Raw genomic sequence first — 56,856 nt, forward strand, 5'->3', positions numbered from 1 at the left:
GTGACCGCCGGCGTCGCCGTCTACAAGGCCCTCACCGGGCACGCCGACACCCTCCGCGCCGCCGGGGACCCGAGGGGCCGCGGGCAGCTCATGGCCGATGCCCTGGTCGAACGCACCACCGGCACCCCCGGCGGGATCACCGGCGTCGAAATCCAGCTCGTCATCACCGACCGCACCCTGTTCCAGGGCAACGCCGAACCCGCCGTCCTGCCCGGCTACGGCACCGTCCCCGCCGGCTGGGCCCGGGAACGCATCGGCGCCGGGACGAACGCCGAGGACCGGACCTTCAACACCTGGCTCCGCCGGCTCTACACCCACCCCGGCACCGGCGAGCTCGTGGGGATGGACTCCCGCGCCCGGCTCTTCCCACCCGGCCTGCGCCGCTTCATCCAAACCAGAGACGATACCTGCCGCACCCCGTACTGCGACGCGCCCATCCGCCACCTGGACCACATCGTGCCCTGGCACACCGGCGGCCCGACCGCCACGGACAACGCCGCCGGACTTTGCGAAGCCTGCAACCACACCAAAGAAACCCCCGGCTGGAAAGCACGCCCCAGCCCTGAAGCCGCACCCGGATCCGCCTCGAGCATCGGCGCGAGGCACACCCTCGAACTCACCACCCCCACCGGCCACACGTACCGTTCCACAGCGCCGCCCCTGCCCGGAACGCCTGCCGGCGAAGCGAGTGCGGATTCCCGCCGCCAGCGCCGCGACGAGCGGCATCGCGCGAAGACGCTCAAGCGTATGCGGCACTCAGGCTCACTGGCGGCCTGAGCGGCCCGGCTTCACGTGGTTTGAGATGCACTTTCTCCCGATGAAGGAAGTGGGACGGTCAGAGGAGTCGGCTGGTTAGGAATCGCTCAATGGCCGTGAACACCTGAACGTGCGCGGCCAAGGAGGCACGCCAGTCCTTCGGGACTTCCAACGAGTGATTGGCGTCCAGAATGTCAACGAACGTCGGTGCGGTTTCTGACAACGCAGCGGTTGCCCAAAACTTGTCTTTGGATCCACCGATGAGCAAATCCGGCTTACTTGTTTCAGCAAGTGTCCGCCGAATGACGTCATCCGTGAGGATCGGTGTGAGCCAAATAGCTGGCACTTGAGCCTCTTCCGCCCAAGGAATAGAGAACGAGCCAAACGACTTGGCCACGATGAGTCGATGGTCGGCGTGCGGAAACTCGGCGAACGCCTGCTGAACTGCACGAGCCGCGAACCCGTGGGGGTCATCCCCAGGTTCATCATCGTCGGTCCAGCGAATTGCCTGCACTTGCCAGCCGCGGTCTCGCAACTGTTCTGCAGACCAGTAAAGAAGAGGCGATTCGACCTTGTACCCCGCACCCGGCACGAGAACGGCGACGTTGGTCTCGCCGTGAGTGGACTCACAGCCCGGCCAGAGGAAAGTTTCCATGCCGGAGATACTACCGACAGGGCTTGCTCTCCGGCCGGATGGCAGAAGTTAGTGAGCAAAGTTCGAATGTGACCCGTTGCGGCGTTGGTGGGGAACCGGCGTCGAACGGATCTCAAGCTGTCCAGGCTTGCACGCACAAAAAAGCCGCCCGCCGATCAGAATGATCAGCGGGCGGCTTTAGGGCAACTCGTCGGCGGGCTTTAGCGCGCGCCGATCTCCTCCGGCTCGGGCTCGCTGTCGGCCGAAGCTGAGGCTGAAGCCGCGGGCCGGAGCTTGGCGCCCTCGACATCGACGTCCGGCAGGATCCGGTCCAGCCAGCGGGGCAGCCACCACGCCTTCTCGCCGAGCAGGTACATCACGGCAGGAACAATCGTCATGCGGACCACAAACGCGTCCACCAGGACACCGAAGGCCATCGCGAAGCCAAGCGGCCGGACCATGTTCAGGTGCGAGAAGATGAAGCCGGCGAACACGCTGACCATGATGATGGCGGCGGCGGTGACTACGGACGCGGCATGGCTGAAGCCGGTGCGGACCGCATGCCGGGCCGATTCCCCGTGCATGAAGGACTCACGCATGCCCGAGGTGATGAACACCTGGTAGTCCATGGCCAGCCCGAACAGCACGCCGATCAGGATGATTGGCAGGAAGCTCAGCACGGCGCCCGGGTTTTCGACGCCGAACACCGTTCCCAGCCAGCCCCACTGGTAGACCGCGACGACGGCTCCGAAGGCGGCCGCGAGCGAGAGCAGGAAACCGCCCGTGGCCAGCAGCGGCACCACGATGGAGCGGAACACGAGCAACAGCAGGATCAGGGACAGCCCGACGACGATGGCCAGGTACGGGGGCAGGGCATCGCCGAGTTTGGCGGAGACGTCGACGTTGCCGGCAGTCTGCCCCGTGAGGCCGATGCTGACCCCGGTGGAATCCTTGATGCGGTCCTTTTCGGCGCGCAGCTCGGAGACCACCTGGACAGTGCTCGCGCTGGCCGGGCCCTCCCGCGGGATGACCTGGAACACCGCGGTGCGGCGGTCCTCGCTCAGCGCCACCGGAATGGCGGCGGTGACGTTGCCAGTGCCGCGGAGGATGTCGGCGACGTCGAGCTGCTTGGCTGTGGCTTCCTCCGCGCTCAGGCCGGCCGGGAAGTCGCCCACCACCACGATCGGGCCCGTCATGCCTTCGCCGAAGCTGCGGCCGGTGACGTCATAGGCCTTGAACGCCTGCGACTCCACAGGCTCGGACCCGCCGTCGGGCAGGGCCAGCCGCAACTGGCTGGCCGGCAGCGCCACGATGCCCAGCAGCAGGACGCCGGCCAGCAGTGCCAGGACCGGGTGCCGGGTGACGAGTCCGCCCCAGCCCTGTTTGCTGCGGCGTTCGTCGCGGGCACGGTCCGCGCTCTCGTGGCCGGGGGCGGCGTTGTGCTTCTCCGCCTTGGCCCAGACGCGGCGGGAGATGAGTCTGGGCCCGATCAGGGACAGCATGGCAGGGGTGAGGGTCAGGGCGACGACGACGGCGACTGCCACCGTTGCGGCGGCGGACAGGCCCATCACGGCCAGGAAGGGAAGGCCCGGGATCACGAGGGCCGCGAGGGCGATGATGACGGTCAGGCCCGCGAACAGCACCGCGTTGCCGGAGGTGCCGGTGGCGAGGGCGACGGATTCCTCGCCGTCCATGCCGGCCAGGAGCTGGCCGCGGTGCCGGTTGACGATGAACAGGGAGTAGTCGATGCCGACGGCGAGGCCCAGCATAAGCGCCAACATCGGGGAGATGGAACTCATGTCGACGGCGCCGCTGAGGGCAAAGGTGCCGCCGACGCCCACCGCCACACCGACCAGGGCCATCAGCAGGGGGAGCCCGGCGGCGATCAGGGTTCCCAGCATGACGATGAGCACCAGCGCCGCGATGGCGATGCCGAGGATCTCCGAGATGCCGAACAGTTCGGAGACGTCCTCTGTGATTTCCTTGCTGGCCAGGGCGGTCACGCCGGCAGAGGAGACTTCGTGGGCGATGTCCTGGACCTGCTGGCGCACGGCGGGGGCCAGCCCGTTGATCGAGGTCTTGAACTGGACCTGGGCGATTGCCGCAGTGCCGTCCTCGGATACGAACCGCATGCCCTGCGAGGCCTCCAACTGGCGTTTGGCCAGGGCGAGCTTGGCCGCGCCGGCCTCGAGTTCCTTGGTCCCGGCGTCGAGCTTCTCCTGGCCCGCGGCGAGGGCAGCCTTCTGCTGGCCAAGCTGGGCGTCGATGGCCTCGGCGGACATGCCGGCCGCGGTCATCTGCTGCTCGGCGGCGGCCAGCTGGGCCTTGCCGGCGGCCAGTCGGGCGGCCGACGCGTCCAGCTGCGCCTGTCCTGCGGATGCCTGCTGCTCGCCGGCGGCAAGGTCCGTGACGGCCTTGTCCAGCTGGGCCTGGGTGGCGAACGGGTCCACGGTGCCCTGAACATCGGGGAGGGCTTTCAGCTTGGTCAGCGCAGCCGAGACCGCGTCCTTGCCGGCCTGCGTGAACTGGCCGTTCTGCGACTCGAAGACGATGCCGGCCGAGCCGCCGGAGGACTTGGGCAGCTCCTGCTTCAGCTTGTCCGCCATCTGCTGGGTTTCAGTGCCGGGGATCTGGAAGTTGTTGGACATGGTGCCGTGGAAGGCCGCAGCCGCGCCGCCGACGGCCACCAGGACGGCGAGCCAGAGGGAGATGACGAGCCAGCGGTGGCGGTAGGAGAACTTGCCGAGACGGTAGAGCAACAGGGCCATGTCAGTGCCGATCTGGGGAAGGGGTGGCGGGGGAGTGGGACGCGAATCCGGAGCCGAGGAGGCCCATGGAATCGATCAGGAGCTGGCGCAGGACGGACAGGGACTCGGGGGTCAGGTCGCCGCCGCAGCGGGCAAACCAGACATCCATGGCGGCTTTTCCGCACGAGATGACGGAGCCGGCGAGGGCGCGGAGGTAGAGCTCGTCGACGTCGCCGGCCGCCGTCAGCGCAAAGCGTTCGCGGGCGGCTTCGATGATCTGTTCGGTGCAGTGGTCCCATGCTTCCAGCTCGGAGCGGCTGAGCTGGGGGTTGGTCTGGCCCAGGCTGTAGAGCTCGGCCACCGGTGCGACGGTCATGGGATCGGCCAGTTCAACGAGGGCTGCGCGGGCCGATTCCAGGATGGGCTCGCCTGCCGGGCGGAGCCGGAACTGCTGAAGTGCCGTGTCCAGGAAGCCGAACGTCACCGAGGCGAGCGCCGCCTCGGTGCTGCCGAAGTAGTTGAAGAACGTGCGCCGGGAGATCCCGGCGGCGTCGGCGATGTCCTCCACCGTGAAGTTTCCGGGTCCCCGCGTGCGGAGCAGGTCCATGGCGGCGTCCGTGATGGCCTGCCGGGTAGCGGCCTTGTTTAGTTCGCGGCGCGAGGGGACACCGGGGTCGCCGGATGCGGCGGCGTGGGCGGCGGAGGGGGAGGGCGATGGGGACACGCGCTTACACTACGTGCATGTTTGCACTCTGGGCAAGTATTTTCCAGGGGTGGGGGCTGGCAGGATTGGCGCTCAAGGCTTGAGCTGGGCTGCCGCGTCGCCGGAATTGGTCAGGTAGATCGACTGGCCCGTTGCCCCGGGCTCATTCTGCGAGAGCGGAATGGCAAAAACGGCTGTGCCGTAGGCGCAGATCTCCGTCCAGTTCTGCCCGATCGCCGATGTATCGAAGCGCATGGTAACGATGGCGTTGGCGCCGCGCTGCTCGGCCTCGGCCACCATCCGGGCCATGACATCCTGCCGGCTGTCGTAGAGGGCCCGCGTCATTTCCAGCACCTCGCCGCCGCCCAGGGAACGGAAGCCCGCCATGAGCTGGGCCGTGATGTCCCGGGAGCGGACGGTCAGGCCCATGACTTCGCCGAAGACGGCGTCGATCCGGTGGCCCGGGATGTCATTCGAAGTGACGATCAGCATGCCCAGAGCCTATCCACCTTTGCCGCCATTGTGCCCTCTTTTTGCCCTCTGGGCGTCCCTGCCGGATTCACAGGAAAGTGAAAGCTGGGAAACAGCTATCTCTGCTGGGGCAGGTGCAGACTGGAGATGCTCGTGGAGCAGCCTTCCCCGGACGAACCATCAGCTTCAAGCGCCGTCACCGCGCGGCAGATCCAGGAGACAGCAGATGTCACGCACAACGAAAATCGCACTCGGCCTCGGGGCGGCGACCGTTGCACTGGGCGCAGGGCTCGGGGTCGCCGGGATGGCCTCCGCCACCACGACGCCGACGCCCGCCCCGACACCCAGCTCGAGTGCTCCCGGGAACAACTTCGCCGACGGCTACGGCATGCGCGGTGGACACCGGGGCCACGGCGGTGCGGAGTTCGGCTCCCGCGCCAAAGAACTCGCCGCCAAGCTCGGCGTCGACGAGGCGAAGGTCACCGACGCCCTGAAGACTTTCCGCGAAGCCAACAGGCCGGCCACCCCGCCGGCCCCAGGGCAGAAGCCGGACCGCGCCGCAATGGAGAAGGCCCTGGCCGCGTCCCTGGCGAAGTCGCTCGGCATCGATGAAGCCAAGGTCACCGCTGCCCTGGAGGAATTGCGTACCGCGGAACAGGCCAATCACGCCGCGGCACTGAAGCCCCGGCTGGACCAGGCCGTCAAGGACGGCACCCTGACCCAGGCAGAAGCGGACGCAGTCACCAAGGCCGCCGAAAAGGGTGTGATCGGCGGACACTAGGCCCGTGAGGGCTGGGGCCGAGGCCGGCTAAAGCCGAAGCCGGTAAACCAGAGAAGTCCCCGGGGATTCCCTGGGGACTTCTCTGGTGAACACTCGTTCTGTTGTTACGCCCTGGCGCCAGCCAGTTCCCGCTCGTCCCGTCCTGCCGCGGGAGTGGCGGCGGCGGAGGGGTCGACGGCGGCGGTGCCATCGACGTCGTCGCTAAACGGATCGCCGTTCCGCGGCGCGTTGTACAGCGTTTCGTCCAGGATGCCCTGGCGCTTGGCCACGATCGCCGGGATCAATGCCTGCCCGGCCACGTTGACGGCGGTGCGTCCCATGTCCAGGATCGGGTCGATGGCCAGCAGCAGGCCGACGCCGGCCAGCGGCAGTCCCAGCGTGGAGAGCGTCAGCGTCAGCATCACGACGGCGCCCGTAGTGCCGGCGGTCGCGGCAGAGCCGAGCACGGACACCAGTGCGATCAGCAGGTACTGGGTGAAGTCGAGCTGGATGCCGAAGAACTGGGCCACGAAAATCGCCGCCACGGCCGGGTAGATCGCCGCGCAGCCGTCCATCTTGGTGGTCGCGCCTAGCGGCACGGCGAAGGAGGCGTAGGCGCGGGGGACACCCAGGCTTCGTTCGGTCACGCGCTGGGTCAGCGGCAGGGTGCCGATCGAGGAGCGGGAGACGAAGGCCAGCTGCACGGCCGGCCACACGCCGGAGTAGTACTGCTTGATGGACAGTCCGTGGCTGCGGATCAGCACGGGGTAGACCACGAACAGCACGAGCGCCAGGCCGATGTAGATCGCCACGGTGAACTTGCCGAGCGAGCCGATGGTGTCCCAGCCGTAGACGGCCACGGCGTTGCCGATCAGGCCGATCGTGCCCAGCGGCGCGATCCGGATGATCCACCAGAGGACCTTCTGGATGACGGCGAGGGCGGAGGCGTTCAGGGCCAGGAACGGCTCGGCCGCCTTGCCCACTTTCAGCGCGGCGATGCCGACGGCGATCGCGATTACCAGGATCTGGAGGACGTTGAAGCTCACGGCGGTGGTGGCGACGCCGTCAGTGACGGTGGTGGTCGCGCCGAGGCCCAGGAAGTTCTTCGGGAACAGCCCGGTCAGGAAGGCCCACCAGTCACCGGACTTGCCGGCGTACTTCGCTTCCTGGCTGATGCCGGTTCCGGCGCCGGGCTGCAGCAGCACGCCCAGGCCGATGCCGATCAGCACGGCGATTAGCGAGGTGATCGCGAACCAGAGCAGCGTGTTCCAAGCCAGCCGGGCCGCGTTGGAAACGGCGCGCAGGTTGGAAATTGAGCTGACGACGGCGGTGAAGATCAGGGGGACCACGGCGGTCTGCAGCAGCGAGACGTAGCTCGAGCCGATGGTCTGCAGCGTGGTGCCGAGGGCGTTGGGGTTGGCCTTGGTGCTGCCGGTGTACTTGGCCAGCAGGCCAAGGCCCAGGCCGACGATCAGGGCGGCAATGATCTGGAAGCCGAACGAGCCGGCCCATTTGGGCAGCTGGAACCCGGTCTTTCCAGCGGGTGCGGGGGTGCTTGTCTGAGTGGTCACCGGAACACGCTAGGACCGTTGCCAATAGCATGACGAACGGATGTTGAGAAATGTTACGGCGCCACGGGTGGCCCCGCGCCGCGGAATGCCCGGGCTTGCCGCGCCGGCAGGGGCTTTTGTGAAGTTATTCCGGCAAGCGGTGTGGTGATTGTCTCGTCGCCGGGCCGCCCGGGCCGCCCGGTGAGGCGCGAGATGACGGTTCGCGGCAGTGCTCTGGAGACACACTGCCGCGAACTGCCATCCCGGGCAGCCCACGGAACCCGGCTTACCCCAGGAGCGCGCGCTTGAGGGTGTCCAGGCCCACCGAGCCGATGTTCAGGGCCTTCGTGTGGAAGGCCTTGAGGTCGAAGCCGGGGCGGGATTCCAGCTCTTCCCGGATCTGCTCCCAGAGCCGCTGGCCCACCTTGTAGGACGGGGCCTGTCCCGGCCAGCCCAGGTAGCGGGTGAACTCGAACTTCAGCTGCCCCTCGCTGATCGGCAGGTTGGCGCGGAGGAAGTCAAAGCCCTTCTCCGAGGTCCAGATGCCGCTGCCCCAGCGCTCGGGGACTTCGAGTTCCAGGTGCACGCCGATGTCGAACACCACGCGGGCCGCACGCATGCGCTGCATGTCCAGCATGCCCATGTGGTCGCCGGGATCATTGAGGTAGCCGAGCTCCTGCATGAGCTTCTCCGCGTAGAGTGCCCAGCCTTCGCCATGGCCCGAGGTCCAGCACACGCTGCGGCGCCACTTGTTCAGCAGCTCCCGGCGGTAGGTGGCGGTGGCGACCTGGAGGTGGTGGCCGGGCACGCCCTCGTGGTACACGGTGGTGGTTTCGGCCCACGTGGTGAAGGTGTCTTCACCGGCCGGCACGGACCACCACATGCGGCCCGGGCGGCTGAAGTCCTCCGAGGGTCCCGTGTAGTAGATGCCGCCTTCATCGGTGGGCGCGATCCGGCACTCCAGCGTTTTCATGACGTCCGGGATCTCGAAGTGGACGCCGGCGAGCTCCGCGACGGCTTTGTCGGACAGTTCCTGCATCCAGGCCTGGAGGGCGTCGGTGCCCTTGAGCTGGCGGGCGGGATCGTTGTTGAGGATCTCTTTGGCTTCCTCCACCGTGGCGCCGGGCCGGATTTCGCCAGCCACCCGTTCCTGTTCGGCGATGAGGCGGTCGAGTTCCTGGACACCCCAAGCGTAGGTCTCCTCCAGGTCCACGGTGGCGCCGAGGAAGTCCCGGGAGGCCAGGGCGTAGCGGGCGCGGCCCACAGCGTCCTTGGCCGGGGCGACGGGCAGGAGCTCGGACTCGAGGAAACCTGCGAGCCGGGAGTACGCCACCCGGGCAGCTGCCGCGCCGGCGTCGAGCCGGGACTGCAGTTCCGCCGGGAGCGGGCCGTCCGCGGTCTTGGCGCCGGCGGCGAGCTTGGCGAAGAAGCCGTCGTCCGCGGCGTGCTTGGTGGCCTGCTCGATCACGATCGAAACCTGGCGGGCCGCGGCCACTTTGCCGTCCTGCATCGCCGAACGCAGCGACTCGATGTAGCCGTCGATGGCGGCGGTGACATTGTGGGCCCGGCCCGCGATGTGCTCCCACTGCCCGGCGGTATCCGTCGGCATGAGGTCAAAGATCGCGCGGATGTCCTGGGACGGGGAGGCGATGTTGTTCAGATCGGCCGTGGCCCAGCCCGATTCGTGGATTTCCAGCTGCAGGCCCAGCCGCTCGCGCATGGCGTCGAGGGTGACGGCGTCGACGTCGTCAGCCGGCTCCAGCCCGTCCAGCGCCACAAGTGCCTCGCGGGCGGCGGCCGCGAATTCCTCGTGGCCGGCGGGGGAGAAATCCTGGTACTCCGTCTCGTGCCCGGGCAGGCCGAGTTCGGTGGCGAAGCTCGGGTTAAGCCGGATCAGGGTGTCCGTGTAGGCGTCGGCGACGGCGTCGATGGCCGTCTGCTGGCGCGCGGGGGCAGTGTTGTCTGAGGCGATGATTTCGGTAGTCACCCGACGAGACTAGCCCGGCCGCCGCGGTTATGAAAGAGTCACTGAACTTTTTCGCGAGCAACTCTCCCGTGCAGATTTCGGCTGCGGGCAGGCCCTGCCAGGACGCTGAACCGCGTCGGCTCAGCCCAGGCTGCGGCGCCAGGCCTGCGGACCGGGCCTCGGCGCCAGCCGAAGCTGCTGCCGGCGGACCCAGTGCCGGACGCCGGGGCTTTCCGGTGCCGCCTGCTGGGTCTGCCCCAGGGACAGCACGACGGCGGTCAACGCCGCCAGCTCTTCCGGCGTCGGTTCGCCCTTCACGACTGAGAGAAGCGGCGAGTCGAGGCTGTCGGCGGGTCCTTCTGGCCGTGGGCCCACGCCGGCGAGGGACCCGGCCTGAGCTTGCGAAGGCTGGGAGCCGGTGGGGACTTGCGAGGTTAGGGGGCGGGTGGGGCTCACAGCGGGATGTTCCCGTGCTTCTTGGCGGGCAGGGCGGCCCGCTTGTCCCGGAGGGCGCGCAGGCCCTTGATGATCTGCATCCGGGTCTCGGACGGTGCGATGACGGCGTCCACGTAGCCGAGCTGGGCGGCCTGGTAGGGGTTGAGCAGCTCTTCCTCGTACTGGCGGATCACCTCGGCGCGCTTGGCCTCGACGTCGCCGCCGTCCTCGGCCACCGCGGCGAGTTCGCGGCGGTACAGGATGTTCACGGCACCCTGGGCGCCCATGACGCCGATCTGGGCGGTGGGCCAGGCCAGGTTGAGGTCCGCGCCGAGCTTCTTGGAGCCCATCACGATGTAGGCCCCGCCGTAGGCCTTGCGGGTGATCACGGTCAGCTTGGGCACGGTGGCCTCGGCATACGCGTAGAGCAGCTTGGCGCCGCGGCGGATGATGCCCTGGAACTCCTGGTCCTTGCCCGGCAGGAAGCCCGGCACGTCCACGAGCGTGATGATGGGGATGTTGAAGGCATCGCAGTGCCGGACGAAGCGGGCGGCCTTTTCCGAGGCCGCAATGTCCAGGGTGCCGGCGAACTGCATGGGCTGGTTGGCCACGATGCCAACCGTGTGGCCCTCGACCCGGCCGTAGCCGATGATCACGTTCGGGGCATAGAGGGACTGCATCTCGAGGAAGTGGGCGTCGTCGACAATTTGCTCGATGACCTTGCGCATGTCGTACGGCTGGTTGGCCGAGTCCGGGATCAGCGCGTCCAGGGCGAGGTCGTCGTCGTCGACCTCCAGTTCCTGCTGGTGCTCCAGCACCGGGGCCTCGGCGAGGTTGTTGGAGGGCAGGAAGTCGAGCAGTTCGCGGACGAACTCGACGGCGTCGGCCTCGTCGGAGGCCAGGTAAGTCGAGGTGCCGGTGTTGGCGTTGTGCTGCCGGGCGCCGCCGAGGGTTTCCATGTCCACGTCTTCGCCGGTGACGGTCTTGATGACGTCCGGGCCGGTGATGAACATGTGCGAGGTCTTGTCCACCATGACCACATAGTCGGTCAGGGCGGGGGAGTAGGCCGCGCCGCCGGCGGAGGGGCCCATGATCAGCGAGATCTGCGGGACGACGCCGGAGGCGTGGACGTTGTTGCGGAAGATGTCCGCGAACATCGCCAGGGAGGCGACGCCCTCCTGGATGCGGGCACCGCCGCCGTCGAGGATGCCGACCACGGGGCAGCCGTTGCGCAGCGCGAACTCCTGGACCTTGACGATCTTTTCGCCGTTGACCTGGCTCAGCGAGCCGCCGTAGACGGAGAAATCCTGGCTGTAGACCGCGACCGGGCGGCCGTCCACCGTGCCGTAGCCGGAGACGAGGCCGTCGCCGAGGGGCTTCTTCTTCTCCATGCCGAACGCGGTGGAGCGGTGCACGGCCAGCGCATCGAATTCGACGAAGGAGCCGGCGTCCAGCAATAGGTCGATGCGCTCGCGGGCGGTGTTCTTGCCGCGCGCGTGCTGCTTGGCGATCGCTTCCGGGCCGGAGGGCTGTTCGGCACGGGCCTGGCGGTCGCGGAAATCTGCAATCTTTCCCGCAGTCGTGGTCAGATCGTGGCTCATCAAGTTTCTCCGGCTCTGTCGCAAGGTTGTACGGCGCCCGTCGCGTGGGGTCCTTTGGCTGGAATCCACAAAAGCAGGGCTCTGCTGGCAAGTCTAGTGACGGTATTGGCCGGTGCCGCTGTAGGGAACCTACAATTTTCCCGCCGCGAAGCTCCCTCACCACTTTGTTACCCGCCAGTAACATTGGTCGGCTAGAGTGTGGGCATGACTTCAAGCAACGATGCTTCGGGCACCGCCGCAGGGCCGTACCAGGCCGCCGGTTCCCTCCAGGGCCGCACTGTCCTCATCTCCGGGGGCAGCCGTGGCATCGGCCTGGCCATCGCGCTCCGCGCGGCCCGGGACGGCGCCAACATCGTCCTGATGGCCAAGACCGGCCAGCCGCACGCCAGGCTGGAGGGCACCGTGTATACCGCCGCCGAACAGATCGAGGCCGCCGGCGGCCAGGCCCTGCCGCTGGTCGGCGACGTGCGCAACGACGCCGACGTCGCCGGTGCAGTCGGCGCCGCTGTGGACCACTTTGGCGGGATCGACGTCGTCATCAACAATGCGTCGGCGATTGACCTCTCCACCACCGACGACGTGGACATGAAGCGCTACGACCTCATGCAGGACATCAACGTGCGCGGGACGTTCCTGCTCTCGAAGATGGCGCTGCCGGCCCTGCGCGCCTCCGGGGCCGGGCACATCCTCACCCTCTCCCCGCCCCTGAACCTGGATCCGAAGTGGGCCGGCCTGCACCTGGCCTACACCATGGCCAAATACGGCATGAGCCTGACCACGCTGGGGCTGGCCGAGGAACTCAAGGCCGACGGCGTCGCCGTGAACTCACTCTGGCCGTGTACCTTGATCGACACCGCGGCGATCCGCAACATGCCCGGCGGCGACATGATCGTCAAGGGCGCCCGCAGCCCCGAAATCATGGCCGACGCCGCCCACGCCGTGCTGACCGGTGGCAACGCGGTCCCCGCCCACGGCAGCCGGAGCGGTAACTTCTACACCGATGAACAGGTTCTCGCGGCGGCAGGGGTGACGGACTTCAGCCCGTACAGCCTCGGCGCGCCCGAGAACCAGCTCGTCCCGGACATCTTCCTCTGAACTTGCTGGGTGTTTTGCGGCCGTCTGCCCTGCGGAATTTCCCCTCATTTGGCGGCCGGGCGCCGGAATCAGCGGTGTGTCCGGCCGACACGCCGGACATCCCGGCCAAAGGTGGGGAGTTTCGGCGGAGGCATGTGAGGCAGACGGCCGGGGCCCCGGTGCGCTTTCCTCGGTAGGATTCAAGGATGGAAACCGCGCAGGAAACCCCGGACCGTCCGCCCCTGGACCTGAGTGCCCTCAGCGATGAGGCGTTCCTGTCCGCGAACGGAATTCCGCGCCTGACGGTGCTTGAGTCCACCGGCTCCACCAACGCTGATCTCCTCCGCGGGGTGACCGAGGATCCCGGCGCGTGGCCGGACCTGTCAGTGCTGACCGCCGAGTACCAGAGCGACGCGCGCGGCCGGCTCGACCGCCGGTGGGAGGCGCCGGCCCGCAGTTCGGTCTCCGTCTCCCTGGTGCTCCTGCCAGTCAACGCGGCCGGCCGGCCGCTGCCGACCCACAGGTACTCCTGGCTCTCCCTCCTGGCGGCCCTCGCCCTGCGTGAGGCCCTGACGGAAACGGCAGGCCTTCCGGCGGAACTCAAATGGCCCAACGACGTCCTGGTCCGGGGCCGGAAGATCGCCGGCATCCTGGCCCAGCTCGGCCCGCTCGGCGCCGGCGGCGCGCCGCCGGTCATCCTCGGCACCGGCCTGAACGTCACGCTGACGGAGCCCGAACTCCCGGTTCCCACCGCCACCTCCGTGCTGCTGGAGAATCCCGACACAGTGGACCGGACGGAGCTCCTGAAGAGCTACCTGTCCCGCTTCGCCACCCTGTACCGGAGTTTCTGCAACGCCGACGGCGACCCCACCGCCGGCATGGCCGGTGGCCCGTCGCTGCACAAACGCGTGGAGCACCTCCTCTCAACCCTCGGCAAGCAGGTCCGGGCCCAACTCCCGGGCGACCACGAGATCATTGGCCACGCCACGCGCCTGGACGAATACGGCTCACTCCTGGTGGTCGATGCCGCGGGCCATGAACATGTGGTGACCGCCGGCGACGTCGTGCACCTGAGGCCGTGGAACCCGGCCGGGACCGGCGGCCAGGGCACCGGCAGCGGCGGAGCAGAAAGCGGCTATGCGTAGAGTGCTCCTGCCGGGAGAGCAAGTGATTGTGGTGACCCGGCCCCAGCCCAGGATGCTCATTGTCCCGGCGCTGATGTTCATTGTTGTTCCGGCCTTGGCCGCGTACGCCTGCGCCTGGGTTGTCAAGGGCGGTCCGGCGCGGCTCGTCCCCCTCGTCCCGAAAGAGTGGACGCCCTGGCTCCTCGCCGTGTGCCTGGCGTTGGCGGCGTGGGTGCTGCTGGGCTATTGCCTCCCGCGGGTCATTGCGTGGCACGCCACCCGCTACATCCTCACCAGCCAGCGCATAGTTGCCCGATACGGCATGTTACGGCGGCGCGATGAACAGATACCCCTCGCCGCCGTCCGGCATGTGGCCATTGAGCAATCCTTGTTGCAGCGCCTATTGCACTCCGGGAATATATCCTTGGAGACCGGGTACCCCCTTGGAACGGTGGTCCCCGATGTCCCGGAGGTCGCGACATTCCGTAATTTCCTGCTGGACGCCATCGACGACCTCCCGCAGGGCGAGGTGTCCGGCGCCGATGGCATGACCTACAACCCGGGCGAGGCCTGGCCGTGGGAGACGAGAGAAGGTGGAAGAGATGAACGCTGAGAACGTCCACCAGGACATCGATCTCGCTGCCCCGGATTTGCCCCGGGAGCCCGAGGACGCCGCCGGTTCGGCTGCCGCCGACAGCGACGCCGGGACCGCCTTCGGCGCCGAAGCCGGCGCGCTCATCGAACCCGAACTCGAACCCGACGAAGTCGAGCCCGAAGAACCCGCCGAACCCGAACTCGAACCCGACGAAGTCGAGCCCGAAGAACCCGCCGAACCCGTGGCCCCGCCCACCGGCACGATGTCCGCTGAACGGCTCGCCGCCAAGGCCCTGGAAGCGCGGCTGCTGGGCGGAGAACGCAAGCTTCGGCGTCGTGAAGTCGCCGCCGGTGCGGGGCTCTCGCTGCTCTCTGCCCGGAAACTTTGGCGCGCCCTGGGTTTTCCCAACCTCGGGGATGAAGATGTCGCCTTCACCGAGCGTGACCAGGCCGCCCTGTCCACCATCGTGGACCTGGTGCGCGACGGCAAGCTCACCGAGGAAGCCGCAATCTCCATCACCCGGGCCATCGGCCAGATGACCGACCGGATGGTGGTGTGGCAGATCGAGGCCCTCGTGGAGGACATGGTCCAGGAACATGGCGTGACTGACGCCGTCGCCCGCAAGCGGCTCGTCAGCGAGTTGCCGAACCTGATCGACCCCCTCGAGGAGATGCTCGCCTACTCCTGGCGCCGCCAGCTCAACGCCGGTGTGCAGCGCCTGGCCGTCCGGGCCGAAGCCGGGCTGCAGTCCAGCGAAGAGGGCCGCGAAGGCGACGAGGACGATGCGCCCCTGCCGTTGGCCCGGGCGGTCGGCTTCGCCGACCTTGTCTCGTACACCAGCCTGTCCCGCCGGATGAACGAGAAGACGCTCGCCCAGCTGGTGCAGCGCTTCGAGAACAAGTGCGCCGAAATCATCTCGGTCGGCGGCGGCCGGCTGGTCAAGACCGTCGGCGACGAGGTCCTGTACATTGCCGAGACTCCGGCGGCCGGCGCCGAGATTTCCCTGGCCCTGTCCCGCGCCTTCACCGACGACGAGATCCTGCCCCAGGCCCGCGTGGCCATGGTCTGGGGCCGCATCCTCTCCCGCCTCGGCGACATCTACGGACCCACCGTCAACCTCGCCGCCCGCCTGACGGCTCTCGCGGACCCTGGAACCGTGCTGGTGGATTCGATGACCGCGGCCGCGCTGGAGCAGGACGAACGCTTCGTCCTGGTGCCCCGGCCGGCCGAGGACGTCCGCGGGTTTGGTGAAATCCACCCGGTGCAGCTGCAGCCCGGCAGCGGCCGGGGCCTGATCCTGGACTGAACGCCGGATCAGCCCGCCGGCAGGCCGTGGCGGGCTTCTCAGCTGAGCGGCGCATATGCAATAGTCGGACCGGCAGTTGCGATCCGGCCGGGTTGTGAACGCCGTCAACCCCCGCGCACCAGTGAAGCCGCGCACCACTGTATTGAGGACCGCCATGAACCCATCGCCAGACGCCCCCATCCCGCCCTCGGACGGAAAACAGGGACCGCTACTGCGCTGCGGGTACGGCACGGACCGGGGACTGCGCCGCGAGGCGAACGAGGACTCCTTCATTGCCGCTGACCCCGTCTTCGCCGTCGCGGATGGCATGGGCGGGCACGAGGCCGGCGAAGTTGCCAGCAGCATCTGCGTGCGCACCCTGGCCGAGCTGCCACAGTCCAAGACCGGCAGCCGGGATGCGACGGCGGACATCCTGCAGGAGTACCTGCTCATGGCCGACGCGGGCATTCGTCACGCCACCGGATCGCGTGCCGGAACCACCCTGTCCGGCGTCGTGGTGGTGGAACAACAGGACGTTCCGTACTGGCTTGTCCTCAACATCGGGGACTCCCGCACGTACCGGTACAGCCACGGCCAGCTCGCCCAGATCAGCGTGGACCATTCCGAAGTCCAGGAACTCCTCGACACCGGCCAGATCACCGAGGCCGAGGCCGCCGTGTACCCCCGCAGGCACGTGGTGACACGGGCGCTGGGAACCGGGGATGACTCCGAGGCCGACTTCTGGCTGGTTCCCCTTGAAGACGGCGACCGGATGCTGGCCTGCTCCGACGGCCTCAACGGCGAACTCAGCGATGAGAAGATCGCCGGCATCCTCGCGGCCGAGGCCGACCCCCAGGCGGCCGTGGACGAACTGATCCAGGCGGCCTTGCGAAGCGGCGGCCGGGACAACATCACGGCGATCGTGGTCGACGCCCGGACTGCAAACGCGGACGAGCCAGCCTGACCTCGCGGTCGGCGTCAGACCGAATTCGCGGTTCGTCCCTTAGGATCGCGGGCATGGGGACTAAACCGGATCGAAGGAAAGCAGCGGGCACTGCCGCAACCCTGATTGGAGGGTCCGCGGAAATAATGGACTTCCTGATCCCGCTCTGGGGCGGCATTGAACTCGGCGTCGGGCCAAGCGCGATCGGAGCCCTCGTCGCCCTCGAGCTCGTCGTCTCGGTGATCGCACGTCCGATTTCCGGCTGGCTGGTGGACACCCGGGTGCGAACGACAGCGGCTGCGGCCGGAGCCGTGCTCTACGCGGTGAGTTGCGTCGGCTACGCCGTCGCGACGTCGCTGCCGCTCGCCTTCGCCGCTGCAATTGTTGGCGGTATCGGCGGCGCGTTCTTTTGGATTGCGGTCCGGGCAATCGCGGCCGAGTTCCTCGATCGCGACTCCGGCTCGCTGGCCGGGCTGCTGTCCTCCGAAGCACTCGGATCGTGGTTCTTCTGGATTCCAGCGATGGTCCTGCTGCCTCTGACCGGCTTCAGCGGGGTCTTCGGGACCCTCGCCGTTGCCTGTATTATCGCCGCGGTCCTGCTGCTCCGCGTGCCAAAGTTCCTGGCGCCACCGCAGGAGGAGCCGTTGGACGGGTTCCGGGGCGAAGGCAGGCGCCTCGCCCCGCTGCTGCTGATCGCGCTGATGACCGCAGTCGCCGAGGCCGGTGTGTCGCTGCTCCTGCTGCTTCACCTGCAGAAGGCGCTTGAGCTGGAGGTCTACCAGATTGCACTCATCTAACTGCCGGGCGGCATCGTGCTTACGGTTATGCCACGAGCGCTGCACCGGTTCGTTGAACGGCGGGGCCGGCGTACGGGATACGTCCTCGCGTCCGTCGCGTCGGCACTGACTGCGGCCGGCCTCGCGTTCACGCCCAGCCCGCTCGTGATCGCCGCGCTCTGGGTACTCACGAGTGCCTCATGGGCGATCTTGCTGCCGATCCAGCGGGCAGTCGTAGCTGAGGTCAACCGGCACCGCGTGGGCCGCGGCATGAGCCTGCTGACCAACTCCGAGATGCTCGGGGCAGCAGCCGGGTCGCTGCTGGCGGGTCTGCTGTACGACGGTGGATCGTGGCAGCTCTCATGCCTGATCTTCGCGGGCATCATCCTCAGCGGAATCGTCCTTGGCCCACTCGCGCTCACGAAACTGGGCGTGCGCGACCGCCCGGCCGCCGATCTGGCCGTCGTCAACAGCGGCTAGCACGGCTCTCCACCGGCGCAGAATTCGTCCCCGGGCCGGGCGAGGTGATCACCTGTTCGATCTGTGGCCGGACCGGACCCTGGACCGGACAATGTCGGGGATCTAGGGCAGGATAGGTCTGTGAGCACAGGGAAGACCGCAGCAGAGACCGCAGCAGGGACTGAAGAAGCAGCCGAAGCAGCCCCCGGGCACGTCACGGACCCTCAAGGCCCCGACGGGCAGGTCCCGTCCGGGGACATCCGCGCGGAGTATGAAGACCTTGTGGAGCAGGTCCGCAAGCACCGCTTTGCGTACTACCAGCAGGACGCGCCGATCATCTCCGACGCCGAGTTCGACGAGCTCTACCGTCGGCTGGAAACGCTCGAAGCCATGCATCCGGAACTGGTGGCCAACGATTCGCCCACGCAGGAAGTCGGCGGCGAGGTGTCAGCGGCGTTTGCCGCCGTGCAGCATTTGCAGCGCATGTACAGCCTGGAGGATGTCTTCTCGCTCGAGGAGCTGGAGGCCTGGATGGTCAAGGCCGAGGCGGGCGTCGCCAAGCTCGGCAACGGCGGGAACCCGCCGTCGTGGCTCACCGAACTGAAGATCGACGGCCTGGCCGTCAACCTGCTCTACCGCGACGGCGCCCTGGTCCGGGCCGCAACCCGCGGGGACGGCACCACCGGCGAGGACATCACGCACAACGTCCTGACCATCAAGGAAATCCCGCAGCAGCTCAGCGGCACCGGCTTCCCGGCGGAGGTGGAAGTCCGCGGCGAAGTCTTCATCCCGTCGCAGGCCTTCGCGGAATTCAACGAAGCCCTGATCGAGGCCGGCAAGGCGCCGCTGGCCAACCCGCGCAACGCCGCCGCGGGTTCGCTGCGGCAGAAGGACCCCGCGGAAACCGCCAAGCGGCCGCTGCGGATGTACGTCCACGGCATCGGCGCCCGCGAGGGTCTCGACACCGCCAGCCAGTCCGAGACCTACCGCAAGCTGGCCGAGTGGGGACTGCCGACGAGCCCGTATTTCGAGGTCCTGGCCGGGCTTTCCGACGTGCTCGAATTCATCAAGCGCTACGGCGACAAGCGGCACAGCCTTACCCACGAGATCGACGGCATTGTGATCAAGGTGGACGACTTCGCCACCCAGCGGGCCCTGGGCTACACCACCCGGGTGCCGCGCTGGGCAGTGGCCTACAAGTACCCGCCCGAAGAGGTCCATACCAAGCTGCTCGACATCGCCGTCAACGTCGGCCGCACCGGCCGGGTCACCCCGTACGGCGTGATGGAACCGGTCAAGGTTGCCGGCTCCACCGTGGAGATGGCCACCCTGCACAACCAGGAAGTGGTCAAGGCCAAGGGCGTGAAGATCGGCGACATTGTGGTGCTGCGCAAGGCCGGAGACGTGATACCGGAAATTGTGGGCCCGGTGCTGGCGCTGCGGGACCAGCAGGACCCTCCCGTCCGCGACTTCATCATGCCCACCGAATGCCCCGCGTGCGGCACGCCGTTGGCCCCCGGGAAGGAAGGGGACGTGGACATCCGCTGCCCCAACTCCCGGTCCTGCCCGGCGCAGCTGCGCGAACGCGTCTTCCACCTTGCCGGCCGCGGCGCCTTCGACATCGAGGCCCTCGGTTGGGAAGCCGCCATCGCACTGACCCAGCCGGCCGAGCCCGCGGAGCCGCCGCTGACCACCGAGGCGACATTGTTCGACCTCACTCCGGAGCAGCTCGCGGACGTCCGTGTCCGCCGGGAGAAGCGCTCCAAGGGCGCCGGCACAGGGGAATTCGAGCTGGTGCCCTACTTCTTCACCAAGGCCACCACCAAGACCCCGTCCAAGCCCACGGCCACGACGGACAAGCTCTTCCGGGAGCTGGAAAAAGCGAAATCCCAGCCGCTGTGGCGGATCCTGGTGGCCTTGTCCATCCGGCACGTCGGCCCGCGGGCCTCTCGCGCCCTCGCCACCGCGTTCGGCAGCATGGACGCCATCCGGCAGGCCTCCGAGGAGGAGCTCGCCCACGTGGACGGCGTGGGCCCGGTCATCGCCCAGGCGCTGACTGAATGGTTCGCCGAGGACTGGCACCGCGACATCGTGGACCGCTGGGCGGACGCCGGCGTCCGGATGGCGGACGAACGCGACGAGTCGACGCCCAGGACGCTGGAGGGGCTGACCGTGGTGGTGACCGGGAGCCTCGAGGGCTTCAGCCGCGATGAGGCCAAGGAAGCCATCCTGATCCGCGGCGGCAAGGCGGCCGGATCGGTGTCGAAGAACACCAGTTACGTGGTGGCGGGCGAGAACGCCGGCACCAAACTGGACAAGGCCGAGCAGCTCGGCGTCCCGGTCCTGGATGAGGACGGCTTCCGTGCCCTGCTGGCGAACGGGCCGGCCGGCGAATGAGTTCCCACTCCGCGGGTCCTCCCGCACCTGGCGTTCCGGGGCTGCTCGAACTGGCCAAATCGGCCGCCGCGGCGGGGGCCGCCGTCCTGGCCACCCGAAAGACTGCGGCCCTGGACGTCAGCAACAAGGGCGACTCAGGAGACTGGGTGACCGCCTTCGACCTCGCCGCCGAAGCCGCCGTCCGGGACGTCATCACCGCCGCCCGGCCGTGGGACATCATCACGGGGGAGGAGGGCGGCACCGACCTGCCGGCGGAGCCCAGCGGCTACCGCTGGTCCATCGACCCGCTCGATGGCACCACCAATTTCATCCGCAACATCGTCTACTACGCCACCTCCGTGGCGGTGGCCGACGCCGACGGCGTCTGGCTGGCCGGCGTCGTCAGCGCACCGGCGCTGGGACGCACCTACTACGCGTCCCGCGGCCAGGGCGCCTGGCTCCAGGATCAGGGCCAGGTGACCGCCCTGTTCGGCCCGGTTCCCGGACGGGCCGGCCAGATCCTGGCCACGGGCTTCAGCTACGATCCCGGCGTGCGGGCGGAACAGGCCGCAGGCCTCGGCAGCCTGATGGACGGCTTCGCCGACATGCGCCGGCTCGGGTCCGCGGCGCTGGACCTGTGCCTCGTGGCGGACGGCACGCACGACGCCTACGGTGAGCGCGGGCTCAACGAACACGACTTCGCCGCCGGGGCCCTGATCGCCGAGGAGGCTGGCTGCTGGGTGCGCCGGCCGCGGCTCACCAGCCCCCTGGCCGGCGGCCCCTCCGACGACGAGCGCCTGGCCGCATGGACGTGCGCCGGTCCGCTGGAACTCTCCGGCAAGTTCCCGCTCTAACGTCGTCCCGCCGGGCCGGCTCCACGCTTGTCAGATGCGCCTGAGTGATAGTTCAGTCACGGAAACGGCCTTTCCGGGCAAGGCCCGGGCCGGGCGCCCGTACCATTGACAGGTGCCTTTGCAGATCCTCATTCGCCCCGCCGTTCCGGCCGACTTCGACGCCATAGCGCGCATCACCCGGGACGCCTACCTGGCGGCGGGCTACTTTGAGAGCGCCGACCACCCCTACATGCAGCAGATCCAGAACGTCGGGCAGCGCGCGGCGGCCGCGACGGTTTGGGTCGCCGAGCGTGAGGGCCGGATCCTCGGCTCCGTGACGCTGGCGGTCGCCGGCGAGCCCTACGCGGACATCGCCTTCAGCGACGAGCTCGAGTTCAGGATGCTCGTGGTGGACCCCTCCGTGCAGCGCAGCGGTGCCGGCAAGGCCATGGTCCAGGCCATCATGGAGCACGCCAGGGCCCTGCCCGGTATTCACGCCGTGGCCCTCACCACGGGCGAGAGCTGGGAAAGCGCCCACGGCCTTTACCTGAAGACCGGCTTCGTCCGGGCGCCGGAGCGCGACTGGCTCGTGCCGGGCACGGACATCAAACTGCTCGTTTACCGCCAGGAACTCTAGCCGGGGCGGTGGCCCCGCGCAGGTCCGCCGACACAAAGCAACCCGGTTTGGCGGCCCGGCCGTCCGGCGCCCTACAGTTGTGCCGATCCCTGCGGCAACTGCGAAAGGCCCACCATGCGCAAGACCTTCGGTACCGGCTCCACCTGGGAACAGACCCTCGGCTATTCCCGGGCTGTCCAGGTGGACAACACCCTCTACATCTCCGCGACCGCCGCCAGCGGCGAGGACGGAATCGTGGGCGAAGACTTCTATACCCAGACCAGCTACATCCTGCAGAAGCTCGGCGCCGTGCTGGCCGACGCCGGCTTCGGTTTCGAGGACGTGGTGCAGTCCAAGCTGTACCTGACGGACATCAGCCAGTGGGAAGAGGCCGGCCGGGCCCACGGCGAGGTCTTCGGCGACATCCGCCCCACGCTCTCCCTCGTTCACGTGCTGCCGTTCCTGGATCCCAAGATGCTCGTCGAGATCGAACTCGTCGCCCAAAAGAGCGCCGCCTAGGGCCAAAGCGACGCTTGCCTGGGGCGTTGCGGGGGCCGGGGGGACTCTGGCGGAACCGCCGGACTTGGAGTATGAAGAGCGCATGACCAAGGCACCCGGGCAGGGGCCCACCAGGATCCCCCTCATCGGCCAGTTCCGCTCCTATGACCGCTCGTGGCTGCGCGGCGATCTGATTGCCGGGGTCACCGTCGCGGCCCTGATCGTTCCGAAGAACCTTGGGTACGCAGGCATCGCCGGGATTCCGCTGCAGAACGGGCTGTATGCCGCGGCCGCCGGCGCCATCGTGTACGCGATCTTCGGCACGTGCCGGCAGATCTCGATGGGCCCGAGCTCGGGCCTGGCGGCGGTGGCCGCGAGTGCCGTGCTCGCGGCAGGCATCACCGGCGAACAGGATATCGCCTCGTTCGTTGCCGGAATCACCCTCGCCTCCGGGATCCTGTTCCTGATTCTTGCCGTCTTCAAGATGGGCTGGATTGCGCAGTTCCTCTCGAAGGCCGTGGTCACCGGCTTCCTTTTCGGCGCGGCGATCGACGTCGTGATCGGGGAGCTCCCCAAACTCACCGGGACCGAGGTCACCGGCTCCAACCCGCTCCAGGAGCTGTGGTCGTGGCTGGGCACCCTGGGCGAGGCGCAGCCGACCACCGTGGTGGTGGGGGTCATCGCGCTGGCTGTCGTCTTCGGGCTGAAAGCCATCGCTCCCCAAGTCCCCGGCGCCCTGGTCCTGGTGGTGGGCGGACTGGCGGCGGAGGCGCTCTTCGGTCTCGGGGCCAAAGGCGTGGCCCTGGTAGGCGACGTACCCAGCGGGCTGCCCTCGCTGCAGGTCCCGGACGGCCAGCTCATGTGGGACCACGTCGGCACCGTGGCGCTCGCGGCGGTGGCGCTGGTCCTGATCGGTTTCTCCCAGACCGCCGGGGATGCGAGGGCGTTCGCTGCCAAACACCGCTACCAGATCGACATCAACCAGGAATCCATTGCCCAGTCAATGGCCAACATCGCCTCGGGTCTCTTCAAGGGGATGCCCGTCTCGACGAGCCTGTCCGCGAGCTCGCTGAACGACCACTCGGGGGCGAAGACCGGACTGGCCTCCCTCACCTCCGGGATCACCGTCCTGCTCACGCTGCTCTTCCTGGCGCCGCTGTTCTCGATCCTGCCCAAGCCCGTGCTGGCGGCGCTGATCATCGAGGCCGTCGTCATGGGCATGATGAACGTGCCCGAGCTGCGGCGGCTGGCCCGCGTGCAGAAGTTCGACTTCTGGATTGCGGTCGCGGCGATCATCGGGACCCTCATCTTCGGCGTGCTGGCGGGCGTCGTCATTGGGATCGGGCTCTCGCTCATCTGGCTCGTCCGGGTGGCGACCCATCCGGAGATGCCCGACCTGGGCCGCGAGCCCGGTACCCAGGTCTTCCGCGACGCCGGTGAGCACCCCGGCGACGAGACCGTTCCCGGCATTGCCGTGATCCGGTTCGACGGCGGCCTGTTCTTCGCCACGGCCGATGCACTGGAGGACCGCCTGCGCGACGTCATCCAGTCGACGCCGGGGCTCACCGGGATCGTGCTCGACTGCGGCGGGATCAACTTCGTCGACTCGCAGGGGGCGGCAAAGGTGGCGGACATCGTCATCCTCGCCCGGGAGGCCGGGGTCAACCTGCGCCTGACCCGGCTGAAGCCCGCGGTCCGGGCGGTCCTGGATCGGGACGGCGTGATCGAGCGCATCGGGGCGGACATGATCCACGGCAACATCCACAGGGCCGTGCAGGCGGAGCAGGCGGCGGCACAGAAGGAGCCCGACGGCGCCTAAGTTGGCTTCGCTGCTTGTGTCGCGGCGCCTAGTGGCCGGCCGGGGCGGGGATTCCGTAACGGTGCTCGGGCCGCCCGGTGGTGCCGTAGCGCAGCTGGATGTCGACGGCGCCGTCGTCCGCCAGCGCGGACAGATACCGCTGGGCGGTGGCCCGGGACACGCCGACCCGGGCGGCGACGTCGGCGGCCGAATACTGCTCGCCCGGCACCAGGGATTCCAGCACCGCGGCCTCGGTGGCGGAGCGGGGACGTGCCGAGGCGACGACGTCGCCCGGGATCAGGGCGCGCTTGGCGCGCTCCACCGTCTCCTGGCTGACGGAGCCCGGCTGGGCCAGGATCCGGCGGTAGCGTGCATAGGAGCGCAGCTGCTGCGAAAGGGATTCGGCTGTGAAGGGCTTGAGCAGGTAGCCCAGTGCCCCGCGGCGGAACGCGAGGCGCAGCGAGGCCGTGTCCGAGGCCGCGCTGAGGATCACGGTGTCGACGTCCAGCTGGTGCAGCAGGTCCAGGCCCGAGGCGTCCGGCAGGTAGACGTCCAGCAGCACCAGGTCCGGGCGGAGGCTGTGGATGGCCTGCAGCGCCTGGGACGCCGAGCCGGCCGGCGGCAGCGCCAGGAAGCCGGCCACCGAATCCACATAGGCGGCATGCAGCTTGGCGACGTGGAAATCATCGTCGACAATCAGCACCCTGAAATCCTCAGACATCGTTGTCCTCCCGGTTTGCTTCAGTGATTCCAGGTTCGGTATTTCCCGGCAGCGTTGGCCCCGGTTCGGTGGTTCCCGGCAGCGTGGCGACGAAAACGGCGCCCGGGCCGCCGGGGGAGCCGGCCTCGAGCACCCGCACGTCTCCGCCGCGGCGGCGCGCGAGCTGCCGGGACAGCGCCAGCCCCAGGCCCTGCCCTCCGCCAGGGCGCGCGGGCCGGACCGAGGTCGTGTAGCCCTCCGCGAAGACCCCCTCGGTCTCGGCGGCTGTTATTCCGCCGCCCAGGCCGTCGCCGGAATCGGCCACCACAATGTGGAGTGTGCCGGCGCCTCCGTTGATGCCCGGTTCGTCCAGCACTTCGACTTCCACCCAGCGCTCGGCCGCGGAACCGGCGACGGCGGCGTTCACGGCGTTGTCGATCAGGTTCCCCATGACTGTGGTGACGTCCTGGGGTTCGGTGACGTGGCCGCGGACCACGGATTCCGGCCCGAGGCGGAGGCTCACGCCGCGCTCGTCCGCCTCGACGCCCTTGGCACCGAGGAAGGCCTGCAGGTAGGGGTCCTGGAGCAGCTCGGCCTGGTCCACCGGGAATGCCAGCGGCCCGGTGCCGGCCAGTTTGGCGAGATAGTCCTGGGCCTGCTGGGGCTGGCCGATGCTCATGAACCCGGCGATCGTGTGCAGCTGGTTGGCAAACTCGTGGCGTTGCGCCCGCAAAGCCGCGGACATGGTGCCGACGGCGTCGAGCTGGCGGGTCAGCTGCTGCAGCTCGGTCCGGTCCCGCAGCATCACCACCCAGCCCAGGTCCTCGCGGCCGTGGAGGGCCTTGCGGGCGCTCACCACCAGCACCTGGCCGCCGGCCACGAGTTCCACCGCCTCGCCCTCGGCCGCATCGGCCCGGGTCAGGGCCTTGAGCTGCTCCGGGACCGGTGCGGCGGCCCAGGCCGTGCCCGCGAGGTCCGGGACACCGAGCAGCCGCTGGGCGGCGGCGTTGAAAACGCTGACCCTGCCGTCGGCCGAAACGCCGATCACGCCGTCGTCGACGCCCTGCAACACGGCCACCTGGTCGTGCACCAGGGTGCTGATCTCCTCGGGTTCGAGCCCGAGGGTCAGCCGCTGGAGCCGACGCCGCAGCAGGAAAGAGGCGAGCACGCCGGCCAGCAACGCGCCGGCGGCCGTGACGGCGATGGGGATGATGTCCCGGGCCAGGCTTTGGCTGATCGTCTCGGTGGAGTAGCCCACGCTCACCTCGCCAACCACCGCCGTCGAGTCCGGGGCATACACCGGGACCTTGGCGCCGGCGGACGGGCCCAGCGTGCCCGTGTTCCGCGTGGTGACCTCCCGGCCCGCGAGGGCGTCCGAGGGGTCGGTACTGACCTTTTCGCCCAGCCGCTCCGCGTCGGGGTGCGCCAGCCGGATACCGGTCTCGTCCGTAATGACCACGAACAGGGCCCCGGTGCGGGTGCGGGCACCCTCCGCGGCAGCCATCAACGGACCGGCCAACAACTCGGCGGCCGGGGGAGCGGCGGGAAGAGCGCTGATGGACTGGACCTCTGCCCGCACTGAGGGGTCAGAGGCCACCGTCCGGGCCAGGGTCAGCGCCTGGTTCTCCGCCTCGCGGCCCAGCCGGTCATAGCTCAGCCAGGCGTGGACGGCGCTGCTCAGCAGCACCACCAGCGCCACGACGCCGAGCTGCAGCAGCAGTGTCTGGGTCGAAAAGCGCAGGGCCGGCAGAGCTGTGCGGCGCTTCATCGGGCTCCTGCCTGGGGTTGGTACGGACGTGAGCAAAATGCGCAAAATGCATCCAATAAGCAGTATGCCAATCAATTGAGCCAAAGGCCCAGTCGTGACGGGCGCCACTCTAACGTCTGTAGTGCGCATCACACCGGAGTGGTGTCATTCAACGAAGAAGGAGCCGGCCGTGCTGGTATTACTAGGATTCGCCATGATCGCGGTATTCATGGTGCTGATCATGACGAAGAAGTTGACGCCGGTGCTGGCGCTCATCATTGTTCCCACAGTCTTCGGGCTTTTCGCGGGCGCGGGCCTCGGGATCGGCCCGATGGTCATGGACTCCATGAAATCCATGACCTCCACCGCCGCGCTGCTGATGTTCGCGATCATCTACTTCGGGCTGATGATCGACGTCGGGCTCTTTGACCCCCTGGTCCGGTTCATCCTGCGCAAGCTCGGCAACGACCCCGCCAAGGTGGTCCTGGGCACGGCCATCCTCGCGGCAGCGGTCTCCCTCGACGGTGACGGCTCCACCACCTTCATCCTCACCACCGCGGCGATGCTGCCGGTCTACCTGCGGCTGAAGATGAGCCCCGTGGTCCTGACCTGCGTGGCCGGCCTGGCCAACGGCACCATGAACATCCTGCCCTGGGGCGGCCCGACCGCCCGCGCCGCCTCCGCGCTGAAGCTCGACGTCAACGATGTCTTCGTGCCCATGGTCCCGTCCCTCATCGCCGGGCTCATCGTCGTGCTGGTCTTCTCCTGGCTGCTCGGCCTGCAGGAACGCAACCGCCTCCGCGCCGTCGCCCCCGAGATCTGGGGTGTCCCGGATACAGCCGCAGCCTTCGACGGCGACGCAGACGGCGCAGCCGGCGGCAGCGCGGCCGGCGGTACCGGAATCCGCCGCGGCCGCAAGGGCCCCGGCGCCTCGCCCGCCGGGCTCTCCCCGGAAGGATCGTCCGTTGCAGTGCTGGAGCGCGCCGATTCCCTCGTTGACGACCGCGACTCCGCCATGGCCGACACCGCCCTGGACCCCAACCGCAAGACCCTCCGTCCCAAGCTGTTCTGGTTCAACCTCGGCCTCACGGTCGCGGTCATGGTGACGCTCGTCGCCAACGTCATTCCGCTCCCGTTCGTCTTCATGGTCGGCTCCGCCATCGCCCTGCTGGTCAACTTCCCCAAGGTCAAGGACCAGAGCGCCCAGCTGATCGCGCACGCTCCCTCGATCGTCGCCGTCGTCAGCATGGTCATGGCCGCCTCGGTCCTGACCGGCGTCCTCAACGGCACGGGCATGGTCAAGGCCATGTCGGAATGGCTGGTCCAGATCATCCCGTCCGACATGGGTCCGCTGATGGCCGTGATCACCGGCGTCCTGAGCATCCCGATGACGTTCTTCATGAGCAACGACGCCTTCTACTTCGGCGTCCTGCCGGTCCTGAGCGAAACGGCGGCCCACTACGGCGTCAGCGCTGCCGACATGGCCCGTGCTTCCATCACCGGCCAGCCCTTCCACCTCCAGAGCCCCCTGGTCCCGGCCATCCTGCTCCTGGTCTCCCTCGCGAAGGTGGACCTGGGCGACCACCACAAGAAGGTCCTGTGGCGCACGGCCGTGATCTCCCTGGTGATGCTCGGCGTCGGAGTGCTCACCGGAGCCATCGGCATCGGCTAACCACTCCCAACAACACCAACCAACGCGGGGTCACTTACGGCCCATTCGGGACCTCCGGATGGACCGTAAGTGACCCCGCGTTGTTTGTGGTCGTCGTTCCAGGCGGCGGACAGTAACCACCGTCCAACCCACGTAGACTGGGACGGAAAATTATCCATACCTTGCAGGGGAGATCCATGGCTGCGATCAACCGCGACGACGTCGCGCATCTCGCGCAACTCGCGCACATCGAGATGAGTGCTGAAGAGCTGGACAGGATGGCCGGCGAACTCGCCGTCATCGTGGATTCAGTGAAGTCCGTCAGTGAAGCCGCCGGTGATGACGTCCCGGCCACGTCCCACCCGATTCCGCTGACCAATGTGTTCCGCGAGGACGTCGTGGGCCACACGTTTACGGCCGAGCAATCCCTCTCCGGTGCCCCCGACGCGTACGAAGGCCGTTTCAAGGTCCCGGCAATCCTGGATGAGGACTAAGACCATGACTGAGAACAACGAACTGATCCGCCTCTCCGCCGCCGCGCTCGCCGAGAAGCTGGCCGCCCGCGAGATCACCGCCGTCGAGGTCACCCAGGCCTACCTGGACCGCATCGCCGCCGTCGACGGCAAGGTCCACGCCTTCCTCCACGTCAACACCGACGAGGCGCTCGCCGTCGCCGCCGAAGTGGATGCGATCCGCGCCGCCGGCGGTGCCGCCGCCGAAGGGCTGCACGTCCTCGCGGGCGTCCCGATCGCCGTCAAGGACCTCATCGTCACGATCGGCCAGCCCACCACGGCCGGCTCGAAGATCCTCGAAGGCTGGCACAGCCCCTACGACGCCACCGTCGTCGAGCGCCTGCGCGCCGCCAAGATGCCGATCCTGGGCAAGACGAACCTCGACGAATTCGCGATGGGCTCCTCCACCGAGCACTCCGCCTACGGGCCCACGCACAACCCGTGGGACCTGGAGCGCATCCCGGGCGGTTCCGGCGGCGGCTCCGCTGCCGCCGTCGCGGCCTTCGAAGCCCCGCTGGCCCTCGGCACGGACACCGGCGGATCCATCCGCCAGCCCGGCGCCGTCACCGGCACGGTCGGCGTCAAGCCCACCTACGGCGGCGTATCCCGCTACGGCGCCATCGCCATGGCCTCCTCGCTGGACCAGATCGGCCCGGTCTCGCGCACCGTTCTCGACTCGGCCCTGCTGCACCAGGTGATTGGCGGGCACGATCCGCGCGACTCCACCTCGCTGCCGGACCCGCTCGAGGACCTCGTGGCCGCGGCCCGGACCGGCAACGTCGAGGGCATGAAGATCGGCATCATCAAGGAACTCCACGGCGAGGGCTACCAGGCCGGCGTCGAGAACCGCTTCAACGAATCCCTCGAGCTGCTCAAGGGCGCGGGCGCCGAAATCGTCGAGGTCTCCTGCCCCAACTTCAAGTACGCCCTGGGCGCCTACTACCTGATCATGCCGTCGGAGGCCTCCTCCAACCTGGCCAAGTTCGACGGCGTCCGCTACGGCCTGCGGGTCCTGCCCAAGGACGGTCCCATGACCATCGAGCGGGTCATGGGCGCCACCCGCGCCGCCGGCTTCGGCGACGAGGTCAAGCGCCGCATCATCCTGGGCACCTACGCCCTGAGCGCCGGCTACTACGACGCCTACTACGGCTCAGCCCAGAAGGTGCGCACCCTGATCCAGCGCGACTTCGACGCCGCCTTCGAAAAGGCCGACGTGCTGATTTCCCCGACGGCGCCGACCACGGCGTTCAAGCTCGGCGAGAAGCTCAACGACCCGCTGGCGATGTACCTCAACGACGTCGCCACCATCCCGGCGAACATGGCAGGCGTCCCCGGCCTGTCCCTGCCCGGCGGCCTGGCCGACGAGGACGGACTGCCCGTGGGCATCCAGCTCCTGGCCCCGGCCCGCCAGGATGCCCGCCTGTACCGCGTCGGCGCGGTCCTGGAATCCCTGCTCGAGGCGCAGTGGGGCGGCCCGCTGCTGGAAAAGGCCCCCTCGCTCACTGCTACTTCTGCGGCTGCCGCCGCCTCAAGCCACGGAGGCTCACACTAATGACTGACGCAACCCTCAGCTTCGAAGAGGCGATGGACAAGTACGATCCCGTCCTGGGGTTCGAGGTCCACGTGGAGCTCAACACCAAGACCAAGATGTTCTCCTCCGCGCCGAACGTCTTCGGCGATGAGCCGAACACCAACGTCAACGAGGTGGACCTCGGCATGCCCGGCGTGCTGCCGGTGGTGAACAAGACCGCGATCGAGTCCTCGATCAAGATCGGCCTGGCGCTGAACTGCAAGATCGCCGAGAAGTGCCGCTTCGCCCGGAAGAACTACTTCTACCCGGACACCCCGAAGAACTTCCAGACCTCCCAGTACGACGAGCCCATCGCGTACGACGGCTACCTTGACATCGAGCTCTCCGACGGCACCGTGTTCCGGGTCGAGATTGAACGCGCGCACATGGAGGAGGACGCCGGCAAGCTGACCCACATGGGCGGCGCCACCGGCCGCATCCAGGGCGCGGACTACTCCCTGGTGGACTACAACCGTTCCGGCGTGCCGCTGGTCGAGATCGTCACCAAGCCGATCGAGGGCGCTGGCAGCCGCGCCCCCGAACTCGCCAAGGCCTACGTGGCCGCCGTCCGCGAGATCGTCAAGAACCTCGGGGTCTCGGACGCGAAGATGGAGCGCGGCAACGTCCGCTGCGACGCCAACGTCTCGCTGCGCCCGCACGGCCGCGAACGTTTCGGCATCCGCTCGGAGACCAAAAACGTCAACTCACTGCGCGCCGTCGAACACGCGGTCCGCTACGAGATCCAGCGGCACGCCGCCGTGCTGGACTCCGGCGAGCCGGTCATCCAGGAAACCCGCCACTGGCACGAGGACACGCGGACCACGACGTCGGGCCGGGCCAAGTCCGACGCCGACGACTACCGCTACTTCCCGGAACCTGATCTGGTCCCGATCACCGCGTCCCGCGAATGGGTCGAGGAGCTCCGGGCCACGCTGCCCGAGCCGCCGGCCGCGCGCCGCAAGCGGCTGCAGGCCGACTGGGGCTACTCGGACCTGGAGTTCCGCGACGTCGTCAACGCCGGCGTCATGGACGAGATCGAGGAAACCATCGCCGCCGGCGCCACTGCCACCGTGGCCCGCAAATGGTGGATGGGCGAGATCGTCGGCCGCGCCAAGAACGCCGACGTCGATCCCGGCCAGCTGGGCGTCAACCCGGCCACCATCGTGGAACTGAACAAGATGGTTGAGGACGGCAAGATCAACAACAAGATGGCCTCCGAGGTCCTGGACGGCGTGCTCGCCGGCGAAGGCACCCCGGCGGAAATCGTCGAGAAGCGCGGCCTCGCCGTGGTCTCCGACGACGGCCCGCTCCTGGAAGCGATCGACGCGGCCCTCGCCGCGCAGCCCGGCGTCGCGGACAAGATCCGCGGCGGCAAGATCCAGGCGATCGGCGCGATCGTCGGCGGGGTCATGAAGGCCACCCGCGGGCAGGCCGACGCCGGCCGCGTGCGCGAGCTGATCCTCCAGCGCCTCGGCGTCGAGGGCTAGCCCCTAGCCGCCCACTAAATCGGTCATGATGGTCTGCAGTGCTTCGCAGACCATCATGACCGATGTGCGTTTAAGGTTCTCCGGCCGGGCCAGGACGTCGATCCGGCGCCGGGTGCTGATGCCCTCCAGCGGCCGCAGCACAATGTCCGGGTTCAGCACAGGCCGCGCGGTGTGCCGCGGCAGCAGGCCGATCACGCCGCCGGCCGCCACGAGCGCCGCCACGGTCGAGTAGTCGTTGATACGGTGCACGATGTTCAGCTCACGGCTGGAGACCGCCGCGACGGCGGAAAGCACGTCGGCGGGGGAGTAGCCGGCGCGGCTCGTCACCCACGGTTCGCCCACGACGTCGTCCGCCGTCACCGCGCGCTGGCCGGCCAGCCGGTGCCCGGCCGGCAGCGCCACGTCCAGCGGCTCATGCGCGAGCGGGATCACCGCGACGCGTTCCTCGGGCCAGCGCGGGCTGTGGTCCATCCGGTGCGCCAGGACCAGGTCGTAGCGCGCCGTCAGGGCCGGGAAATCCTGTTGCGCGACGTCCTCGTCGGAGAGCAGGATCCGCGGCTGGCCCGGGCCGTCCAGCAGCCGGGCCAGCGGCGCGAACAATGCCTGCCCGGCGCTGTGGAAACCGCTGAGCGTCACCGGCGCCACCGGTGAGCCGTGGTAGGCGCCGATCGCCATCTTCGCATCCGCCATCGCGCTGACCACCGCGGCCCCGGCGTCCGCCAGCACCTGCCCGGCCTCCGTGAGCACCAGGTTCCGGCCCTCCTTGCGGGTCAGCGGCACCTCCACGGTCTTCTGCAGCGCGGCCAGTTGCTGGGACACGGCCGACGGCGTCACCAGGAGGGTTTCGGCGACGGCCTTGACGCTGCCCAGTGCTCCGAGTTCGCGCAACATCTCCAGCTGGTGGATTTCCATGCCAGCCATTCTATGCAACAGCAATTGCTAATTCGTCGATTGAGAAGAATTCGGTTGTGCTAATGCTTTCTGGTGGGTCTAATGGGGTGAGTTGACCCACACGCCGGCCCCGCATGCGGAACAGAACACGCGGAACAGAACGCGCGGAGCAGGACCCCAAAAGCACAGTTAGGAAGGCCCATGAAGGCTCTCTACAAAGCCGGCGCCCACGCAGGATTCGAGCTCGTCGACCGTCCCGAGCCGGAGACCGGCCCCGGGGACGTCAAGATCCGCGTCATGACCACCGGCATCTGCGGCACGGACCTGCACATCCAGGCCTGGGACGCCTGGGCGCAGGGCATCATCAACGCCCCCCTGATCGCCGGCCACGAGTTCTACGGCGAGGTCGTGGAGACCGGCGAGGACGTCCTGGACGTCAAGGTGGGGGACCGGGTCTCCGGCGAAGGCCACATCGTCTGCGGAATCTGCCGCAACTGCCGCGCCGGCCGCCGGCAGATGTGCATCAACACCGTCAGCGTCGGCGTCCAGCGCGACGGCGCCTTCGCCGAGTACGTGGTGATCCCCGAGACCAACGTCTGGGTCCACCAGGACCCCTCGGTCACCCCGGAACTCGGCGCCATCTTCGACCCCTTCGGCAACGCCGTCCACACCGCTCTGAGCTTCCCGCTGGTCGGCGAGGACGTGCTGATCACCGGCGCCGGACCCATCGGCCTGATGGCGATCGCCGTCGCCCGGCACGCGGGCGCCCGCAAGATCGCGATCACCGACGTCTCCGCGCCCCGGCTGGAACTGGCCCGCAGGCTCGGCGTCGACCTCGCGATCGATGTCTCGAAAATGCGGGTCAAGGACGCCCAGCGCGAACTCGGCATGCGCGAAGGCTTCGACATCGGCATGGAAATGTCGGGACACCCCACCGCGCTGCCTGAGATGATCGACAACATGAACCACGGCGGCCGGATCGCGATGCTGGGACTGCCCAGCCAGTCCATCGACATCAACTGGGGCAAGGTGGTCACGCACATGCTGACCATGAAGGGCATCTACGGCCGCGAAATGTTCGAGACCTGGTACGCGATGAGCGCCATGCTCTCCTCCAACCCTGCCCTGCACGCGAACATCTCGGCCGTGGTCACGGACACGCTGCCGGCCACCGACTGGGAAAAGGGTTTCGAGGTGGCCCGCGCCGGCGTCGGCGGCAAGGTGGTCCTCGACTGGACCGTTTTCTAGGCCCCTTTCCTGACCGCGCGCTTCCGGGCCCCTGCCGGACAGCGCCTTCCACGCACAGCATTCCGCCCCCGCATCCAACCAGCCGAGGAGCCAACCCATGTATTCAGCCATCAAGGACCAGCTGCAGCACGAACTCGATGAGATCCGCAGCGCCGGTCTGTTCAAGACCGAACGGCACATCGACTCGCCGCAGGCCAACCGCATCAAGGCCGGGCAGATCGGCGAGACCGGCGCCGACGTGCTGAACTTCTGCGCCAACAACTACCTGGGCCTCGCCGACCACCCGGACATCATCGCCGCGGCGAAGACCGCCATGGACGAGCGCGGCTTCGGCATGGCCAGCGTGCGCTTCATCTGCGGCACCCAGGACCTGCACCTGGCACTGGAAAAGCGTGTCTCGGCGTTCCTCGGCACCGAGGACACCATCCTGTTCTCCAGCTGCTTCGACGCCAACGGCGGCGTGTTCGAGTCCCTCTTCGGCCCGGAAGACGCCGTCATCTCGGACGCCCTGAACCACGCGTCCATCATTGACGGCATCCGGCTCTGCAAGGCCCAGCGCTTCCGCTACGCCAACCAGGACATGGCGGACCTCGAATCGAAGCTGATCGAGGCCACCACGCAGGAGAACCCGGCCCGCCGCAAGATCATCGTCACGGACGGCGTCTTCTCGATGGACGGCTTCCTGGCCCCGCTCGAAGCGATCTGCGACCTCGCCGACAAGTATGACGCCCTGGTCATGGTGGACGATTCACACGCGGTGGGCTTCATGGGAGCCACCGGTGCCGGCACGCCGGAACACGCCGGCGTCTCGGACCGCGTGGACATCTACACCGGCACCTTCGGCAAGGCCCTCGGCGGCGCCTCCGGCGGCTACGTCTCGGGCCGCGGTGAGGTGGTGGCGATGCTCCGCCAGAAGGCCCGCCCCTACCTGTTCTCCAACTCGCTGGCCCCGGCGATCGTCGCGGCCACGCTCAAGGCCCTGGACCTCGTGGAAAACTCCGGCGAACTGCGCGGCAAGCTCTTCGCCAACGCTGAGCTCTTCCGCAACCGCATGTCCGAGGAGGGCTTCGACCTGCTCCCCGGCGAGCACGCGATTGTCCCGGTGATGTTCGGCGACGCCGTCATGGCCGCCAAGGTGGCCGATGCCATGCTCCACAACGGCGTCTTCGTCACGGCGTTCAGCTACCCGGTGGTGCCCAAGGGCGCCGCCCGGATCCGCGTCCAGCTTTCGGCCGCGCACAGCGCCGACGACGTCGAAGCCTGCGTCCAGGCGTTCGTGCGCAGCCGCGCGGCGGTGGCAGCAGCCTAGCCCGCCTGATCGCCGGGCCGGGCCCCCGCTTTCAGCACGGGGTCCGGCCCCACCCTGCCCGGCCTTGCCCCGGCCTTGCTCGTTCATCCAGGCGTCCTCCTCGGGCTTGTCCGCGGGACATGCCCAGCTCCGGCAGCGAGGACTGGACATAATGCCACTCTGTCCAACGGCCACGACCAGCGAGGGGCATGTCCCTGGCCGGCACGCCGCAACGGGGGACATGTCCAGCCGGGCGGACCCGGGAAGGGCATGTCCCGGGCCTGGCCGCCGCAACGGGGGACATGTCCAGCTCCGGCAGCGAGGACTGGACATAATGCCACTCTGTCCAACGGCCACGACCAACGAAGGGCATGTCCCGTGCCGGTACGCCGCAACGGGGGACATGTCCAGCTCGGGCAGCGAGGACTGGACATAATGCCACTATGTCCAACGGCCACGACCAACGAGGGGCATGTCCCGGGCCGGCCCGCCGCAACGAGGGACATGTCCAGTCGTGCGGACCATGGCAGGGCATGTCCCGGGGCGGTGTGCACAATTTGTCCAAGCAGCCGGGGTTCCAAGAAGGTTGCCGCCAAACTCGGAATCGTGGAGAGGGCATGTGCCGAGAACACCGTGAGCCACTGGATTTCAACGCCCTGGGACCCAACAACGGCGCAGGTGATGACTGTGGGACCCGATTGACGTTGCCCGCCCGGGAGCAGGTTGCGGCAAACGCCGGATACCGGGACGTGATCACCTGACCCGACGATCTGCAAGGATGGGATCATGTCAGCTCATTACGATGTCGTAATTGTCGGCGGCGGGATCGCCGGCCTGTCCCTTGCCTCCGCCTTGGCCGGGCACTGCAGCGTGGCCCTGATCGAAGCCGAGCAGACCCTGGCCTACCACACCTCGGCCCGCTCCGCCCGGCAACTGATTCCCAGCTACGGCCCGCCCGTGGTCCAGGAGCTCACCGTCCGGACGCTCGACCTCATCGCGGCCCAGGACGCCGAACGTCCGGAACCGGTGCTCACCCCGCGCAGCTTCATGCTGATCGGGGACGACGCCACCGTCCGGGCGGAGGCAAGCGGACACATGCAGCGGATCACCCACGCCGAGGCACTGGATCTGTGCCCGGCCCTGGTCCCGGATTCGTTCAGCGCCGCCGGGCTGGACACCGGGTCCTTCGCCTGCAACGCCCCCGTGCTGCTCGAGGACCACCGGCGGCTCGCCGTGGCCGGCGGCGTGGACATCATTACCGGCGCCAGGGTCCATTCCGCCCAGCGGCTGGGCACCGGCTGGGAACTGGGCGCCGGGCAGGAAGGCTTCCAGTCCGCCGTCGTGGTCAATGCCGCCGGTGCCTGGGCCGACGAGCTCGCCGTCCTCAGCGGCGTCGAGAAGCTCGGCCTGCAGCCGTACCGGCGCACCGCGGCGATCGTCGACGTCGAGAATCCCCTCCCGGAAGCCAGCCCGATGGTGGCGGCGGCCGATGACAGCTTCTACTTCCGGCCGGACAACGGCCAGGTCCTGATCTCGCCCGCCGAACACGTGCCGAGCGGGCCCGAGGACGCCCGGCCCTATCCCGGCGACGTCGAACGGGTCATCGCCCGGCTCAACGAGATCACGACGCTCGGGATCCGGAACGTCCGCACGGCCTGGACGGGGCTGCGGACGGAGGCGGCCGACGGCGTCCCGGTGGTGGGGTTCGACGCCGAGGCCACCGGATTCTTCTGGCTCGCCGGCCAGGGCGGGTATGGATTCCAGACCTCATCCGGCGTCGCGGAACTGGCCGCCGGGCTGATCCTCGCCGGCCAGGGCACCGCCCCGGCCCTGACCCCGGCTGTGCCCCTGGCTGTGTCCCCGTCCACCGAGGCCAGTCCGGCATCCCGGACACTGGAGGCGCTGGCCGCAACCCGCTGGTCCATCCGGCGCTGAAGAATGGATCCATGAGTACCCTCATCACCAACATCGCCGAACTGATGACCCAGGACGCGGAACACCGCGTCCTCCGCGACGCGGCGGTGGTAATCGAGGGGGAGCGGATTTCCTGGCTCGGGCCCGCGGCCGACGCCCCGGCCGCGGACGAACGGGTGGATGCCGGTGGCCGGGCGCTCCTCCCGGGCTGGGTCGACTCGCACACGCACCTGATCTTCGCGGGGGACCGCACTGCCGAGTTCGAGGCCCGGATGGCGGGGGAGAGCTACAGCGCCGGCGGGATCGCCGTCACCACCGGCGCCACCCGGAGCACGAGCGACTTCGACCTGACCCGGCTGGCGATGGGCCGCGTCGAGGAGGCCGTGTCGCAGGGCACCACCTACCTGGAGACCAAAACCGGCTACGGCCTGGACCTCGAGAACGAGACCCGCAGCGCCCGCATCGCCTCCACCGTGGCGGACGAGGTGACTTACCTGGGGGCGCACCTTGTGCCCGCCGGGATGGACGCGGAGGAATACACGGAGCTGGTCTGCGGGCCGATGCTCACCGCAGTCCTGCCCTACGTCCGCTGGGCCGACGTCTTTTGCGAGCAGGGCGCGTTCAACGAGGACCAGTCCCGCCGGGTGCTGCTGGCCTGCAAGGCCGCCGGGCTGGGGCTGCGCGTCCACGGCAACCAGCTCGGCGAGGGCCCCGGCGTCCGGCTGGCCGTCGAAGTCGGCGCCGCGAGCGTGGACCACGTGAACTACCTTTCGGCCGCGGATGTCGATGCCCTTGCCGCCAGCTGGTCCGGCTGGGACGCCGCCAGCGGCGGCGGCACGCCTGGATCCGGGCAGCGCGGCACGGTCGCCACGTGCCTGCCGGCCTGCGATCTCTCCACCCGGCAGCCGCTGGCCCCCGGCCGTGAACTGCTCGACGCCGGTGTGCAGCTGGCGCTGGCCTCCAACTGCAACCCCGGCACGTCCTACACCAGCTCCATGGCGTTCTGCGTCACCACCGCCGTGCTGCAGATGCGGCTCAGCGTCCACGAGGCGGTGCGCGCCGCGACCTACGGCGGCGCGCTGGCCCTGGGCCGGGAGTCCGGGAACGACGCCGACGGCGAACGCGCGGTGGGCTCGATCGCCGTCGGGCACCGCGCGGACCTGCACCTGCTCAACGCACCTTCCGCCACGCATCTGGCCTACCGGCCAGGCATCCCCCTGACGCACGCGGTGTGGCGCGCCGGTGTGGCGCAGCCGGTCCGTTAGCCAGCCGGTCCGTTAGCGAGCCGGTCCGCTGACCCGGCTGGCTCCGGCCCCGGACGGGCCGCCCTAGAACATCATGGGCGGTGCGTCGAGGACGGTCTCGTCCACGCGCCTCTTCTCCCACTGCGTGAAGGGCTTGTCGAGCTCGTACTTGCCGTGCGAGGTGCGCAGCAGGGTGCGGACCTCGGCGTTCTCGGGGTTGTTCAGGGACTCGAAATATTCCACCGACCAGTGGAACCAGCGCATGCAGAACAGCCGCATGGTCAATCCGTGCGTCACAAACAGCGCGTTCGGGGCATAGCCGGGCCGGGACCAGTGCCGGTGCAGGGTTTCCATGAAGGAAGAAATCCTGTCATACACATCGGAACCGGACTCGCCCTCGCGGAAGCGGTAGAAGAAGTGCCCGTAGGCGTTGCGGAGCTCCTTCTGGTCCTCGATGTCGCCGGCGATCTGAAAGTTGGCCCAGTCCTGTTCGCGCAGGCGCGGTTCCTCGATCACCCGCTCCACGAGCGGGCCGAGATTCAGCGCCTCGAGGGTCTGGTAGGCGCGCAGGTAAGGGGAGACGTAGACGCACACCGGGCGGCCGTCCAGCTGGCGCCGGACCTCGTCCCCGGCCGCGGTGGCCTGCTCCAGGCCCAGCGCGGTCAACGGGATCCGGTAGTCCGGAACACGGTTGTAGATCGAGGTGTCGGCATTGGCGGCAGACTGGCCGTGCCGGATCATGATGATTTTCCGGGGCGCACTCATAATCCCCAAGCATAGGGCTCCTAAAAAGCCGGGGGTGCCGGCGCGGCCGGCACCATGCGGGCACCAGCAAACTATCGGCAAGTGCAGGCAAGATAGAACCATGTTGGTTCCCTCCCGCCGTCGGCTGCGGTTCGAAGTGTTGATTGTCCTGGGGTTGTCACTCGGGCAGTCCGCGATCTACTCCCTGGTGCAGTTGCTGGACAAGATGACCACGGCGCCGCTGGCCCAGGGGACATCCACCCTGAATCGCTCACAGAGCGCACGCGAATACTTCGACCTCACCTACCAGTTGCTGGACATCATCTTCGCCCTGGTCCCGGTGGCCCTCGTGATCTATTTCCTCACCGAACACTGGCCGGCCGGTGAGCGCGGAACCTCGGCGTTCCGAAGGATCGGCTTCGACTTCGCCCGGCCCGGCAAGGACCTCCTGCAGGGTCTCGGACTCGCCGCGCTCATCGGCATTCCGTCCCTGGGGCTCTACGCCGCCGGCCGGGCGCTGGGGATCACGACGGCGATCATCCCCAGCGCCCTGGACGCATACTGGTGGACCGTGCCGGTGCTGGTCCTGTCCGCGATCCGGCACGCGGTGGTCGAGGAAGTGATTGTGGTGGCGTACCTGCTGGACCGGCTCGGGAAACTGGGCTGGAGCGTGCCGGCGGCCATCGCCGCCAGCGCCCTGCTCCGCGGCAGCTATCACCTGTACCAGGGGTTCGGGCCGTTCATCGGCAACGCGGTGATGGGCGTCGTCTTCGCGCTGGTCTACACGCGGACCAAACGGGTGATGCCGCTGGTGATCGCCCACGCCATCCTGGACACCGTGGCGTTCGTGGGGTTCAGCCTGTTCGGCAAGGCAGTGGGCCTGGGCTGAGTTCCCCGCGTTGCTTTTAGGAGCAGGCCTTAAATGATCTCGGCCGCCGTCTCCTAGGTGACATCGTTGGCACCTAAGAGATGGCGGCCGAAGCGTGGGGCGGGTGGAGCGTTAGATCGTGACCGCTCCGGAGGCGGTCTCGAAGGTGACAGAGAGGATGCCGGGAGTACCGTGCGGCGCGATCCAGTTCACGGCGACGTCTTCCAGCGGCTTTTCAACCGGTTCGCCCAGCCACTCCGTGACGCGCTCGGCCGAACCGGCAATGGTCAGTGCGGACATCTTGACATCGCTCGCGTAGGCGTTGGACGGGTGCAACTCCGGGTCACCCTCCCACTTGAGCATGTATGGCACCTGCGGGTCGGCGATGAGCCCCAGGATGCCGATCTGCTTCCAGACCAGTTCGCGGCCGTCGGGAAACTTCCGGTTGCCGTTGACGGCGGCGCGGCCGAGCCGCTCCTCGAACGGGGCCAGGTCGTCAACCTCGACGCACCAGCCCATCCAGCCGCCGCCGGCCTCGGAGCGTGCCCGGACGGCCTGGCCGAACGGGGCCTTGTCGGAAGCCGGGTGGTTCAGGACCTCCACGACTTCCAGGTACTTGTGTCCCGCGAGCGGGATAATCATGTTGCGTGTCCCGAAACGGGGGTGCACTCCACCCTTCACGGCTTCAACGCCGAGGGCAGACGCAATACGTTCAGTGGTGGCTGCCAAGCCATCGTGTTCACAGGCGTAAGAGACGTGATCCATGCGCATGCCATCATCTTGGCACTTTGTGATGGACCTCTCAGCTTAGGCTCCCCTAACCGTCATGGGACGTCCTGGGGCGCGGAACGCGGCGCCCCGGATGCTCCGTCACGGCGGCCGTCTTCATCTTCGTCACAAAGCTATCCAGGGCTCCGCCGCCATTCCTACACTGAAGTCAGGTCATGAGTGCCAGCGCACAGCCCCGGCTTGCTGGCCGGCAACCCTCGTATCGCGGTGGGGTGCCCCGGGTGAAGACCTGGCCGTCCGGCGCCCGCCGGAGGGCAAGCGCGGCGCCTGTTCCGGTTCGGGCCGAAAGCCCAGGCCGGTGCTGTGCCCAGTGACTCGAGGAGCACCAATGTCCAACGCCTGGTCCTTTGAAACCCGCCAGATCCACGCCGGCCAGGAGCCGGACAGCGCCACGGGCGCGCGTTCCCTGCCTATCTACCAGACGACGTCGTTCGTGTTCCCCAGCGCCGAAAGCGCCGCGAACCGCTTTGCGCTCGCCGAGCTCGCGCCCATCTACACCCGGATCGGCAACCCGACCCAGGACGCCGTCGAACAGCGCGTCGCCAGCCTGGAAGGCGGTCTCGCGGCGCTGCTGCTCAGCTCCGGCCAGGCCGCCGAGACGTTCGCCATCCTCAATATCGCCGAGGCCGGGGACCATGTGGTGGCCAGCCCGAGCCTCTATGGCGGAACCTACAACCTGCTCGCGCACACGCTGAAGAAGTTCGGCATCTCCGTGACCTTCGTGGCGGACCCGGACAACCTGGACCAGTGGCGGGATGCCGTCCAGCCCAACACCAAGCTGTTCTTCGGCGAAGTGGTCTCCAACCCCCGCCAGGACGTCCTGGACATCGAGGGCGTCTCCCGCGTGGCGCACGAGGCCGGCGTGCCGCTGGTGGTCGACAACACGCTCTCCACCCCCTACCTGATCCGGCCGATCGAGTGGGGCGCGGACATCGTGGTCCATTCCGCCACCAAGTACCTCGGCGGGCACGGCGCCGCGATCGCCGGCGTGATCGTGGACTCCGGCAACTTCGACTTTGGGAAGGACCCGGAGCGGTTCCCCGGCTTCAACACCCCGGACCCCACCTACAACGGCCTGGTCTACGCCCGCGACCTCGGAGCCGACGGCGCGCTGGGCGCGAATCTCTCCTACATCCTCAAGGCCCGGGTCCAGCTCCTGCGCGACCTCGGCTCCGCGGTGTCCCCGTTCAACGCCTTCCTCATCGCCCAGGGCATCGAAACGCTGAGCCTGCGCGTCGAGCGCCACGTGGCCAACGCCACGAAGGTGGCGCACTGGCTGGAGGGGCGGAACGACGTCGAATCGGTCGCCTACGCCGGGCTGCCGTCCAGCCCCTGGTACGAGCGCGGCCGCAAGTACGGGCCCAAGGGGACCGGCGCCGTCGTGGCGTTCAACATTGCAGGGGGAGCGGAGGCCGGCAAGCGGTTCGTCGATGCCCTCGAACTGCACTCGCACGTCGCGAACATCGGCGATGTCCGGTCGCTGGTGATCCATCCGGCGTCGACCACCCACAGCCAGCTCTCGCCCGAACAGCAGGTGATCGCCGGGGTGAACCCCGGGCTGGTGCGGCTTTCGGTGGGGCTGGAGCACATTGACGACATCCTCGCGGACCTCGACGCCGGATTCCGCGCGGCCAAGTCCGCCTAGGCCGAAGCCCACGCCGAATTTCCCCACCTTTACGGGCATGACACCGGGAATCGCCGGCACTCCTGGGCGACCCGCCAGTCACGGCTGTCAAAGGTGGGGAGTCTGCGGTGCTGACGGGTCCGGCTGTCACATGGAAGTCATAATCTTCGTCATTTCCGCACCCCGTTTCGTAGACTCGTACCAGGTCATGAGTGCCAGCGACAGCCCCGGCTTGCTGGCCGGCAACCCTCCTTTTGCGGCGGGGTGCCCCGGGTGAAGACCTGGCCTGCCGGTCAGCTGACGGCGGGCAAGCGCGAAGATAGGTCCTCACATGACGATTGCCGTCACCCGCACGGGTGTTCCCGAAACCAAACCATCCCGGACCCCTGACGGGACCGTCCAGTTCGTCAGGATCGGTGATCTGCAGCTCGAATCCGGGACTCCGTTGCCGGATGTGGTGCTCGCCTACGAGACGTGGGGGACCCTGAACGCGGACGCCTCCAACGCCGTGCTCATTGAACACGCCCTGACCGGCGACACACACGTGACCCGCGGCGAGAGCGGGGAGCCCGGCTGGTGGGAACAGCTCGCCGGACCCGGGGCTCCCGTGGACACGGACAAGTATTTCGTCGTTTCGATCAACATCCTGGGCGGCTGCTACGGATCCACCGGGCCTTCCACCCCGGCCCCCGACGGGCGCCCTTGGGGATCGCGGTTCCCGCTGGTCACCCTGCGGGACACCGCCGCCGCCGAGGCGCGGCTGGCCGATGCCCTGGGCATCGGCAGCTGGTACGCGGTGCTGGGCGGCTCGCTCGGCGGCGCGCGCGCCCTTGAATGGGCCGTCACGTTTCCCGGCCGGGTCCGGCGCTGCGCCGTGATTTCCGTCGGCGCCAGCAGCACCGCCGAACAGATTGCCTTCGCGCAGGCCCAGACGCTGGCCATCCGCCAGGACCCCCACTTCAAGGGCGGGGACTACTACGGCGGCCCGGAACCCGAAGCAGGGCTCGCCCTCGCCCGGCGCATCGCGCACATCACCTACCGCTCAGCGGCCGAACTGGACGGCCGGTTTGGCCGCAACGCCCAGGAGTCCGAGACGCCCCTGGAAGCCGGATCGCTGGCCGGACGCGGGCGCTACCAGGTGGAAAGCTACCTGGACCACCAGGGCAGCAAACTGGCCCGGCGTTTCGACGCGAACAGCTACATCGCGATCACCGAAGCCCTCATGAGCCACGATGTGTGCCGGGGGCGCGGAAGCCTCGGGGAGGCACTGGCTCCGGCCACCGCCGAGTTCCTGGTGGCGGCCGTGGACTCGGACCGCCTGTATTTCCCGGCCCAGTCCCGTCAACTGGCAGAGGCCCTGCCGGGCGGCCCGGAACTGCACATCATTGAAGCGCCGATCGGCCACGACGGCTTCCTGACCGAAATCGGCCAGCTCAGCGGGCAGCTTCGGGGGACCTTCTTCGGCCACTAGGCCGGCCCGCTTGTGCATTTTTGCAGATGCGCTCTGCACTAATGGCCGTTGAGGCTCAGGGCGGGAGCGTCCATACTCATGGGGAATGACGCCATGTGCCCTACATCACGGGCGTCCTCAGTCCAATGGTCCGCAGGGTGTCGAAGGCGACACCGAAGGAGTTCACATGAGCACGGAAAACGCCGCGACAACGCGCGCAGACGAGCCGGACGTCAAAACGTCCGGACTGAAGAAGGTAGTAACGGCCTCCATGGCCGGCACGGTGGTGGAGTGGTATGAATTCTTCCTCTACGCCTCCGCCGCCACGCTGGTCTTCGGCAAGACGTTCTTCCCCAATTCGGGCACCGAACTCGACGGCATTATCGCCGCGTTCCTGACCTACGCCGTCGGATTCGTCGCCCGCCCGATCGGCGGCATCGTCTTCGGCCACTTCGGCGACAAGTTCGGCCGCAAGCAGCTGCTCCAGGTCAGCATCCTCCTGGTGGGCGTTTCCACCTTCCTGATGGGCTGCCTGCCCACCTTCGCGCAGATCGGCTACTGGGCCCCGGCACTGCTGGTCTTCCTGCGCTTCGCCCAGGGCTTCGCCGTCGGCGGCGAATGGGGCGGCGCCGTCCTCCTCGTCGCCGAGCACAGCCCCAGCAAGTCCCGCGGGTTCTGGGCCAGCTGGCCCCAGTCCGCCGTTCCGCTCGGCAACCTGCTCGCCACCGCCGTGCTGTTCACGCTGTCCTCCGTGCTGTCCTCCGCCGACTTCCTCAGCTGGGGCTGGCGCGTCGCCTTCTGGCTCTCCGCCGTGATCGTGCTGGTCGGCTACTACATCCGCACCAAGGTCCAGGACGCCCCCATCTTCCTGGAGGCCCAAAAGGAAGTCGAGGTTGAGAACAAGGGCTACGGCGTGGCCGAAGTATTCCGCCGCTACCCGCGCGGCGTCTTCACCGCGATGGGCCTGCGCTTCGCCGAGAACATCCTCTACTACCTCGTGGTCACGTTCTCGATCACGTACCTGAAGGTCGTCGTCCAGACGGACACCTCGCGGATCCTGCTGCTGCTGCTCGTGGCGCACCTCGTCCACTTCGCCGTGATTCCGATGGTCGGCAGGCTCTCGGACAACGTCGGCCGCAAGCCCGTCTACATGGCCGGCGCCATCCTCGGCGGCACGTGGGGCTTCTTCGCCTTCCCGATGATGGATACCAAGAACGACTTCATCATCCTCGCTGCGATCACCATCGGCCTGCTGTTCCACTCCCTGATGTACGCCGGCCAGCCGGCGCTCATGGCCGAAATGTTCCCGACCCGGATGCGCTACTCCGGTGTCTCGCTGGGCTACCAGGTCACCTCGATTGTGGCCGGTTCGCTGGCTCCGATCATCGCCGTCGCGCTCCTGAGCCAGTACAAGTCCTCGGTCCCGGTCGCCATCTACCTCCTCGGCGCCTGTGTGGTCACTTTGGTTGCGGTGTTCTTCCTGAAGGAAACCCGCGGCATTTCTCTCCGCGACGTCGACGCCGCCGACGCCCGTGGCACCGCCGACCTCCTCGCCGCCAGCAAGCGGTAATCCTCACCGGCCTCACCAGACCCGGTGGGGGCAGACTGCCCGGATCCGCGCACCGCGCGGACCCGGGCAGTCTGCGTTAACGCGGCAGGTCAACGCGGCAGGCTAACGCCGCAGGCACCAGTCCGGCTGCGCTGGCGCCTCAGGCGGACAGCACATCCTGCCGCTCCCGGATTTCGCCGCGAATCGCCTCCAGCACGGCACGGACCGGGGCCGAACGCAGCGCCTCGGGCCGGGCCACAGCCCAGATGGGCAGCTGGCGCTGGAAGTCGTCCGGCAGGACGGGCAGAAATTCCGGCCGGCCCGCCACGAGGAAATTGGGGAGCAGGCCTATCCCGGCGCCCCGCCGGACGGCCTCCAGCTGGGCGAAGACGCTTGTGGCCTGGAAGCTGGACCGCGGCACCGGCAGCTGCGTTGAACGGTGGCCCAGCTCGGCGACCTGGAGCGCCGATTCCACGTAGGAGACAAAGCCGTGTTGCCGGACGTCGTCGAGCGTTGCCGGAAGCCCGTGCTCCTGCGCATAGCCGGGACTGGCGTACAGCCTGAGGAAATAGTTGCTCAGGAAGATGGCGCGGGCGGTGGTGGTGTCCATGTTGCCCACCACCACTTCCAGGTCCACGCCGGAGCGGTTTTGGCTTACCTTGCGGGTGGCGCTGAGCAGTTCGACGTTGAGCAGCGGATTCGCCCGCTGCAGCCGCACGAGGGCCGGGGCCAGGAATTCGGCGCCGAAGCCGTCCGGGGTGCTAATCCGGACCAGGCCGGAGACCACGTCGCCGGAGCGGGCAATGCTGCTGGAGAGGGCACCGAGAGTGCCCTCGATGGCTTCCGCCGCCGCGACCGCCTGGCTGCCGAGTTCGGTCAGCTCCCAGCCGTGCGGGCTGCGTTCGAGCGTCCGGCCGCCGAGCTGTTTGTCGAGGGCCAGGACGCGGCGGGAAATGGTGGTGTGGGTGGTGCCGAGCGTCTCGGCCACGGCGTTGAACCTGCCCAGTCGTGCCACGGTCAGCAGGATCAGCAGGTCGTCGGGGCTCGGAAGCCGACGCAAGTCCACTATTGTCCCCCTCTGCAGCGAGTGTGGCGGAGCCAGAGCCATGATTGTGCATCTGTGCACATGGCATCTGTGATTTTTTACCTTGATTGCACTCTAACAGGGTGTGATGGTGGACACCGGGGCGCCGGAGTTTCGGCTTTCACGCCGGAGCGCGTCGAGGCGCCCGGCAGCACATCAAGCAAAGGAGCTTAAGCCATGGCAGTCATCGCCTGGATCGGACTCGGAAACATGGGCGGATCCATGTCCGTCAACCTCTCAAACGCCGGACACGAAGTCCGTGGCTTCGACCTCAACAGCGCAGCCGTTGCCGCTGCCGAGGCCGGGGGAGTCAAGGCCGCCGGCAGCATCGCCGAGGCCGTCGCCGGCGCCGACGTCGTCTTCACCATGCTCCCCAAAGGTGAGCACGCCCGCGCCGTGTACCTCGGCCAGGACGGCGTCCTTGCCCACGCGGACACCCGGACCCTCCTGGTGGATTCCTCCACCATTGACATCGCCTCCGCGCAGGCCCTGCACGACGCCGCCGCTGCCGCCGGCTTCCGCTTCGTCGACGCACCCGTCTCCGGCGGCATGAGCGGCGCGAAGGCCGCCACGCTGACGTTCATGATCGGCGGCGAGGCCGGCGCCGTCGCCGACGCCACCGAATACATCCGCCCCATGGCCGCGAACATCATCCCCACCGGCGGCGCCACCACCGGCCAGGCCGCGAAGATCTGCAACAACCTCATGCTCTTCATCAACCTCGCCTCCACCGCCGAGGGCGCGGTCCTGGCCGAGCGGCTCGGCTTGGACAAGCAGGTCTTCTGGGACATCGCGTCGGTCTCCTCCGGCGACAGCTGGGCGCTGCGCACCTGGTACCCCGTGGCCGGCGTCGTGCCGACCGCCGCGTCCAACAACGACTTCGCCCCGACATTCACCACCGAACTGGCCAACAAGGACATCGGCCTGGCCATCAGCGCCGCGCGGGACACCGGCACCCCGCTGGAACTCGGCGAGCACGTCCAGCAGCTTTTCCAGCGCCTCATCGACTCCGGCCAGTCCGGCCAGGACTGCTCGATGATCGTCAAGCTCGTCGACGGCACCCTCGAGTCCGCCAACTAGCCCCCCACGGCCCTGCCCTTCACGGCCCTGCCCCTCACGAAAGAGACCCACCCATGGAACGCATCCCGCACTTCATCAACGGCGCCCTGATCTCCGACGCCGAGCGCTTCGGCCCCGTGTTCAACCCGGCCACCGGCGAGCAGGAGAAAGAGGTCGCCCTGGCCTCCGCCGCCCGCGTCGAGGAGGCCATCGAGGCCGCCCGCGCCGCCCTGCCCGGCTGGCGCGCCACGAGCCTGGCCAGGCGCACCGCCATCTTCTTCAAGGTCCGTGAACTGCTCATGCAGCGCCGGCCCGAACTCGCGGCCCTGCTCACCAGCGAGCACGGCAAGGTCCTCTCGGATGCGGAAGGTGAAATCACCCGCGGCCTGGAGAACATCGAATTCGCCACCGGGCTCTCCCACATGCTCAAAGGCGAACGCTCCGAGCAGGTCTCCGGCGGCGTCGATGTCCACTCGGTCCGCCAGCCGGTCGGCGTCGTCACCTGCATCACGCCGTTCAACTTCCCCGCCATGGTGCCGCTGTGGATGATCGGCAGCGCCCTGGCCTGCGGAAACACCGTGCTGCTCAAGCCGAGCGAGAAGGACCCGTCCTCCGCCATCTTCATCGCCCAGGTCTTCGCTGAGGCCGGGCTGCCGGCAGGGGTGCTCAACGTCGTCCACGGCGACAAGGAAGCCGTGGACGTCCTGCTGGAACACCCGGCGGTCAAGGCCATCAGCTTTGTCGGCTCGACGCCGATCGCGCAGTCCATCTACAAGCGCGCCGCTGATCACGGCAAGCGCGTCCAGGCCCTGGGCGGCGCGAAGAACCACATGGTGGTCCTGCCGGACGCGGACCTCAACATGGCCGCGGACGCCGCCGTCTCGGCCGCCTACGGCTCCGCCGGGGAGCGCTGCATGGCAGTCAGCGTCCTCGTCGCGGTCGGCAGCATCGCCGACGACCTCGTGGAGGCGATCACCACCCGCATGTCAGCCCTCACGATCGGCCCGGGCACGGACCCGGCCTCCCAGATGGGTCCGCTCATCACGGCCGAGCACCGCGACAAGGTGGCTTCCTACGTTGCCGGAGCGGCCAACGAGGGCGCCACCGTGGTGGTGGACGGCCGCGAACACTATTTCGACTCCAACGGCTTCTTCATCGGCGTCAGCCTGATCGACCACGTCAAGCCCGGAATGAAGGTCTACGACGACGAGATCTTCGGGCCCGTCCTCTCCGTGGTCCGCGTCGAGACCTACGCCGACGCCGTGAAGCTGGTCAACGACAACGAGTTCGGCAACGGCGTGGCCATCTTTACCCGCGACGGCGGCGCCGCCCGCCAGTTCGAGTTCGACGTCGAGGCCGGCATGGTGGGCGTCAACGTGCCCATCCCGGTGCCGGTGGGCACCTTCTCCTTCGGCGGCTGGAAGAATTCGCTGTTCGGCGACACCCACATGTACGGCCCGGAAAGCATCCGCTTCTACACCCGCGGCAAGGTGGTCACCACCCGCTGGCCGGACCCGTCCACCTCGGTGATCGACCTCGGCTTCCCCCAGGTCGACTGACGCCGCAACCCCCAACAAAAGCAACGCGGGGTCACTTATCGCCCATCCGGCACCGGATCATGGGCCGCAAGTGACCCCGCGTTGTTTGCTGCCTCGGGATTAGAGTGGGCAGAAACCGGGAATGCAGGAGGCATTGTGACCACGCTCGTCAACCGTCCCAACACGGCATTGCTCGTCGTCGATATGCAGATCGGCGTCGTCGCCGAGGCATACCGCCGCGACGACGTCGTCGCAACAATCGCCGCGCTCGTGGACAAGGCCCGCGACGCCGGGGTAGACGTCGTCTGGGTGCAGCACAGCGGTGAGGAACTCCCGCGCGGCAGCGACGGCTGGCAGTACGTGCCGGAGCTCGCACGCCGCAGTTCGGAGCCGCTCGTGGCCAAGGAGTACAGCGACGCCTTCGAGGCCACCGACCTCGAATCCGTGCTGGCCGGGCGCGGCATAGGGCGCTTCTTCCTGGCCGGTGCGCAGACCGACGAGTGCATCCGCTCGACCCTGCACGGCGCGATCACCCGCGGCTACGACGTCACGCTGGTCGCCGACGCACACACCACCGAGGACCTGACCGAGTACGGCGCCCCGCCGCCGGCTCTGGTGGTCGCGCACACCAATCTGTACTGGCAGTACCACAAGGCGCCGGGGCGGACGGCGGGAACCGTCAACGCGGCCGACGTCGAGTTCGCCGGCCCAGCAGGGTCCTAGCCCTTCATGATTTCCGCGCGCTGGGCCATGTAGTCCTCCATGGACAGCTTGCCGTCGGTGTACTGCTGGTCGAGCTCGGCCAGCTTGCGGGCCCGGTAGCCCTGCCCGGCCGACGGCGGCGGCGGAGACTGCGGCGCCTGCGCCTGTCCCGCGCCCGGCGCCGGTTCGTGCCGCTGCGGTTGCGGCGGGTTGTTCAGGTACTCGGGGCTGTCCTCGTAGGGGACGGGCGACTGGTAGCCGACCGGGTTCGGGTACTGCTGGCCGGGGTATGGCTGGTTCGGGAACGGCTGGTTCGGGAACGGCTGGTCCGGAAACCGGGGACTGGGGTATTGCGGGTTGGGATACGGCTCGTTGGCCGGACCCGATTGCTTCGGGCCGCCCAGCTGGCCAAAGCCGCCGAAGTAGTCCTGCTGGGTGTAACCATCACGCGGCTGGTTGCCCTGGCCGGGGTTGTTCTGGCTGCCCGGGAACCGGCCGAACTGTCCCGGAGTGCCCTGGTTCCGGCCGCGGGCAGACCTGCGGTAGAGGCGCATCGCCACGGGAACCAGGAAGGACAACACGATGATCCAGAAGAACATACTGCTCACGGTACTGGGCCTTTCAGCTGCTGGGCCTTCTCATCTGCGGGCTCATCTGTAGGGCCGGAGAAGTGTCCCTCCAGCTTATGCCCCGCAGGCTCAGGCCCGAAGCCTCAGGACCGGACAGCGTCCTCGGCGCCGGGCGGGCCCTCTCCGGAACCAAGCGGAACGCCGGGACCGAACACCGGGCCGGCCAGCGGCCGCTTGGCCGTCATGCCGTCGCCGGAGGAGCGGTGCCGCAGCCGGCGGACCACCCAGGGGACAAAATACTCCCTGGCCCACACCAGGTCCCCGCTGCGCGCCTCGCGCCAACTGCGCTGCGGCAGCGGTTTGGGGGAGAGGGGCTGGAGCGTGTGCTCGACGTTCAGCGAGTCCAGCACCATGGCCGCGATCGTGTGGTGGCCCAGCGGTGAGAAATGCAGCCGGTCGACATTCCACATCTGCGGGTCATTGAGCTGGCGCAGCGACCACATGTCCGCGATCACGGCGTCGTGGCGCGCGGCGATCGTGCGCAGGTTCTCGTTGTAAATGGCCACCTTGCTGCGGATCCGGCCCAGCACCGTGGAGCCGGTATCCGGGCCGTTGAACAGGACGACGGTGGCGCCGCCCAGGCTCAGGATCTGCACCACCGAATCCAGCTTTTCGGCCAGCACGTCCGGATCGCCGCCCGGGCGGATGAGGTCGTTTCCGCCTGCGGAGAGCGTGATGAGGTCCGGTTTGAGGGACAGGCAGTGAGCCATTTGCTGGTCCACGATCTGCTGCAGGAGCCGGCCGCGGACGGCCAGGTTCGCGTAGGCGAAGTCGTTGTGCCCACGGCTGAGTTCCTCGGCCACGCGGTCCGCCCAGCCCCGATGGCCGCCCGGACTGGCCGGTTCCGGGTCGCCGATGCCCTCCGTGAATGAGTCGCCCATCGCCACATACCGGGTCCACGGGTGGGTGACGGTGTCAACGGTGGTCTCGGCTGGGGTGCCCGGTGAATTTTCCATGGGATCGGTTTTGCTCACCCCCTTATCCTGCACTGTTCCCGTTTAGCTGCGCCACCGTAATTTGTTACCGCCGGGTAACTGTAAGAATAGTTCCATGACTCACGCTGACGCCTTCCCCGCCCCTGTCGTCCAATGGTCCCAGCCGGAGCAGGAACGGGCCGGCAAGCCGCTTCTTGTCCTGTTGCACGGCTACGGCGCCAACGAACAGGATCTGCTCAGCCTGGCCGGGATGCTGCCGCAGGAATTCGCGGTGGCCTCGTTGCGCGCCCCGATCGCCATGGGACCGGGCTTCACCTGGTTCCCGCTGACAGGGTCCATTGACTACTCGCTCGACGCCGTCAAGGTCGCCGCAGGCTACGTTCAGGACTGGCTCGACGGCGTCAAAGCCAACCACCCGTCGGTGACGCTGTTGGGGTTCTCGATGGGCATGGCCATGGCCACCACGCTGCTGCGGCAGCGGCCTGCGGACTTTGCCGCCGTCGTCGGGCTGTCAGGTTTTGTCGTCGATGCCGGCGATGACCCCAGCTTCCGCGACGGCGAACTGGACGGCACTGTGCCGCTGTTCTGGGGGCGGGACCAGCAGGACCCCGTGATCACCGAGGACAAGATTGACTACACCGTCGGCTGGGTGCGCAAGCACGTGTTGCTCACCAAGGTCCTCTACACGGGCATGTGGCACGGCATCAACCAGCAGGAGATCGGCCACGTCTCGGAGTTCCTCACGCACGTGGTGCTCAACGCCAAGAAGTAGGCGCCGGGGAGGTTGTGCGCCGGGCGGGCGGCGCCGGGACGGGCGGCTAGGCGGCCGGGGGCGCGCTGATCCGCACGGTCCGGCCGTTCACGGTGACGGTGTCGCCGTCGTGCAGTTGGCGGCCGCGGCGCTCGTCGATTTCGCCGTTGACCTTCACCAGCCCGTTCTTGATCAGTTCCGCGGCCTCCACGCCGTCCTCGACCAGATTCGCAAGTTTCAGCAGCTGGCCCAGCCGGATCATGCTGTCGCGGATAGTGATGTCTTCGAATTCCGGATTGCTCATACAAGCAATAATGCCTGACCTAAGGTGGCACCTATGACCCATCACCGCCGTCTTCCGCTGATCGTCGGCCTGCCCATGGCCGTCGCGACGGGACTGTTCATCCCGATCCAGGGCCGGATCAACGGCGCCCTCGGGGTGGCGCTGGGGGACGGGATCGGTGCCGCCGTCGTCAGCTTCAGCACCGGGCTGCTGGTCATGACGGTCATTTCCCTGGCCTTGCCCCGGGGCCGGGCAGGGCTGGCGCGGATCCTGCCGGCCGTGCGCGAACGGCAGTTTCCGCCGTACTACGTCATGGCCGGCTGCATCGGTGCCCTCTTCGTCTTCGCCCAGTCCTTCACCGTGGGACTGCTCGGCGTCGCCCTCTTCACGGTGGCCGCCGTGACGGGGCAGACCCTCAGCGGCCTGCTGGTGGACCGGATGGGGATCGGACCGGCGGGGAAGAGGCCCATTACCGGCATTCGGGTGCTCGGCAGTGTGCTCACCGTCGCCGCCGTCGCCTGGGCGGTGTCGCCCAGGTTCAGCGCCGGGGAATCCGGGCTGCAGTTGCTGGTTCCCGTGATGCTTCCACTCCTGGCCGGGTTCCTGATGAGTTTCCAGCAGGCCATGAACGGCACAGCCACCGTGCACTACGGCACCCCCATCGCCGCGACACTCGTGAACTTTATCGCCGGAGCGGCCCTGCTGTGGATGGCATGGCTGATCAAACTCGCCGTGGCCGGGGCCGGCAACCCCCTCCCGGCGCAGTGGTGGTACTACCTTGGCGGCCCGCTCGGCTGCATCTTCATCGGCATCGGCGCCCTCCTGGTCCGCAGCCTGGGCGTGCTGGTCACCGGCCTCGGCATGATCGCCGGCCAGCTGCTGGGGTCCCTCGGCCTGGACCTCATATTGCCGGTGCCCGGAACGGTGATCGCCCTCCCGACGGTCCTCGGCACCATCCTGACGCTCGGCGCCATCGTCCTGGCCACCCTGCCCTGGCCCAAGGGCGCGCTGAAGCGGTAGCGGGCCGGTAGGCTTGGAGTTTGCATTGCATTGTTCGTATCGTCCCGGCCGGCAACCAGCCGGCGTCCCGGGGCCAACACCACGGACCGCACCCAGCGGCCCTGTAGAAAATTGGAGTTCCCATGGCAGCAAAATCCGTCCTCGACCAGATCATTTCCCTCGCCAAGCGCCGGGGATTCGTTTTCCAGGCCGGTGAAATCTATGGTGGCTCCCGTTCTGCGTGGGACTACGGCCCGCTCGGCGCCGAGCTCAAGGAAAACATCAAGCGCCAGTGGTGGCAGTCCGTGGTCCGCGGCCGCGACGACGTCGTAGGCCTGGATTCCTCCGTCATCCTGCCCCGTCAGGTGTGGGAGGCCTCCGGCCACGTCGATGTGTTCTCCGACCCGCTGGTGGAGTGCCTGTCCTGCCACAAGCGTTACCGCGCGGACCACCTCGAGGAAGAGTACGAGGAGAAGAAGGGCCGTCCCGCCGAGAACGGCCTCAAGGACATCGCCTGCGCCAACTGCGGCACCCGCGGCCAGTGGACTGAGCCGCATGAATTCTCCGGGCTGCTCAAGACCTACCTTGGCCCCGTCGCCAGCGAAGAAGGCCTGCACTACCTGCGGCCCGAAACGGCCCAGGGCATCTTCGTGAACTTTTCCAACGTCCTGACCACCTCGCGGAAGAAGCCGCCCTTCGGCATCGGCCAGATCGGCAAGTCCTTCCGCAACGAGATCACGCCCGGCAACTTCATCTTCCGCACCCGCGAGTTCGAGCAGATGGAGATGGAATTCTTCGTCGAGCCCGGCACCGACGAGCAGTGGCACGAGTACTGGATGAAGGAACGCATGTCCTGGTACACGGGCCTGGGCATCCGCGAAGAGAACCTGCGCTTCTTCGAGCACCCGCTGGACAAGCTCAGCCACTACTCCAAGGGCACCACGGACATCGAATACCGTTTCGGATTCCAGGGCTCGGAGTGGGGCGAGCTCGAGGGCATCGCCAACCGCACCGACTTTGACCTCTCCACCCACGCCAAGGCCTCCGGCGCGGACCTGAGCTACTTCAACCAGGCCACCAACGAACGCTACACCCCGTATGTGATCGAGCCCGCGGCCGGCCTCACCCGTTCGTTCATGGCCTTCATGATCGATGCCTACACCGAGGACGAGGCCCCCAACGCCAAGGGCGGGGTGGACATCCGCACGGTGCTCAAGCTCGATCCGCGCCTGGCGCCGGTGAAGGCGGCCGTGCTGCCGCTGAGCCGCAACGAGGACCTGTCCCCGAAGGCCAAGGACCTCGCAGCGCAGCTGCGCAAGAGCTGGAACATCGAGTTCGACGACGCCGGCGCCATCGGCCGCCGCTACCGCCGCCAGGACGAGATCGGCACCCCGTTCTGCATCACCGTGGACTTCGACACGCTCGAGGACCAGGCCGTCACCATCCGCGAACGCGACACCATGAGCCAGGAACGCGTCTCCCTGGACAAGGTGGAGGGTTACCTGGCCGCACGGCTGATCGGCGCCTGATCATGGCCATCGCATACCGGGAATGGCGGGAAGGCGACGACCTCGCGCTGCTGGAAATCTGGGGCGGCCCTGAGACCGTCCAGGCCGGACAGTTCCGCGGGACGCTGTCGCCCTCGGGCAATTCCCCGTGGCGCCGCTGCATCGTGGCCGAGGACGTTGTGGACGGTGTCGCCATTCCGGTGGCGGCCGCCGTGGTCCACGAGGCCTCGCTGCACCCTGAACGGCTCTGGGCGTATGTCGAGGTCGCCCGGGACCACCGCCGCGCCGGCCTCGGGTCCACGCTGCTGACCATGCTGCGGCACGAGGCCGCCCAGGCGCCGTCGGGCGTGTCCAGACTGCGCTGCAAAGTGGAGCCGGGCACCCCCGGTGCGGCGTTTGCCGAGGCCGCGGGCCTGGCCCCGATCCAGCGTTCCCGCCTCGTCGTCGTTGACCCGGCTCCGCTCAAGCTGCCGGTGTTCGGCGACGGTTCGGAGTCCGCGGCCACCGACCAGGTCGAAGACCTGGCCACGGGCTCGGTGGAGCTCAGCGACGTCGTGGGACGCTACTACACCGCCGTGCACGGCTGGGACAGCCCGGGGGAGCTGAGCGTCGCCGCGGTGCAGCGCCTGTTCCTCGATGACCTCAGCGGCGCCCACGGAGCGATCGTGCTGCGGGCGCCCAAGGCCAGCGCCTTCGGACACGGCATCGCGGCCAGCCGCAAGGGCCGGCTGGAGGGGTTCGCCGTCAGCTACGCCCAGGGAATTCCGGGAGCCGACGGCGGCGCCGATGCCGGCGCGGCCTCGACCACTGAGCCAACTGAGGTGTTCCTCGGGCACGAGCCCAAGCTTGGCGCGGACGAGGCCAAGGCCGCCGTCCGGGACCTGTTGGCCCTGATCGCTTACCAGCACCCGGTGATGCTCGAACTGGACGACGCAATGACCGCCCTGCGCACCGTCGTCGAACCGCTGCTCGAGAGCGGCAAGGCCCATGTCCAGGGCTCGGAAACGCTCGTCGTCTCCGACCCGGCCTAGGCCTTAACCCGACTGACCCGCAGCTGTAGCCGTATAAAGCTTGATAACGGCCACGGCTGCGGGTCAGTTTGCCTTAAAGCAGCTATTTGGGCATCACCGGCGGCACGAAGTCGAAGGTCATGCCCAGCAGCCAGACGAGCAGCAGGACCACCGGCAGGTGGAAGACGAACTGCAGGAAGGTGAAGCCCACCAGGTCCCGGGCGCGCAGCCGCAGCACCGCGAGCAGCGGCAGCATGAAGAACGGGTTGACCAGGTTCGGCAGCGCCTCGGCGATGTTGTAGATCTGCACGGTCCAGCCGAGGTTCATCTGCACATCGGTGGCCGACTGCATCACGTAGGGCGCCTCCACCAGCCATTTTCCGCCTCCGGAGGGGACCAGGATGCCGAGTACAGCCGTGTACAGGGCAATGACGACGGCGAAGCCGCCGCCGCTGCCGATGTCCGAGAAGAACGCCGCGAGGTGGGTGGAGAGGCTCATGCCACCGGTTCCCGTGGCCTTGGTCAGGATGGCCGCCATCGCCGCATACAGCGGGAACTGCACGAGGATGCCCGCGGTGGCCGGGACGGCCTTCGTCACGGCCTGCAGGAAGTTCCGCGGCGTCCCGTGCAGGACCAGGCCCAGGATGAGGAACACCAGCAGGTAGCCGTTGAGGCTGCTGACCACGCTGAGGAACGGCTTGGTGAGGAACTGCGAGGCGAGCCAGCCGAGCGTGAGGACGCCCGCCAGGATCGGCAGGACCCGGCTGTATTCGAGCCATTCGCCCGGCCGGGAACGCGGCGCGGACTCGGCCGGCTCGTCGTCCAGGTCCACACCCAGGTCCTCTGCGGTGCGGATCGAGCCGCCCTGGGGTGCGGAGAAGTGCGCAATCACGGTGGTCAGGGCCATCAGGATGGCCAGCGTCAGCAGCGACTGCCAGGTAAAGATCGTGGTGCCGAAGTCCAGGATGCCCGTGATCTTCAGCAGCGCCGGCGGCAGCGAAGCGGCCGTGGCCTGCAGCTGCGCGGCAGAGGAGGACAGCCCCAGGGCCCAGACGGCGCCGAGGCCCATGAACGCCGCCGCG

51 protein-coding genes and 2 riboswitches (1 of these 53 only partly in view) are annotated in these 56,856 nt (G+C 68.2%); of the genes, 33 read left to right on the forward strand and 18 right to left on the reverse strand.

Features of this window, described 5'->3' with window-relative positions; genetic code table 11:
* Positions 1-777 (forward strand): HNH endonuclease (locus tag AC1DBX_RS15785; RefSeq protein WP_476932192.1); only part of this gene is annotated, 777 nt, incomplete at its 5' end.
* A 58-nt stretch (positions 778-835) separates the two neighbouring features.
* On the opposite strand, the gene AC1DBX_RS15790 is transcribed toward AC1DBX_RS15785, so the two are convergent.
* The 4 genes from AC1DBX_RS15790 to AC1DBX_RS15805 form a co-directional block, all read right to left on the reverse strand.
* Positions 836-1,411 carry a hypothetical protein gene (locus tag AC1DBX_RS15790; protein WP_476932193.1) on the reverse strand — a complete coding sequence of 192 codons (576 nt, stop codon included), beginning with the start codon at positions 1,409-1,411 and terminating at the stop codon, positions 836-838.
* Between the two features lie 200 nt (positions 1,412-1,611).
* Positions 1,612-4,158: an MMPL family transporter gene (locus AC1DBX_RS15795; protein WP_476932194.1), complete on the reverse strand. Its 2,547-nt coding sequence runs from the start codon at positions 4,156-4,158 to the stop codon at positions 1,612-1,614.
* A gap of 1 nt (position 4,159) precedes the next feature.
* Positions 4,160-4,861, reverse strand: coding sequence for a TetR/AcrR family transcriptional regulator (locus AC1DBX_RS15800; RefSeq protein ID WP_476849346.1), 702 nt, complete (start codon positions 4,859-4,861; stop codon positions 4,160-4,162).
* 72 nt (positions 4,862-4,933) lie between these two features.
* Positions 4,934-5,332 (reverse strand): YbjQ family protein, encoded by a 399-nt coding sequence (locus tag AC1DBX_RS15805; RefSeq protein ID WP_476856510.1) that lies wholly within the window; start codon positions 5,330-5,332, stop codon positions 4,934-4,936.
* A 205-nt stretch (positions 5,333-5,537) separates the two neighbouring features.
* On the opposite strand from AC1DBX_RS15805, the gene AC1DBX_RS15810 reads away from it, so the two are divergent.
* Positions 5,538-6,092 (forward strand): hypothetical protein, encoded by a 555-nt coding sequence (locus tag AC1DBX_RS15810; protein WP_476932195.1) that lies wholly within the window; start codon positions 5,538-5,540, stop codon positions 6,090-6,092.
* A gap of 104 nt (positions 6,093-6,196) precedes the next feature.
* Here AC1DBX_RS15810 and AC1DBX_RS15815 read toward each other — a convergent pair whose 3' ends face one another.
* From AC1DBX_RS15815 to AC1DBX_RS15830, 4 genes are all read right to left on the reverse strand, one after another.
* On the reverse strand, positions 6,197-7,642 hold the full coding sequence (locus tag AC1DBX_RS15815; protein WP_476932196.1) for a dicarboxylate/amino acid:cation symporter: 1,446 nt from the start codon (positions 7,640-7,642) through the stop codon (positions 6,197-6,199).
* Positions 7,643-7,907: 265 nt separating this feature from the next.
* On the reverse strand, positions 7,908-9,608 hold the full coding sequence (locus tag AC1DBX_RS15820; protein ID WP_476932197.1) for a DUF885 domain-containing protein: 1,701 nt from the start codon (positions 9,606-9,608) through the stop codon (positions 7,908-7,910).
* 120 nt (positions 9,609-9,728) lie between these two features.
* Positions 9,729-9,962 carry an acyl-CoA carboxylase subunit epsilon gene (locus AC1DBX_RS15825; protein ID WP_459385969.1) on the reverse strand — a complete coding sequence of 78 codons (234 nt, stop codon included), beginning with the start codon at positions 9,960-9,962 and terminating at the stop codon, positions 9,729-9,731.
* 77 nt (positions 9,963-10,039) lie between these two features.
* Positions 10,040-11,623, reverse strand: coding sequence for an acyl-CoA carboxylase subunit beta (locus AC1DBX_RS15830; protein ID WP_028278320.1), 1,584 nt, complete (start codon positions 11,621-11,623; stop codon positions 10,040-10,042).
* Between the two features lie 204 nt (positions 11,624-11,827).
* Between AC1DBX_RS15830 and AC1DBX_RS15835 the strand changes: the two genes are divergently transcribed.
* The 12 genes from AC1DBX_RS15835 to AC1DBX_RS15890 all read left to right on the forward strand — a co-directional run bounded on the left by AC1DBX_RS15835 (position 11,828) and on the right by AC1DBX_RS15890 (position 24,021).
* Positions 11,828-12,718 (forward strand): SDR family oxidoreductase, encoded by an 891-nt coding sequence (locus AC1DBX_RS15835; RefSeq protein ID WP_223914095.1) that lies wholly within the window; start codon positions 11,828-11,830, stop codon positions 12,716-12,718.
* Between the two features lie 185 nt (positions 12,719-12,903).
* Positions 12,904-13,842: a biotin--[acetyl-CoA-carboxylase] ligase gene (locus AC1DBX_RS15840; RefSeq protein WP_476859096.1), complete on the forward strand. Its 939-nt coding sequence runs from the start codon at positions 12,904-12,906 to the stop codon at positions 13,840-13,842.
* Positions 13,835-14,434, forward strand: a complete 600-nt coding sequence (locus tag AC1DBX_RS15845) for a PH domain-containing protein (protein ID WP_476887188.1) — start codon at positions 13,835-13,837, stop codon at positions 14,432-14,434. The genes AC1DBX_RS15840 and AC1DBX_RS15845 overlap by 8 nt, the downstream gene beginning before the upstream one ends.
* Positions 14,424-15,722, forward strand: a complete 1,299-nt coding sequence (locus AC1DBX_RS15850; RefSeq protein ID WP_476932198.1) for an adenylate/guanylate cyclase domain-containing protein — start codon at positions 14,424-14,426, stop codon at positions 15,720-15,722. The genes AC1DBX_RS15845 and AC1DBX_RS15850 overlap by 11 nt, the downstream gene beginning before the upstream one ends.
* Before the next feature lie 154 nt (positions 15,723-15,876).
* The gene (locus tag AC1DBX_RS15855; protein WP_476932199.1) at positions 15,877-16,665 is read left to right on the forward strand and encodes a PP2C family protein-serine/threonine phosphatase; all 789 of its coding nucleotides are present in this window, start codon (positions 15,877-15,879) and stop codon (positions 16,663-16,665) included.
* A gap of 53 nt (positions 16,666-16,718) precedes the next feature.
* On the forward strand, positions 16,719-17,441 hold the full coding sequence (locus AC1DBX_RS15860; protein ID WP_476932200.1) for an MFS transporter: 723 nt from the start codon (positions 16,719-16,721) through the stop codon (positions 17,439-17,441).
* Between the two features lie 27 nt (positions 17,442-17,468).
* Positions 17,469-17,900: an MFS transporter gene (locus tag AC1DBX_RS15865; RefSeq protein WP_476932201.1), complete on the forward strand. Its 432-nt coding sequence runs from the start codon at positions 17,469-17,471 to the stop codon at positions 17,898-17,900.
* 120 nt (positions 17,901-18,020) lie between these two features.
* A complete protein-coding gene (gene ligA, locus AC1DBX_RS15870) occupies positions 18,021-20,276 on the forward strand; it encodes an NAD-dependent DNA ligase LigA (protein WP_476871588.1) in 2,256 nt (751 codons plus the stop codon).
* The gene (locus tag AC1DBX_RS15875) at positions 20,273-21,109 is read left to right on the forward strand and encodes an inositol monophosphatase family protein (protein ID WP_230009240.1); all 837 of its coding nucleotides are present in this window, start codon (positions 20,273-20,275) and stop codon (positions 21,107-21,109) included. The genes ligA and AC1DBX_RS15875 overlap by 4 nt, the downstream gene beginning before the upstream one ends.
* A gap of 112 nt (positions 21,110-21,221) precedes the next feature.
* Complete coding sequence (locus AC1DBX_RS15880; RefSeq protein WP_476932202.1) at positions 21,222-21,725, forward strand: GNAT family N-acetyltransferase; 504 nt, start codon at positions 21,222-21,224, stop codon at positions 21,723-21,725.
* Between the two features lie 114 nt (positions 21,726-21,839).
* The gene (locus AC1DBX_RS15885) at positions 21,840-22,223 is read left to right on the forward strand and encodes a RidA family protein (protein WP_476849359.1); all 384 of its coding nucleotides are present in this window, start codon (positions 21,840-21,842) and stop codon (positions 22,221-22,223) included.
* Between the two features lie 82 nt (positions 22,224-22,305).
* Complete coding sequence (locus AC1DBX_RS15890) at positions 22,306-24,021, forward strand: SulP family inorganic anion transporter (RefSeq protein WP_476932203.1); 1,716 nt, start codon at positions 22,306-22,308, stop codon at positions 24,019-24,021.
* A 28-nt stretch (positions 24,022-24,049) separates the two neighbouring features.
* Here the strand turns inward: AC1DBX_RS15890 and AC1DBX_RS15895 are convergent, their stop codons facing one another.
* The gene (locus AC1DBX_RS15895) at positions 24,050-24,721 is read right to left on the reverse strand and encodes a response regulator (RefSeq protein WP_223914086.1); all 672 of its coding nucleotides are present in this window, start codon (positions 24,719-24,721) and stop codon (positions 24,050-24,052) included.
* On the reverse strand, positions 24,714-26,468 hold the full coding sequence (locus AC1DBX_RS15900; protein WP_476932204.1) for a sensor histidine kinase: 1,755 nt from the start codon (positions 26,466-26,468) through the stop codon (positions 24,714-24,716). Before AC1DBX_RS15900 ends, AC1DBX_RS15895 begins: the two co-directional genes overlap by 8 nt.
* Before the next feature lie 169 nt (positions 26,469-26,637).
* Here AC1DBX_RS15900 and AC1DBX_RS15905 point away from each other — a divergent pair, with 169 nt between their 5' ends.
* The 4 genes from AC1DBX_RS15905 (at position 26,638) to gatB (ending at position 31,667) form a co-directional block, all read left to right on the forward strand.
* On the forward strand, positions 26,638-28,119 hold the full coding sequence (locus AC1DBX_RS15905; RefSeq protein ID WP_476871585.1) for a CitMHS family transporter: 1,482 nt from the start codon (positions 26,638-26,640) through the stop codon (positions 28,117-28,119).
* Between the two features lie 176 nt (positions 28,120-28,295).
* Complete coding sequence (gene gatC, locus AC1DBX_RS15910) at positions 28,296-28,592, forward strand: Asp-tRNA(Asn)/Glu-tRNA(Gln) amidotransferase subunit GatC (protein ID WP_026537696.1); 297 nt, start codon at positions 28,296-28,298, stop codon at positions 28,590-28,592.
* Positions 28,593-28,596: 4 nt separating this feature from the next.
* Positions 28,597-30,162, forward strand: coding sequence for an Asp-tRNA(Asn)/Glu-tRNA(Gln) amidotransferase subunit GatA (gene gatA, locus AC1DBX_RS15915; RefSeq protein WP_476932205.1), 1,566 nt, complete (start codon positions 28,597-28,599; stop codon positions 30,160-30,162).
* The gene (gene gatB, locus AC1DBX_RS15920; protein WP_476871584.1) at positions 30,162-31,667 is read left to right on the forward strand and encodes an Asp-tRNA(Asn)/Glu-tRNA(Gln) amidotransferase subunit GatB; all 1,506 of its coding nucleotides are present in this window, start codon (positions 30,162-30,164) and stop codon (positions 31,665-31,667) included. Before gatA ends, gatB begins: the two co-directional genes overlap by 1 nt.
* A gap of 3 nt (positions 31,668-31,670) precedes the next feature.
* On the opposite strand, the gene AC1DBX_RS15925 is transcribed toward gatB, so the two are convergent.
* Positions 31,671-32,579 carry a LysR family transcriptional regulator gene (locus AC1DBX_RS15925; protein WP_018774590.1) on the reverse strand — a complete coding sequence of 303 codons (909 nt, stop codon included), beginning with the start codon at positions 32,577-32,579 and terminating at the stop codon, positions 31,671-31,673.
* Positions 32,580-32,759: 180 nt separating this feature from the next.
* Between AC1DBX_RS15925 and tdh the strand changes: the two genes are divergently transcribed.
* From tdh to AC1DBX_RS15945, 4 genes are all read left to right on the forward strand, one after another.
* Positions 32,760-33,806, forward strand: coding sequence for an L-threonine 3-dehydrogenase (gene tdh / locus AC1DBX_RS15930; protein WP_223914081.1), 1,047 nt, complete (start codon positions 32,760-32,762; stop codon positions 33,804-33,806).
* A gap of 97 nt (positions 33,807-33,903) precedes the next feature.
* Positions 33,904-35,115, forward strand: a complete 1,212-nt coding sequence (locus AC1DBX_RS15935) for a glycine C-acetyltransferase (RefSeq protein ID WP_476932206.1) — start codon at positions 33,904-33,906, stop codon at positions 35,113-35,115.
* A 765-nt stretch (positions 35,116-35,880) separates the two neighbouring features.
* Positions 35,881-37,029: an NAD(P)/FAD-dependent oxidoreductase gene (locus AC1DBX_RS15940; RefSeq protein ID WP_476932207.1), complete on the forward strand. Its 1,149-nt coding sequence runs from the start codon at positions 35,881-35,883 to the stop codon at positions 37,027-37,029.
* 11 nt (positions 37,030-37,040) lie between these two features.
* Positions 37,041-38,273 (forward strand): amidohydrolase family protein, encoded by a 1,233-nt coding sequence (locus AC1DBX_RS15945; RefSeq protein WP_476932208.1) that lies wholly within the window; start codon positions 37,041-37,043, stop codon positions 38,271-38,273.
* Between the two features lie 63 nt (positions 38,274-38,336).
* Here AC1DBX_RS15945 and AC1DBX_RS15950 read toward each other — a convergent pair whose 3' ends face one another.
* Positions 38,337-39,017 carry a histidine phosphatase family protein gene (locus tag AC1DBX_RS15950; RefSeq protein ID WP_476932209.1) on the reverse strand — a complete coding sequence of 227 codons (681 nt, stop codon included), beginning with the start codon at positions 39,015-39,017 and terminating at the stop codon, positions 38,337-38,339.
* Positions 39,018-39,117: 100 nt separating this feature from the next.
* Between AC1DBX_RS15950 and AC1DBX_RS15955 the strand changes: the two genes are divergently transcribed.
* The gene (locus tag AC1DBX_RS15955) at positions 39,118-39,885 is read left to right on the forward strand and encodes a CPBP family intramembrane glutamic endopeptidase (RefSeq protein WP_079551520.1); all 768 of its coding nucleotides are present in this window, start codon (positions 39,118-39,120) and stop codon (positions 39,883-39,885) included.
* A gap of 111 nt (positions 39,886-39,996) precedes the next feature.
* On the opposite strand, the gene AC1DBX_RS15960 is transcribed toward AC1DBX_RS15955, so the two are convergent.
* On the reverse strand, positions 39,997-40,635 hold the full coding sequence (locus AC1DBX_RS15960; protein ID WP_223914077.1) for a VOC family protein: 639 nt from the start codon (positions 40,633-40,635) through the stop codon (positions 39,997-39,999).
* A 169-nt stretch (positions 40,636-40,804) separates the two neighbouring features.
* Positions 40,805-40,920, forward strand: a riboswitch (SAM riboswitch).
* 61 nt (positions 40,921-40,981) lie between these two features.
* Here AC1DBX_RS15960 and AC1DBX_RS15965 point away from each other — a divergent pair.
* The 3 genes from AC1DBX_RS15965 (at position 40,982) to AC1DBX_RS15975 (ending at position 45,297) form a co-directional block, all read left to right on the forward strand.
* The gene (locus AC1DBX_RS15965; RefSeq protein ID WP_476872750.1) at positions 40,982-42,298 is read left to right on the forward strand and encodes a bifunctional o-acetylhomoserine/o-acetylserine sulfhydrylase; all 1,317 of its coding nucleotides are present in this window, start codon (positions 40,982-40,984) and stop codon (positions 42,296-42,298) included.
* A gap of 183 nt (positions 42,299-42,481) precedes the next feature.
* Positions 42,482-42,597, forward strand: a riboswitch (SAM riboswitch).
* Positions 42,598-42,608: 11 nt separating this feature from the next.
* Positions 42,609-43,748: a homoserine O-acetyltransferase MetX gene (gene metX, locus AC1DBX_RS15970; protein ID WP_476872751.1), complete on the forward strand. Its 1,140-nt coding sequence runs from the start codon at positions 42,609-42,611 to the stop codon at positions 43,746-43,748.
* Between the two features lie 166 nt (positions 43,749-43,914).
* A complete protein-coding gene (locus AC1DBX_RS15975) occupies positions 43,915-45,297 on the forward strand; it encodes an MFS transporter (protein WP_476856488.1) in 1,383 nt (460 codons plus the stop codon).
* A 139-nt stretch (positions 45,298-45,436) separates the two neighbouring features.
* Here the strand turns inward: AC1DBX_RS15975 and AC1DBX_RS15980 are convergent, their stop codons facing one another.
* Entirely contained in the window at positions 45,437-46,336 is a 900-nt protein-coding gene (locus AC1DBX_RS15980) for a LysR family transcriptional regulator (RefSeq protein WP_223914225.1), read from the reverse strand.
* 201 nt (positions 46,337-46,537) lie between these two features.
* On the opposite strand from AC1DBX_RS15980, the gene mmsB reads away from it, so the two are divergent.
* The 3 genes from mmsB to AC1DBX_RS15995 all read left to right on the forward strand — a co-directional run bounded on the left by mmsB (position 46,538) and on the right by AC1DBX_RS15995 (position 49,680).
* Positions 46,538-47,440: a 3-hydroxyisobutyrate dehydrogenase gene (mmsB, locus tag AC1DBX_RS15985; RefSeq protein WP_243179644.1), complete on the forward strand. Its 903-nt coding sequence runs from the start codon at positions 46,538-46,540 to the stop codon at positions 47,438-47,440.
* 53 nt (positions 47,441-47,493) lie between these two features.
* A complete protein-coding gene (locus AC1DBX_RS15990) occupies positions 47,494-48,978 on the forward strand; it encodes a CoA-acylating methylmalonate-semialdehyde dehydrogenase (protein ID WP_476932210.1) in 1,485 nt (494 codons plus the stop codon).
* Positions 48,979-49,113: 135 nt separating this feature from the next.
* A complete protein-coding gene (locus AC1DBX_RS15995; RefSeq protein ID WP_476856486.1) occupies positions 49,114-49,680 on the forward strand; it encodes an isochorismatase family protein in 567 nt (188 codons plus the stop codon).
* Here AC1DBX_RS15995 and AC1DBX_RS16000 read toward each other — a convergent pair.
* Both AC1DBX_RS16000 and AC1DBX_RS16005 read right to left on the reverse strand, forming a co-directional pair.
* Positions 49,677-50,258, reverse strand: a complete 582-nt coding sequence (locus tag AC1DBX_RS16000) for a hypothetical protein (protein ID WP_476932217.1) — start codon at positions 50,256-50,258, stop codon at positions 49,677-49,679. The genes AC1DBX_RS15995 and AC1DBX_RS16000 overlap by 4 nt on opposite strands.
* A gap of 113 nt (positions 50,259-50,371) precedes the next feature.
* Entirely contained in the window at positions 50,372-51,244 is an 873-nt protein-coding gene (locus tag AC1DBX_RS16005; protein WP_476871597.1) for an SGNH/GDSL hydrolase family protein, read from the reverse strand.
* A gap of 94 nt (positions 51,245-51,338) precedes the next feature.
* Here AC1DBX_RS16005 and AC1DBX_RS16010 point away from each other — a divergent pair, with 94 nt between their 5' ends.
* Positions 51,339-51,995, forward strand: coding sequence for an alpha/beta hydrolase (locus AC1DBX_RS16010; RefSeq protein ID WP_476871577.1), 657 nt, complete (start codon positions 51,339-51,341; stop codon positions 51,993-51,995).
* 46 nt (positions 51,996-52,041) lie between these two features.
* Here AC1DBX_RS16010 and AC1DBX_RS16015 read toward each other — a convergent pair whose 3' ends face one another.
* Positions 52,042-52,278, reverse strand: coding sequence for an RNA-binding S4 domain-containing protein (locus AC1DBX_RS16015; protein WP_018774572.1), 237 nt, complete (start codon positions 52,276-52,278; stop codon positions 52,042-52,044).
* A 33-nt stretch (positions 52,279-52,311) separates the two neighbouring features.
* Between AC1DBX_RS16015 and AC1DBX_RS16020 the strand changes: the two genes are divergently transcribed.
* The 3 genes from AC1DBX_RS16020 (at position 52,312) to AC1DBX_RS16030 (ending at position 55,795) form a co-directional block, all read left to right on the forward strand.
* The gene (locus AC1DBX_RS16020) at positions 52,312-53,277 is read left to right on the forward strand and encodes a DMT family transporter (protein WP_476932211.1); all 966 of its coding nucleotides are present in this window, start codon (positions 52,312-52,314) and stop codon (positions 53,275-53,277) included.
* Between the two features lie 122 nt (positions 53,278-53,399).
* The gene (locus AC1DBX_RS16025) at positions 53,400-54,785 is read left to right on the forward strand and encodes a glycine--tRNA ligase (RefSeq protein ID WP_028278290.1); all 1,386 of its coding nucleotides are present in this window, start codon (positions 53,400-53,402) and stop codon (positions 54,783-54,785) included.
* A gap of 2 nt (positions 54,786-54,787) precedes the next feature.
* Complete coding sequence (locus AC1DBX_RS16030; RefSeq protein WP_476849380.1) at positions 54,788-55,795, forward strand: GNAT family N-acetyltransferase; 1,008 nt, start codon at positions 54,788-54,790, stop codon at positions 55,793-55,795.
* A gap of 82 nt (positions 55,796-55,877) precedes the next feature.
* On the opposite strand, the gene AC1DBX_RS16035 is transcribed toward AC1DBX_RS16030, so the two are convergent.
* Positions 55,878-56,856, reverse strand: partial view of a short-chain fatty acid transporter gene (locus AC1DBX_RS16035; RefSeq protein WP_476932212.1) — the 3' portion only. Its footprint extends 461 nt past the window's final position; 979 of the gene's 1,440 nt are visible here — the last part of the coding sequence; its start codon lies beyond the right edge, outside the window — the gene reads right to left on this strand; the stop codon is at positions 55,878-55,880.

It is taken from the genome of Arthrobacter sp. 10N44_2 (genome assembly GCF_056394385.1).

Coding starts and splice junctions, on each gene's coding strand:
- AC1DBX_RS15790 (WP_476932193.1), bottom strand. CDS start 1,411: ATGGAAACTTTCCTCTGGCCGGGCTGTGAGTCCACTCACGGCGAGACC.
- AC1DBX_RS15795 (WP_476932194.1), bottom strand. CDS start 4,158: ATGGCCCTGTTGCTCTACCGTCTCGGCAAGTTCTCCTACCGCCACCGC.
- AC1DBX_RS15805 (WP_476856510.1), bottom strand. CDS start 5,332: ATGCTGATCGTCACTTCGAATGACATCCCGGGCCACCGGATCGACGCC.
- AC1DBX_RS15810 (WP_476932195.1), top strand. CDS start 5,538: ATGTCACGCACAACGAAAATCGCACTCGGCCTCGGGGCGGCGACCGTT.
- AC1DBX_RS15830 (WP_028278320.1), bottom strand. CDS start 11,623: ATGAGCCACGATCTGACCACGACTGCGGGAAAGATTGCAGATTTCCGC.
- AC1DBX_RS15835 (WP_223914095.1), top strand. CDS start 11,828: ATGACTTCAAGCAACGATGCTTCGGGCACCGCCGCAGGGCCGTACCAG.
- AC1DBX_RS15840 (WP_476859096.1), top strand. CDS start 12,904: ATGGAAACCGCGCAGGAAACCCCGGACCGTCCGCCCCTGGACCTGAGT.
- AC1DBX_RS15845 (WP_476887188.1), top strand. CDS start 13,835: ATGCGTAGAGTGCTCCTGCCGGGAGAGCAAGTGATTGTGGTGACCCGG.
- AC1DBX_RS15850 (WP_476932198.1), top strand. CDS start 14,424: ATGAACGCTGAGAACGTCCACCAGGACATCGATCTCGCTGCCCCGGAT.
- AC1DBX_RS15855 (WP_476932199.1), top strand. CDS start 15,877: ATGAACCCATCGCCAGACGCCCCCATCCCGCCCTCGGACGGAAAACAG.
- AC1DBX_RS15860 (WP_476932200.1), top strand. CDS start 16,719: ATGGGGACTAAACCGGATCGAAGGAAAGCAGCGGGCACTGCCGCAACC.
- AC1DBX_RS15865 (WP_476932201.1), top strand. CDS start 17,469: ATGCCACGAGCGCTGCACCGGTTCGTTGAACGGCGGGGCCGGCGTACG.
- AC1DBX_RS15875 (WP_230009240.1), top strand. CDS start 20,273: ATGAGTTCCCACTCCGCGGGTCCTCCCGCACCTGGCGTTCCGGGGCTG.
- AC1DBX_RS15885 (WP_476849359.1), top strand. CDS start 21,840: ATGCGCAAGACCTTCGGTACCGGCTCCACCTGGGAACAGACCCTCGGC.
- AC1DBX_RS15890 (WP_476932203.1), top strand. CDS start 22,306: ATGACCAAGGCACCCGGGCAGGGGCCCACCAGGATCCCCCTCATCGGC.
- AC1DBX_RS15895 (WP_223914086.1), bottom strand. CDS start 24,721: ATGTCTGAGGATTTCAGGGTGCTGATTGTCGACGATGATTTCCACGTC.
- AC1DBX_RS15900 (WP_476932204.1), bottom strand. CDS start 26,468: ATGAAGCGCCGCACAGCTCTGCCGGCCCTGCGCTTTTCGACCCAGACA.
- gatC (WP_026537696.1), top strand. CDS start 28,296: ATGGCTGCGATCAACCGCGACGACGTCGCGCATCTCGCGCAACTCGCG.
- gatA (WP_476932205.1), top strand. CDS start 28,597: ATGACTGAGAACAACGAACTGATCCGCCTCTCCGCCGCCGCGCTCGCC.
- gatB (WP_476871584.1), top strand. CDS start 30,162: ATGACTGACGCAACCCTCAGCTTCGAAGAGGCGATGGACAAGTACGAT.
- AC1DBX_RS15925 (WP_018774590.1), bottom strand. CDS start 32,579: ATGGAAATCCACCAGCTGGAGATGTTGCGCGAACTCGGAGCACTGGGC.
- tdh (WP_223914081.1), top strand. CDS start 32,760: ATGAAGGCTCTCTACAAAGCCGGCGCCCACGCAGGATTCGAGCTCGTC.
- AC1DBX_RS15935 (WP_476932206.1), top strand. CDS start 33,904: ATGTATTCAGCCATCAAGGACCAGCTGCAGCACGAACTCGATGAGATC.
- AC1DBX_RS15940 (WP_476932207.1), top strand. CDS start 35,881: ATGTCAGCTCATTACGATGTCGTAATTGTCGGCGGCGGGATCGCCGGC.
- AC1DBX_RS15945 (WP_476932208.1), top strand. CDS start 37,041: ATGAGTACCCTCATCACCAACATCGCCGAACTGATGACCCAGGACGCG.
- AC1DBX_RS15950 (WP_476932209.1), bottom strand. CDS start 39,017: ATGAGTGCGCCCCGGAAAATCATCATGATCCGGCACGGCCAGTCTGCC.
- AC1DBX_RS15955 (WP_079551520.1), top strand. CDS start 39,118: ATGTTGGTTCCCTCCCGCCGTCGGCTGCGGTTCGAAGTGTTGATTGTC.
- AC1DBX_RS15960 (WP_223914077.1), bottom strand. CDS start 40,635: ATGCGCATGGATCACGTCTCTTACGCCTGTGAACACGATGGCTTGGCA.
- AC1DBX_RS15965 (WP_476872750.1), top strand. CDS start 40,982: ATGTCCAACGCCTGGTCCTTTGAAACCCGCCAGATCCACGCCGGCCAG.
- metX (WP_476872751.1), top strand. CDS start 42,609: ATGACGATTGCCGTCACCCGCACGGGTGTTCCCGAAACCAAACCATCC.
- AC1DBX_RS15975 (WP_476856488.1), top strand. CDS start 43,915: ATGAGCACGGAAAACGCCGCGACAACGCGCGCAGACGAGCCGGACGTC.
- mmsB (WP_243179644.1), top strand. CDS start 46,538: ATGGCAGTCATCGCCTGGATCGGACTCGGAAACATGGGCGGATCCATG.
- AC1DBX_RS15990 (WP_476932210.1), top strand. CDS start 47,494: ATGGAACGCATCCCGCACTTCATCAACGGCGCCCTGATCTCCGACGCC.
- AC1DBX_RS16000 (WP_476932217.1), bottom strand. CDS start 50,258: ATGTTCTTCTGGATCATCGTGTTGTCCTTCCTGGTTCCCGTGGCGATG.
- AC1DBX_RS16005 (WP_476871597.1), bottom strand. CDS start 51,244: ATGGAAAATTCACCGGGCACCCCAGCCGAGACCACCGTTGACACCGTC.
- AC1DBX_RS16010 (WP_476871577.1), top strand. CDS start 51,339: ATGACTCACGCTGACGCCTTCCCCGCCCCTGTCGTCCAATGGTCCCAG.
- AC1DBX_RS16015 (WP_018774572.1), bottom strand. CDS start 52,278: ATGAGCAATCCGGAATTCGAAGACATCACTATCCGCGACAGCATGATC.
- AC1DBX_RS16020 (WP_476932211.1), top strand. CDS start 52,312: ATGACCCATCACCGCCGTCTTCCGCTGATCGTCGGCCTGCCCATGGCC.
- AC1DBX_RS16025 (WP_028278290.1), top strand. CDS start 53,400: ATGGCAGCAAAATCCGTCCTCGACCAGATCATTTCCCTCGCCAAGCGC.
- AC1DBX_RS16030 (WP_476849380.1), top strand. CDS start 54,788: ATGGCCATCGCATACCGGGAATGGCGGGAAGGCGACGACCTCGCGCTG.